This is a genomic window from Pedobacter gandavensis (genome assembly GCF_032677645.1).
Classification (GTDB): Bacteria; Bacteroidota; Bacteroidia; order Sphingobacteriales; family Sphingobacteriaceae; genus Pedobacter; species Pedobacter gandavensis_A.
The window spans coordinates 115344-173014 of sequence record NZ_JAVTSB010000011.1 but is presented as its reverse complement, the minus strand read 5'-3'; the positions used below and the strand labels follow the sequence as shown (position 1 = coordinate 173014).

At 38.4% G+C, this 57671-nt stretch carries 53 protein-coding genes, 1 tRNA gene and 2 pseudogenes (2 of these 56 cut by a window edge); 25 read left to right on the top strand and 31 right to left on the bottom strand.

What is annotated here, in order from left to right:
• On the top strand, positions 1-703 hold the 3' portion of the coding sequence (locus R2Q66_RS18625; RefSeq protein ID WP_316751836.1) for a universal stress protein. It extends 176 nt beyond the left edge of the window; only the last 703 of its 879 coding nucleotides appear in the window; its start codon lies beyond the left edge, outside the window; it ends in the stop codon at positions 701-703.
• 61 nt (positions 704-764) lie between these two features.
• Here R2Q66_RS18625 and R2Q66_RS18620 read toward each other — a convergent pair whose 3' ends face one another.
• The 9 genes from R2Q66_RS18620 to R2Q66_RS18580 all read right to left on the bottom strand — a co-directional run bounded on the left by R2Q66_RS18620 (position 765) and on the right by R2Q66_RS18580 (position 8653).
• On the bottom strand, positions 765-1073 hold the full coding sequence (locus R2Q66_RS18620; RefSeq protein ID WP_316751835.1) for a hypothetical protein: 309 nt from the start codon (positions 1071-1073) through the stop codon (positions 765-767).
• A 46-nt stretch (positions 1074-1119) separates the two neighbouring features.
• Positions 1120-1392, bottom strand: coding sequence for a 4a-hydroxytetrahydrobiopterin dehydratase (locus tag R2Q66_RS18615; RefSeq protein ID WP_316751833.1), 273 nt, complete (start codon positions 1390-1392; stop codon positions 1120-1122).
• A gap of 113 nt (positions 1393-1505) precedes the next feature.
• Positions 1506-2099, bottom strand: a complete 594-nt coding sequence (locus R2Q66_RS18610) for a hypothetical protein (RefSeq protein ID WP_316751831.1) — start codon at positions 2097-2099, stop codon at positions 1506-1508.
• Positions 2100-2118: 19 nt separating this feature from the next.
• Positions 2119-2868, bottom strand: a complete 750-nt coding sequence (locus R2Q66_RS18605) for a response regulator transcription factor (protein ID WP_316751829.1) — start codon at positions 2866-2868, stop codon at positions 2119-2121.
• A complete protein-coding gene (locus R2Q66_RS18600; protein ID WP_316751826.1) occupies positions 2865-4361 on the bottom strand; it encodes a sensor histidine kinase in 1497 nt (498 codons plus the stop codon). The genes R2Q66_RS18605 and R2Q66_RS18600 overlap by 4 nt, the downstream gene beginning before the upstream one ends.
• A gap of 227 nt (positions 4362-4588) precedes the next feature.
• On the bottom strand, positions 4589-5929 hold the full coding sequence (gene gdhA, locus R2Q66_RS18595; protein WP_316751824.1) for an NADP-specific glutamate dehydrogenase: 1341 nt from the start codon (positions 5927-5929) through the stop codon (positions 4589-4591).
• Positions 5930-6221: 292 nt separating this feature from the next.
• Positions 6222-7298 carry a universal stress protein gene (locus tag R2Q66_RS18590; protein WP_316751822.1) on the bottom strand — a complete coding sequence of 359 codons (1077 nt, stop codon included), beginning with the start codon at positions 7296-7298 and terminating at the stop codon, positions 6222-6224.
• A gap of 14 nt (positions 7299-7312) precedes the next feature.
• Positions 7313-8062 (bottom strand): sterol desaturase family protein, encoded by a 750-nt coding sequence (locus R2Q66_RS18585; protein WP_316751820.1) that lies wholly within the window; start codon positions 8060-8062, stop codon positions 7313-7315.
• Positions 8063-8149: 87 nt separating this feature from the next.
• Positions 8150-8653: a GNAT family N-acetyltransferase gene (locus R2Q66_RS18580; protein ID WP_316751818.1), complete on the bottom strand. Its 504-nt coding sequence runs from the start codon at positions 8651-8653 to the stop codon at positions 8150-8152.
• Positions 8654-8811: 158 nt separating this feature from the next.
• On the opposite strand from R2Q66_RS18580, the gene R2Q66_RS18575 reads away from it, so the two are divergent.
• A complete protein-coding gene (locus R2Q66_RS18575) occupies positions 8812-9555 on the top strand; it encodes a thioredoxin domain-containing protein (protein ID WP_316751816.1) in 744 nt (247 codons plus the stop codon).
• A gap of 149 nt (positions 9556-9704) precedes the next feature.
• Positions 9705-11096: a DUF3943 domain-containing protein gene (locus tag R2Q66_RS18570; RefSeq protein WP_316751815.1), complete on the top strand. Its 1392-nt coding sequence runs from the start codon at positions 9705-9707 to the stop codon at positions 11094-11096.
• A gap of 80 nt (positions 11097-11176) precedes the next feature.
• Here R2Q66_RS18570 and R2Q66_RS18565 read toward each other — a convergent pair whose 3' ends face one another.
• Together R2Q66_RS18565 and R2Q66_RS18560 are read right to left on the bottom strand one after the other, a co-directional pair.
• Positions 11177-11881 (bottom strand): LytTR family DNA-binding domain-containing protein, encoded by a 705-nt coding sequence (locus R2Q66_RS18565; protein ID WP_316751813.1) that lies wholly within the window; start codon positions 11879-11881, stop codon positions 11177-11179.
• Positions 11878-13548 carry a histidine kinase gene (locus R2Q66_RS18560; protein WP_316751810.1) on the bottom strand — a complete coding sequence of 557 codons (1671 nt, stop codon included), beginning with the start codon at positions 13546-13548 and terminating at the stop codon, positions 11878-11880. The genes R2Q66_RS18565 and R2Q66_RS18560 overlap by 4 nt, the downstream gene beginning before the upstream one ends.
• Positions 13549-13673: 125 nt before the next feature.
• On the opposite strand from R2Q66_RS18560, the gene R2Q66_RS18555 reads away from it, so the two are divergent.
• On the top strand, positions 13674-15875 hold the full coding sequence (locus R2Q66_RS18555; RefSeq protein WP_316751809.1) for a TonB-dependent receptor domain-containing protein: 2202 nt from the start codon (positions 13674-13676) through the stop codon (positions 15873-15875).
• Between the two features lie 49 nt (positions 15876-15924).
• Here R2Q66_RS18555 and R2Q66_RS18550 read toward each other — a convergent pair whose 3' ends face one another.
• The gene (locus tag R2Q66_RS18550) at positions 15925-16632 is read right to left on the bottom strand and encodes a DNA alkylation repair protein (RefSeq protein ID WP_316751807.1); all 708 of its coding nucleotides are present in this window, start codon (positions 16630-16632) and stop codon (positions 15925-15927) included.
• Between the two features lie 153 nt (positions 16633-16785).
• Between R2Q66_RS18550 and R2Q66_RS18545 the strand changes: the two genes are divergently transcribed.
• Entirely contained in the window at positions 16786-17496 is a 711-nt protein-coding gene (locus R2Q66_RS18545) for a hypothetical protein (protein ID WP_316751804.1), read from the top strand.
• Between the two features lie 31 nt (positions 17497-17527).
• Here R2Q66_RS18545 and R2Q66_RS18540 read toward each other — a convergent pair whose 3' ends face one another.
• Complete coding sequence (locus R2Q66_RS18540; RefSeq protein WP_316751802.1) at positions 17528-19066, bottom strand: PLP-dependent aminotransferase family protein; 1539 nt, start codon at positions 19064-19066, stop codon at positions 17528-17530.
• A gap of 13 nt (positions 19067-19079) precedes the next feature.
• On the opposite strand from R2Q66_RS18540, the gene R2Q66_RS18535 reads away from it, so the two are divergent.
• Complete coding sequence (locus R2Q66_RS18535) at positions 19080-19691, top strand: hypothetical protein (protein ID WP_316751800.1); 612 nt, start codon at positions 19080-19082, stop codon at positions 19689-19691.
• 47 nt (positions 19692-19738) lie between these two features.
• Complete coding sequence (gene bioB / locus R2Q66_RS18530; protein WP_316751798.1) at positions 19739-20737, top strand: biotin synthase BioB; 999 nt, start codon at positions 19739-19741, stop codon at positions 20735-20737.
• Between the two features lie 178 nt (positions 20738-20915).
• On the opposite strand, the gene R2Q66_RS18525 is transcribed toward bioB, so the two are convergent.
• A complete protein-coding gene (locus R2Q66_RS18525) occupies positions 20916-21797 on the bottom strand; it encodes a DUF6266 family protein (protein ID WP_316751796.1) in 882 nt (293 codons plus the stop codon).
• A 538-nt stretch (positions 21798-22335) separates the two neighbouring features.
• On the opposite strand from R2Q66_RS18525, the gene R2Q66_RS18520 reads away from it, so the two are divergent.
• A tRNA-Lys gene (locus tag R2Q66_RS18520) sits at positions 22336-22408 on the top strand.
• 245 nt (positions 22409-22653) lie between these two features.
• Positions 22654-23868 (top strand): site-specific integrase, encoded by a 1215-nt coding sequence (locus R2Q66_RS18515; protein ID WP_316751792.1) that lies wholly within the window; start codon positions 22654-22656, stop codon positions 23866-23868.
• Between the two features lie 401 nt (positions 23869-24269).
• Here R2Q66_RS18515 and R2Q66_RS18510 read toward each other — a convergent pair whose 3' ends face one another.
• Positions 24270-24515, bottom strand: a complete 246-nt coding sequence (locus R2Q66_RS18510) for a helix-turn-helix transcriptional regulator (RefSeq protein ID WP_316751788.1) — start codon at positions 24513-24515, stop codon at positions 24270-24272.
• A 403-nt stretch (positions 24516-24918) separates the two neighbouring features.
• On the opposite strand from R2Q66_RS18510, the gene R2Q66_RS18505 reads away from it, so the two are divergent.
• From R2Q66_RS18505 to R2Q66_RS18495, 3 genes are all read left to right on the top strand, one after another.
• Entirely contained in the window at positions 24919-25521 is a 603-nt protein-coding gene (locus tag R2Q66_RS18505) for a hypothetical protein (RefSeq protein WP_316751786.1), read from the top strand.
• 36 nt (positions 25522-25557) lie between these two features.
• Positions 25558-25830: a hypothetical protein gene (locus R2Q66_RS18500; protein ID WP_316751784.1), complete on the top strand. Its 273-nt coding sequence runs from the start codon at positions 25558-25560 to the stop codon at positions 25828-25830.
• Positions 25831-26483: 653 nt separating this feature from the next.
• Positions 26484-27431, top strand: coding sequence for an HNH endonuclease (locus tag R2Q66_RS18495; RefSeq protein ID WP_316751782.1), 948 nt, complete (start codon positions 26484-26486; stop codon positions 27429-27431).
• 249 nt (positions 27432-27680) lie between these two features.
• Here R2Q66_RS18495 and R2Q66_RS18490 read toward each other — a convergent pair whose 3' ends face one another.
• Entirely contained in the window at positions 27681-29444 is a 1764-nt protein-coding gene (locus tag R2Q66_RS18490) for a DUF262 domain-containing protein (protein WP_316751780.1), read from the bottom strand.
• 521 nt (positions 29445-29965) lie between these two features.
• On the opposite strand from R2Q66_RS18490, the gene R2Q66_RS18485 reads away from it, so the two are divergent.
• A complete protein-coding gene (locus R2Q66_RS18485) occupies positions 29966-30082 on the top strand; it encodes a transposase (RefSeq protein WP_316751778.1) in 117 nt (38 codons plus the stop codon).
• A gap of 359 nt (positions 30083-30441) precedes the next feature.
• Here R2Q66_RS18485 and R2Q66_RS18480 read toward each other — a convergent pair whose 3' ends face one another.
• Positions 30442-31338: a DUF6602 domain-containing protein gene (locus R2Q66_RS18480; protein ID WP_316751776.1), complete on the bottom strand. Its 897-nt coding sequence runs from the start codon at positions 31336-31338 to the stop codon at positions 30442-30444.
• A gap of 152 nt (positions 31339-31490) precedes the next feature.
• On the opposite strand from R2Q66_RS18480, the gene R2Q66_RS18475 reads away from it, so the two are divergent.
• The 3 genes from R2Q66_RS18475 to R2Q66_RS18465 all read left to right on the top strand — a co-directional run bounded on the left by R2Q66_RS18475 (position 31491) and on the right by R2Q66_RS18465 (position 34102).
• Positions 31491-31934, top strand: coding sequence for a hypothetical protein (locus tag R2Q66_RS18475; protein WP_316751774.1), 444 nt, complete (start codon positions 31491-31493; stop codon positions 31932-31934).
• Positions 31935-32570: 636 nt separating this feature from the next.
• Positions 32571-33743: a site-specific integrase gene (locus R2Q66_RS18470; RefSeq protein WP_316751771.1), complete on the top strand. Its 1173-nt coding sequence runs from the start codon at positions 32571-32573 to the stop codon at positions 33741-33743.
• A gap of 179 nt (positions 33744-33922) precedes the next feature.
• A complete protein-coding gene (locus R2Q66_RS18465; RefSeq protein WP_316751768.1) occupies positions 33923-34102 on the top strand; it encodes a hypothetical protein in 180 nt (59 codons plus the stop codon).
• A 697-nt stretch (positions 34103-34799) separates the two neighbouring features.
• Here the strand turns inward: R2Q66_RS18465 and R2Q66_RS18460 are convergent.
• From R2Q66_RS18460 to R2Q66_RS18430, 7 genes and pseudogenes are all read right to left on the bottom strand, one after another.
• On the bottom strand, positions 34800-35576 hold the full coding sequence (locus R2Q66_RS18460) for an RHS repeat-associated core domain-containing protein (RefSeq protein WP_316752026.1): 777 nt from the start codon (positions 35574-35576) through the stop codon (positions 34800-34802).
• Positions 35577-35587: 11 nt separating this feature from the next.
• Complete coding sequence (locus R2Q66_RS18455; protein WP_316751766.1) at positions 35588-36022, bottom strand: hypothetical protein; 435 nt, start codon at positions 36020-36022, stop codon at positions 35588-35590.
• A gap of 5 nt (positions 36023-36027) precedes the next feature.
• A complete protein-coding gene (locus tag R2Q66_RS18450; RefSeq protein ID WP_316751764.1) occupies positions 36028-36627 on the bottom strand; it encodes a hypothetical protein in 600 nt (199 codons plus the stop codon).
• Positions 36618-36768, bottom strand: a pseudogene (locus tag R2Q66_RS18445) (RHS repeat-associated core domain-containing protein); the annotation flags it as partial. The pseudogene R2Q66_RS18445 and the gene R2Q66_RS18450, both read right to left, overlap by 10 nt.
• A gap of 28 nt (positions 36769-36796) precedes the next feature.
• Positions 36797-37300 carry a hypothetical protein gene (locus tag R2Q66_RS18440; protein WP_316751762.1) on the bottom strand — a complete coding sequence of 168 codons (504 nt, stop codon included), beginning with the start codon at positions 37298-37300 and terminating at the stop codon, positions 36797-36799.
• Positions 37301-37884: 584 nt separating this feature from the next.
• Positions 37885-38046, bottom strand: a pseudogene (locus R2Q66_RS23925) (RHS repeat-associated core domain-containing protein); the annotation flags it as partial.
• Positions 38047-38364: 318 nt separating this feature from the next.
• Positions 38365-38622: a helix-turn-helix transcriptional regulator gene (locus R2Q66_RS18430; RefSeq protein ID WP_316751759.1), complete on the bottom strand. Its 258-nt coding sequence runs from the start codon at positions 38620-38622 to the stop codon at positions 38365-38367.
• A gap of 344 nt (positions 38623-38966) precedes the next feature.
• Here R2Q66_RS18430 and R2Q66_RS18425 point away from each other — a divergent pair, with 344 nt between their 5' ends.
• The 4 genes from R2Q66_RS18425 (at position 38967) to R2Q66_RS18410 (ending at position 41947) form a co-directional block, all read left to right on the top strand.
• Positions 38967-39569, top strand: coding sequence for a hypothetical protein (locus R2Q66_RS18425; RefSeq protein WP_316751757.1), 603 nt, complete (start codon positions 38967-38969; stop codon positions 39567-39569).
• A 36-nt stretch (positions 39570-39605) separates the two neighbouring features.
• A complete protein-coding gene (locus R2Q66_RS18420; protein ID WP_316751755.1) occupies positions 39606-39866 on the top strand; it encodes a hypothetical protein in 261 nt (86 codons plus the stop codon).
• Positions 39867-40385: 519 nt separating this feature from the next.
• Positions 40386-41501, top strand: a complete 1116-nt coding sequence (locus R2Q66_RS18415; RefSeq protein ID WP_316751752.1) for a DUF6794 domain-containing protein — start codon at positions 40386-40388, stop codon at positions 41499-41501.
• 92 nt (positions 41502-41593) lie between these two features.
• Complete coding sequence (locus R2Q66_RS18410) at positions 41594-41947, top strand: hypothetical protein (RefSeq protein WP_316751750.1); 354 nt, start codon at positions 41594-41596, stop codon at positions 41945-41947.
• 402 nt (positions 41948-42349) lie between these two features.
• Here R2Q66_RS18410 and R2Q66_RS18405 read toward each other — a convergent pair whose 3' ends face one another.
• Positions 42350-43360, bottom strand: coding sequence for an NAD(P)-dependent alcohol dehydrogenase (locus R2Q66_RS18405; protein ID WP_316751748.1), 1011 nt, complete (start codon positions 43358-43360; stop codon positions 42350-42352).
• Positions 43361-43587: 227 nt separating this feature from the next.
• On the opposite strand from R2Q66_RS18405, the gene R2Q66_RS18400 reads away from it, so the two are divergent.
• On the top strand, positions 43588-45024 hold the full coding sequence (locus R2Q66_RS18400) for a PLP-dependent aminotransferase family protein (RefSeq protein ID WP_316751746.1): 1437 nt from the start codon (positions 43588-43590) through the stop codon (positions 45022-45024).
• 65 nt (positions 45025-45089) lie between these two features.
• Here R2Q66_RS18400 and R2Q66_RS18395 read toward each other — a convergent pair whose 3' ends face one another.
• Positions 45090-45395 (bottom strand): hypothetical protein, encoded by a 306-nt coding sequence (locus R2Q66_RS18395; protein ID WP_316751743.1) that lies wholly within the window; start codon positions 45393-45395, stop codon positions 45090-45092.
• A gap of 19 nt (positions 45396-45414) precedes the next feature.
• On the bottom strand, positions 45415-46326 hold the full coding sequence (locus tag R2Q66_RS18390; protein WP_316751740.1) for a hypothetical protein: 912 nt from the start codon (positions 46324-46326) through the stop codon (positions 45415-45417).
• A 413-nt stretch (positions 46327-46739) separates the two neighbouring features.
• Here R2Q66_RS18390 and R2Q66_RS18385 point away from each other — a divergent pair, with 413 nt between their 5' ends.
• The 3 genes from R2Q66_RS18385 to R2Q66_RS18375 all read left to right on the top strand — a co-directional run bounded on the left by R2Q66_RS18385 (position 46740) and on the right by R2Q66_RS18375 (position 49159).
• Complete coding sequence (locus R2Q66_RS18385; protein WP_316751738.1) at positions 46740-47054, top strand: HPF/RaiA family ribosome-associated protein; 315 nt, start codon at positions 46740-46742, stop codon at positions 47052-47054.
• Between the two features lie 155 nt (positions 47055-47209).
• A complete protein-coding gene (locus R2Q66_RS18380; protein WP_316751736.1) occupies positions 47210-47845 on the top strand; it encodes an MgtC/SapB family protein in 636 nt (211 codons plus the stop codon).
• Positions 47846-47956: 111 nt separating this feature from the next.
• Positions 47957-49159: a BamA/TamA family outer membrane protein gene (locus R2Q66_RS18375; RefSeq protein WP_316751734.1), complete on the top strand. Its 1203-nt coding sequence runs from the start codon at positions 47957-47959 to the stop codon at positions 49157-49159.
• Positions 49160-50037: 878 nt separating this feature from the next.
• Here the strand turns inward: R2Q66_RS18375 and R2Q66_RS18370 are convergent.
• From R2Q66_RS18370 to R2Q66_RS18355, 4 genes are read right to left on the bottom strand one after another with little or no spacing between them, the layout of a single operon-like run.
• Entirely contained in the window at positions 50038-51561 is a 1524-nt protein-coding gene (locus R2Q66_RS18370) for a PKD-like family lipoprotein (protein WP_316751732.1), read from the bottom strand.
• An 18-nt stretch (positions 51562-51579) separates the two neighbouring features.
• Complete coding sequence (locus tag R2Q66_RS18365) at positions 51580-52362, bottom strand: DUF4843 domain-containing protein (protein ID WP_316751730.1); 783 nt, start codon at positions 52360-52362, stop codon at positions 51580-51582.
• An 8-nt stretch (positions 52363-52370) separates the two neighbouring features.
• The gene (locus R2Q66_RS18360) at positions 52371-53795 is read right to left on the bottom strand and encodes a RagB/SusD family nutrient uptake outer membrane protein (RefSeq protein ID WP_316751728.1); all 1425 of its coding nucleotides are present in this window, start codon (positions 53793-53795) and stop codon (positions 52371-52373) included.
• Positions 53796-53806: 11 nt separating this feature from the next.
• On the bottom strand, positions 53807-57094 hold the full coding sequence (locus R2Q66_RS18355) for a SusC/RagA family TonB-linked outer membrane protein (RefSeq protein WP_316751726.1): 3288 nt from the start codon (positions 57092-57094) through the stop codon (positions 53807-53809).
• Between the two features lie 494 nt (positions 57095-57588).
• On the opposite strand from R2Q66_RS18355, the gene R2Q66_RS18350 reads away from it, so the two are divergent.
• On the top strand, positions 57589-57671 hold the beginning of the coding sequence (locus R2Q66_RS18350; protein WP_316751723.1) for a hypothetical protein. Its footprint extends 115 nt past the window's final position; 83 of the gene's 198 nt are visible here — the first part of the coding sequence; it begins with the start codon at positions 57589-57591; its stop codon lies off the right edge, out of view.

The following is a 57671-nucleotide window of genomic DNA, read 5'->3' as shown; positions in this document are numbered from 1 at the left end:
GAACACCATCGCCAATACCATCAAGAAGAAGCTGGATAGGACTATCCCTGCCCTGCTCGGTGAGGAAATGCCTTACGATATTGAAGTCAGCTTTGAAGACTTTACCGAATTGTCTTTCACTAAAACCGCTAAAAAGAAACAAATCAACCTTGCGGTACTGGGCAATAAGCAAAACCTGGAAGGCAATGGCGGACTAGCTCACAAGCTGATCCGGATGCTTCCTTTTGAAACCTTACTCGTTCCGGAAACCTACAACCCAGCACCTAAACTGATCATCGAAGCAGTCGATTTCTCCAAATACACCCCTACAGTGATGCAATGGGGAAGCCTGATTAAAAAACACAACCAACTGCCGGAATTGTCATTTCAGCCCGTTAATATCTCCAAACTGTCCTGGAAGTTCTTCCCCGGCCTTTCTAATGCAGAAATCAAGAAGAATACACAAGAAGATGTGAAGATCAAATCGGAAAAGTGGACAAAGCTTTATCCCAATGCGACCCCTTTAAAAGTTGTCCCGGCGGAAGATAAAAACATCGCTTCCGCATTGATGCACTATGTGAAAAAGGAAAAGGCCGACTTATTGATTATGGGCGTTCAAGGGATTACCTCAGTCACCACGCTTTTTATGGGCAGTGTCGCAAATGAGGTGCTTTACCTCGAATGCAATGCCTGTATGCTATTTGTAAAACACAATATTGAGTAATGAACCAGCTAGTTACAGGCAATAAAAAAGGTGTCCAACTTTGATGGACACCCTGCAATCATTACAATTTCGACTCATATTCAGGCTTTTCCGCCACATTGTACATATGATGAAGCGGTAAAATGACGGGATCGTTACCCGACATCCCATTCTTGCTCAGGATGGGCATGAGCATCCGTCCAAATTCCTTAAAATGATCCTCAGATTCCCAGACATCTACCACTAACCATCCGTTGGTTGTAGGTGCTGCCGCGTGGTGCAACAATCCTTTTGGAAAGGCATGACCTGCTGCGATCAAATCTCTCCAAACCTGATCGTACTGCTCCCCTGATACCCCGGGCATTTCGAAATAAACCATTATCTTTTCCATGTTTAAAAGGTTTAAAAGGCTATAACAATCGGGGAATTCTTAAGTTTCAAACTGCGCCTATGAAAAAAAGCTCATTAATCTCCCTGGCCAGATGTCTGTCTTTTTCGGTTATAATATCTCCGGCATCATGAGTACTCAGCCAGATTTCTACTTTATTCCAATCATTGGTCCAGCGCGGATGATGGTTATTCTTCTCCGCCAGAAAGGCCACCCGAACCATAAAAGCAAATGCCTCCTGAAAATCTTTAAAGATTAAAATCTTATAAAGTTTCTTATCAATCTCTTCCCATTCTTTCTGAACTACATTTTCCATGGTCATACCGCTTGATTAGCTACTTCATTGTAACTATACCCTAAAAAAACAGCTGGACCTGGCTAAAGTTTTTCATTTTCAGGATAAGGAAGAAAAAACTGATACATAACGGAACCTACTTATCTCCCTTGTCCACTGTAATAGCCGCTACGAGACTCCAGTTCGTCGTATCCACCCAAATCGATCTGGTAGCCCGGAACAGAAAGATCTACGCTTGAAGAGGCGTATATGGCGTTATCCACTGAAATTCCAGGGAGGCGTTTTAACAGATTTTCTACTTTATCATTCGGATTTAAACGGAATTCCGGAGCAAGATATTCAGTCGTATCTCCCTTGATCCGGATGGCCCGGACCGCTGCAAAAATCCGGACTTCTTCCAACAAACGGGCTTGCTCCCGGAGGGTAATTTTGCCGAAATCAAACACTGGATTCCCAGGACTCAAGTCGAATTCCGCGCTATAATCTGCATACCCAACACTGGTCAGCAACAGTGAAAAACGACCAGCAGAAAGTCCCTTTACCTCAAGGTAACCATCAGCAGGCACCTTTCCTGATTTCTGGGTCAAACCTTGTTTTCTTATAACGAAATTGACATTCAAAATCAGTGAGTTAATATATTCACTAAGAACCGTAACTTTAGCTGAATACTGGGAAAATACAGGCGCAAAAATCCCTGCTGACCATAGAATGGTCAGTAAATATTTGAAATACATAGCTGATTATTTAAGAAGATTACTGGTCTTTAGCTTCATCAAAAATGATTTTTTCGAGCGCTGGTCTGTACATCGAACCTACAGGAATTGGCTTCCCCGCTACCCAGACATTTCGCTTATCCAGCTTAGCAATTCTTGTACTGCAAACCAGGAAAGAACGATGTACCCGAATGAACCCGGGAAGGGACAATAAGTCCTCCGCCTCTACCATAGTTAAGCGGGAACGAACCACTCCCCCGGTCAAGACAAACTGCACATAATTGCCTATACTTTCTGCGTATAATAAATCTGAGCGCTCGATCTTAATCAGCTCATATCCGCTTTTAATGAAAATAGAAGAAACTGCTTTTTCCCGCGGATCTGAGGCTAGCCCTAACTGACTTTGATGGCGAAGCTGATGGTGTTCGAAAGCTTTATGACAGGCTTTCAAAAACCGTGGAAAAGAGAATGGTTTCAAAAGATAATCTATCGCATCCAGCTCAAAGCTTTGCACTGCATGTTCCGAATAGGCGGTTGTAAAAATCACCATGGGCGGGTTTGGGAGCGACTTCAGGAAATCAATTCCCGATAAGCCCGGCATCTTAATGTCCAGAAAAATCAGATCTACCTGCTCCTGTTGCAGGTACATCAATGCTTCTTTACTGCGTGTAAAACACGCTGCAAGCTGTACACAGGCCGCTTCCGAAGAAAGGCTCCGGATCACTTCCAGCGCAATAGGCTCATCATCAATCGCAATGGCTTTTAAAACTAAGTTCTTCTTTGAGATCATAACAATTGGATGGTTAATTCCGCAATAAATTCATCGTCTACCCGACCACATTTCAATTGATGCTTTCCTTCGTAAAACAGCATCAGCCTTTCTCTTACGTTATTCAAACCTATTCCGGACGACTTTCTTTCCGGATCTACAAAAACCGCCTTAGACACGCTGTTTCGCACTTTAAAATGAATACTATCCGCTGTACAGGACAAGTCAACGATGATCCATGACTTTTCATCCCCATCTATCCCATGTTTAAAAGCATTTTCCACAAAAGGAATCAGCAACATCGGAACGATCAAATGATCACATTGGGCAATATCGAGGTTAGCTTCCAGCCTGATCTGATCAGAAGGCAGGATCCGTAGTTTTTGTAAATCGATATAATTTCGGAGATAAGCAATCTCATCTTTCATCGGGATAAAGTCCTGGTGATTATCCTCCAGCATGAAGCGCATCATATCTCCCAACTTCTGAATACCATCTGCTGTTCTTTTGGAACCGTCGATCAATGCGGTCCCATACAAAGTATTTAGCGCGTTAAACAAGAAATGCGGATTAATCTGGGCCCGTAAAAACTGTAGATCTGCTTTGGAACGTGTCAACTCCATGGCGGACTTATTCCATTCCAACAGCTCGTCCTTCTGACTTCGATAAACCAGCCAGGTACAAGGGACGGTAACCAGCATCTGAAAGAGCCAGTTTTCCAACCAGATGACACCGAACATATTGTTATAGGTCAGGAAAACCACCACAGGAAAAGCATACACGAAAGTAGAGACAAGCAATCTTACGACAAACTCGACACTCAGCTTATCATCTTTTAAATACCTGGGAAACAACCAGAAAATATTACTCACATAAATAAACAGTGCAGTATTCGCTGCCAAAAAATACACCAGGTAGTACCGGTCATTCTCAACCAGATTGAAAATAGCAAAGAAGCCAGGGATCATCAAATAGATGAACAAAAGTCCCGAAACCTGATTCGCGATCAAAGTATAATACCTGGATTTCGAGCCTGAATTTTCAATTCTATAACAGAGATATTCTCTTAAAGCAGCATAAATCCCATATAAGGTGAGGAACAATAAGCCCCGCTCCCAGCCCATCCAGATCGATTTTAAGGGCTGATCATTATATCCAAACATCGAAAAAAGTCCATATCCGTTATAGCTATAGTCTGCCGGATGTGCGTAATAAGTAGCCACATTTACCCCGAAGGCCATCAGAAACCCCAGGGCTAAAAACTGAAAAACCAGCAGTAGCCAGGCCGGATACCCCTGCTCTTTAACCTTTAGAAAACGGGGAATACTGAATAAATTGATCCATAAATACACCATCAGGAAAAGCAGGATCACGCCGGTTCTCGGCAGTAAGTTAGTCCAGACAGCAGCGGACATACCCGTTGTAATCCCGGCAGACAGGAATACTTTGATGATCGACATCGCAGCCAGCAGGACGAAAAAGAGAATTTCGTGGTAGAGAACTTTATTTTTCATAGTTTCAGGATCCCTGATAGGTTTCTTGTAGCTCAGGATCTGACACAAGGATACGGATCGGGCTAATTCCCTACAAAATATGGGATCGAAAGCTTATATCTGGTACAAAAAGCTAAAATAAGGTACAAAAAAGCACAAAAAAGCCGGACAAACACCTTTTGAAAGATACCTGTCCAGCCCTTACAGCATTAAGATCAATTGAATCTTCTCTTTATGCTGTTATTATTCTAAACGACTCCTTGCGCAATCATGGCATCAGCAACTTTCACAAAACCTGCGATATTTGCCCCTTTTCCATAATTGATATAACCATCTGCTTCCTGGCCATATTTCATACAGATTTTATGGATCTGCGAGATAATCACTTTCAATTTACCATCAATTTCTTCACGATCCCAGGAGTAACGTTGCGAGTTTTGAGACATTTCCAGACCGGAAACAGCTACACCACCTGCATTTGCCGCTTTACCTGGTGCATATAAGATCTTAGCGCGTTCGAAAACGTGAATGGCTTGAGGGGTAGTCGGCATATTAGCGCCTTCTGCCACACAAATACAACCATTACTCACTAACAATTCTGCATCACTTTCATTCAGTTCATTCTGAGTTGCATTAGGGAAAGCAACATCGCATTTAATCCTCCATGGCTTTTCATTCGGAAAAAACTCACAACCAAACGCGTCTGCATATTCCTTAATTCTTCCTCTACGCACATTCTTCAGTTCCATGATGAACTTCAGTTTTTCGGTATCAATTCCATTCGGATCATATACAAACCCTTCCGAATCAGACATTGTAAGCACCTTAGCACCTACTTCAATGCATTTTTCTACGGTAAATTGTGCTACGTTTCCAGAACCTGAAATCACTACATCTTTACCTTTCAGGGAATCATTTTTAACCGCCAGCATTTCTTCCACGAAGTAAACTACTCCATAACCGGTAGCTTCCTGGCGGATTAAACTGCCACCCCATTCATGGCCTTTACCGGTTAAAACACCAGTAAACTCGCCTTTAATGCGTTTATATTGACCGAATAGATAACCAATTTCTCTGGCACCCACACCGATATCACCGGCAGGAACGTCAATATCAGCACCTACATGGCGGTACAATTCTGTCATAAAACTCTGGCAAAATTTCATTACTTCGGCGTCAGACTTCCCTTTAGGGTCGAAATCTGCGCCACCTTTTCCACCACCCATTGGGAGGCCGGTTAAGCTATTTTTGAATACCTGTTCGAAGGCAAGGAATTTAAGTACGCTTAACGTCACCGAAGGATGGAAACGCAAACCACCTTTATAAGGGCCGATTGCACTGTTCATCTGCACTCTGAATCCGCGGTTTACTTCCACTTCACCTTTGTCATTTAACCAGGGTACTCTAAAAATTATCACACGTTCAGGTTCAACAATCCTTTCCAGAACCTTATTCACCTTATATTTCAGGTTTTCTTCCGTAAAAGGGATAATGGATTCCGCTACTTCGTATACTGCTTGTAAAAATTCTGGTTCATGCGTATTTCGGGACGCTACTTTAGTCATGAATTCATTAATTGTTTGGCTCATTTGTGTGTGTTAGGTTTAAAAATTGGCAAAAAAAAAGGTCATTGCATTAAAAACGCAGACCTTTGGTCTTGGAGTTAATCAGGCTTTCTCAGGAAAAGAGTTAGTATTTGAATTATCAGGATATGAAATCTACTGTAATCTGTTTCATTTGGCTCCGAAAACAAAAATAACCTTTATTTCGAAAAATAAAACTAAATAATCAAATTAACACAAAGCATATTAAGCGAAAGCTTAATATATGTGAGCAATTACAGCGGCAAAACCAAAAATACAGGTGTTTTCTAACCAATAATTAGCCTCTAAACAACATTAAAGGAACATGAATGCGACTTGCCAATTGATTAGTGATGCGTTGATGGAAAAATCCTTCAAAGAAACCATATACCCTTGGGATTGTAATGACCAATTGCGCTGCTTTTTCGGTTGCGAATGCGACAATCCCTTCCGCTACATGCTCATGGTTTATAAAGTGGTATTCCGGATCCTGATCGTCCCAAACCTCATGTAATGCCGACAATTGTACCAGCTCATCCGGATCAAAATCTCCGGTACGATGCTCTATATTTAAGATCAACAAAGAGGCACCCAAGGCATTTACAAAGGTTTTGATCGCCAAAAGTGGTGTCAATTCCAACACATTTTTCAAATCACAGGCAAAAACTACTTTTTCTATTTTCTGGAAAACAGCACCGGAAGGCACTGCCAGTAAGGGTGCCGGACAATTTTTAGCCAAATCCAGGGTGTGACTTCCTATGAACACCTGCTCCAGCTTACTTTTCCCCGTCATTCCCACTACTACCATGCCTGTCCGAAGTTGCTCAACTAGCATATCTACTGCCGGAACTAAAGTCCGGTCGTCATTTCTGGTTGAAATCTGTGTATCCGGCAAAACGATCTCTGCTAAGTTTTCTTTTAGTTTCGTGATTTTTTCCAGACTTCCTGCCGCAGATTCCGTAAAACCTGGCCCTACCGGAGCAAAACCAGTTGTTGCCGGCATCAATATAGACTCAAAAGAATGGTACAATACGATTTCCCGGGTTTTCAACTGCCTGCTCAATTGCGCAGCATACCTTGCGGCATTGTCCGCAGCCTCAGAAAAATCAGTAAGCACCAGCATACGCTTTGCGCTATAAAATTCTGACAACCATTTGTCTATTGCCCTTTCAAGTTCATGAAAATCTTTGTCGGCTAATGTTCTTTGTCCGCGTTCTATAACCATCCAATCGCCTTTTAAAGATCGATTGAGGATAATGGGATCCTTTTCGTTGGTCACCATTTCTACCCTAAACATCCTACAATAGTTAGATGTGGTCACAATGCCACTTAACTCCAGGCTACCGGCATTGAATTCAACAAAAAATGTTTCCATGTCATTTCTCCTTTTTAAAAATTCCTTTCTATATATTTCCCATCAATTGTATCCTTATCTTCCGGGGCCGGGCTCTTTTTATCAGGTAAAGTACTAAACAAGGTATCCCAAAGTATCGAACTGACACCAAATGATTTATCTGGTTGCTGATAATGATGTAAATGATGGTTTCGCCATAACACTTTCAGATATTTCGGGGGTGGAAAAGCGTGAATAGCATAATGAATAGAAACATAAATGAGGTATCCCGAAATGAAACCAGAAAAAAATACCAGCGCATAACCTTCTGAATCAAAAACTAAAACAGAGAGTCCACAAAACAATAGTAACACCATAGAAGCCATAATTAAACTTGGCACCGGGGGCATAAAAAGCCGCCTTCTATCTCTCGGAAATTCATGATGATTTTCATGAAAAATGTACACCATCCGCTTTCCTATCCGACTTACTGCCGGAAAATGAAACAGGAAACGATGCACCAGGTACTCGAAAAACGTCCAGGTAAACATGGCACTCAAAAATATCCAGAACATCAGCATTATCGAATAATGGTACCCAGACCAGGTATAATAGACTAAAAGGATAACCATGGGAATGTAAATGCTGTAAATCACCCATGGACGGGTCTTCGTCAGTGCTTCAAGATACCTGTTTTCAAAAATCCTTGCTTGTCCTTTGTTGTTAATTGTCACATAATCCATCACATCCCCTTTCGCTAAAGCAACCTTGAACCAGAGCGCAAAAAAATCAACATACAAGAGCATCCAACATCAAAGGAATGACTGTTAGTATAACAAATGCCTGCTCATACTGGTTTTAAAAGGAAGGTGTTTTTTTTTATTTAAGAAGCCTCATAAAAGGCGTTTCTCATAGCAATAAAACCTCAATCCAGGCCTGAAAGCCAGGTCAATTTCACCCGCATATTCATACCCTAGCTTAGGAAACAACCGCTGAGTGGCTTCGTTCTCAGAATTGGTATCAATTCGAAGCAGCGGAATCCCGCGATCAATGGCTACTTTTTCTGCCTGTTGAAGCAAAGCCACGGCAATTCCTTTACCCTGGTGATCCGGACTTACTGCCAGACGGTGCGTTACAATGGCAATTTCATTCAGATCCCAACCTACCTGCGCATATTCTGCGTCCTGATCGGTGGTAATTGCAGCAATTCCGGCGATTTCCCCATCCACATCCGCTACCCAAAGCTGTTTAAGGCTGATATCCTTTTCAAAAGCAGCTGGATTTGGGTAAGTATCATCCCATTGCCAGTTCCCCGCAGCATTCATCAAAGGTACTACCGCTTTCACCAGCTCCATTATTGCTTTGATATCGTTTAAAATTGCCTGTCTAATTACCATAGTACCTCAAAATTACTAAAAAACCTTATTCCATGACCAGGTATACCTGCTTTTAAAAGCAATCAGACCTACATGGAATGATGGAATCGTGACAATCCTGTCTTAAAGAATTCAATAGTATTGCCTAATTTTGAATATTACCATTTAAAAATCTTCAAATGAAAGTTAATCAACCTAATAATAACAGCAATATTTCTCTTCTGGCACTCCTTTTCGGACTTTTACTTTTCATCAGCCCTGCTGCTTTTGCGCAAACCACCAGCAAAACTATTCCTGCTGTAGAATTCCAGAATCAGCTAAAAAACGCTGGTAAAGCGGTAATTATTGATGTAAGAACTCCGGAAGAGTTTAATACCGGACACCTTGATCAGGCTAAAAACCTGAACATTTACGACGCAACCTTCCAGGAACAGCTATCCAAAATAGACAAAACACAACCTGTTTATGTGTATTGTAAAGGTGGCGGAAGAAGCGCAAATGCGGTTAAGAAGATGCAGGAACTTGGTTTCGCAAGCGTTTATGAGTTAAAAGGCGGCATTATGGCCTGGGAACAGCAAGGTTTACCTTTGAATAATGCAGAAAAACCAAAAACAGACCTTTTTACCAGCACCGATTTTGATAAAATGCTGAAAGCAAATAAAAATGTGCTGGTAGATTTTTATGCAGAATGGTGTTTGCCTTGTAAACAAATGGAGCCGGTCTTGTTGAAGTTAAAAAATCAGTTAAAAGGCAAAGTCGCGATAGAAAGAATAAATGTTGATGAAGCAAAATCATTAAGCAAATCTATTCATATCGAAGGACTTCCTGTAGTGGCAATTTACCAGAATGGTGTTGAAATAAAACGAGTTACAGGATTTCAATCCGAGCAAGATTTACTAAAACTTATCCAGCTCTTGAAATAAACCGGTTCCTGAAAGGATTATTTTAACCGCTTCGTAAAAAAAACAGCTCAGTTGAGAAACATTACTGATGTTTCGGTGTTACCAATTTAATATCTCTTTATCCGCATTAGCAGTAGATAAAGAGGTATTTAATCGAAGGTAAAAAACATATGAGTATACTCTCCAGCTTCAAATCTACGCTGCCCCTCCTCTTTCTAGGCTTTTCCATTCCAATTTATGCACAAACTACATCTCAGCAAATAGAGACCGATAGTCTGACCAGTCCGATTGTAGAAATTCCCGTCAAAAAACGATTCGTCCGGGCAGCATCTTCCTTAATAATCGCAGAACTTATTCCCTGGTCTTACAGCAAATTTATCACCCATGCGGAGTTTTCGAACGTCAGTTTGAATACGATTAAACACAACCTAAAGCTCAAAAACTGGGCCTGGGATGATGATGCATTCCCGACCAATCAGATCGACCACCCTTACCATGGGAGTGTATTCTTTAATTCCTTCCGTTCTAATGGCTTTACGTTCTGGCAATCTGCCCCTGCGGCATTGGTAGGTAGTTACCTCTGGGAAACGGCCGGTGAAAATCAGGCACCCTCTAAAAATGACATCATCAACACCACTTTCGGTGGAATTACCATCGGTGAATCCGTTCACCGGATAACCAGGAAAATACTTCAGGTGCGGAGAAGAGGGTTTAGAAGATACCTGAATGAAACGGTCAGCATGGTGATCAACCCTACCAATGGCTTCCGGAGAATTGCGGATGGCGAATGGGGGAAACTACCTTCACATAAAGAGCAATTAGACACGACGAAGTTGCTGCTGGAAGCAGAAAGTGGGATCAGAAAGTTCAACATGAGAGATGATCAGTCCAATTTTGGTGTGTATGGCCGTTTGAAACTGATCTATGGAAACCCGTTTGAAAACTACAAAACCCCATTTGGTAGCTTTGTATTTAACGCGGAAGTTGGCCAGGACGACAGTTCCTTTGTGAACTCCGTAAATATTGTAGGTATAGTTAACGGCTGGTTGTTAAGTTCCAATAGCCGATCCAGACACCTGCTGTCCATCACTTCAAACTACGATTACATTAATAATCAGGCCTGGTATTATGGCGGACAAAGTATAAATTTCAACCTGTTTTCTGAGTTTGGGCTAGACAGTAAGACGAAGTTAAAAACATCTATCGGTATGGGACCAATCTTAATCGGTGCTTATGGTGAAAACGGCAAGTACAATGGTAGATTCTATGATTATGGCGCCGGTGGCGGATTAAATGCGAATGCAGAAGTCAATTTATCGGACAAATTCATGTTTGAAGCGCATTATAACGCCCGCTTAACAGGCACCTGGAATGGGAATACCTCCAGTTATTTCGCACAGAGTATTGCCACAGAACTGGAATATGCGCTGAGTAAGGAAATCTCCTTTTCTACCGCACCAGGCATAGTGATGATCCAGGAAAACTACAAGACTACTCCTGATGTACACAAGACCCTTCCCAACTTAAAAATCGGCTTTAAATACAGGTTTCTGTACAATTAACCCTGTTTTAACTAGATTTTCTCCAATTCTACAACATTGGATCTGCGATGATTTCATACCGGTTTTAAACCCGTATGAAATCATTTCGGTTCAAATAGTTTCGTTTTCAAGTCCGGATATCGGGTCCTCCCCACAGGTATTACCTCCCCGTTTTTCAGCATCAGCTCATATTTACTCCCCGAATTTACCATGAATTTTTCACATTCATCCATGGCAACGATATAGGATTTATGCACCCGCTCAAAGGAATCCGGAAGCAACTGTTCCAGTTTTTCCAGTGATTTATCATGTAATTCCAGTTTCCCGTTACTCAAATGAAGTTCGGAATAGATACCGGCCCCTTTGATATAAATCAGGTCATTGATATCAACCATAGAGATCTCCCCTGCTTTTTTTACCGCCAGAAACCGGAGCCCCTTCCCTGCCTGTTCTTTACTGGAAATCCGCAAAAAGGCCTGTGCCAACCGATTTTCATCAAATGGTTTAGCCACAAAATCAAGTACACCGTATTCGAATGCATTAATCGCCTTATCCGTATACGCAGAAATCACAATGGTGTGAAAAGACCTGGACACGACTGATTCTAACAAATCAAAGCCATTTTCTCCGTTTAAATTGAGGTCTAACAGCAAGACATCGATCTCTTGCGTTGCTAAAAACGCCAGGCCTTCTTCCACCGATTCAAAACGATCCAGGCTTGCTAGTTTCTCTGCAAAAAAGCTACGGGTCATGCGCTCAATTCTACCGGCAATCCGTGTTTCATCTTCTATAATTAATACCCTCATTTGTATATTTTTATGGTTGTTTTCCAACCTTGGTCTACAGCCTCAGAACTAAAATCCCATTGTTCCCCATAACTTTCCCTCAATCGCGCCGTGATGTACCTGAAGCCTGTTCCGGATTTCTTCCGCTCTTTGCTACCCCGGTTTTCAGCAATCGTTAACAAGGTATATTGTTTGAATTCTGGCTGATTCAGGAGATTTAGCTGAAAGCCAATACTTCCATCTGGCAATGGTTTACTGTGTGTAATCCCGTTTTCTAGTATGGTATGGATGATTGCCGGAGGAATTGTCTCTTTAGGATCAATCCCGGAATCCGACCAGTTATAGTTTATTTCTTTTCGGAACTGCATTACTTTCAGGTGGATTTTACAGAGTTCAATTTCCTTTTCAATAGGAATTAAGGTCTCCTCAGCAATCTCATTCAAGAGGTCAAATTCCGCAGAAAGCGCCTGAATAAAGACGACACCTTGTTTTGGCGATTCCTCGATCCAATCCATCAGGGAAGTCAGCGTGTTCTTAATGAAATGCGGCTGTATGTTTTTCTTGAGCAACTCTGTTTTCAGTCTGGCAGAAAGTAGCAAGGCCGAGTGATATTCCCTTTCAGCATCCCGGGTTCTGATGGTATGCAGGTAAAGCATACATAAAACAATGATATTGAAGCTGATAAACAGGCTGAAATCATGGTGCAGAAAATGATCGATCAAGGCGGAAAGCAGTAGGCCAGCCATCACAATCCCTGCTCCTTTCTCTTTTCTTCGCATCGCATCCCCTACAATTCCGAGCGCTGCAAACCACATTACGAGGCTGTAACACCAGGAGGTTAGGTCGTAATGACCATAATTATAACCATATATGAAGAGTAGCGAAAGCAGCAATACTGCGAATAGCAATCGTTTTCTTTTGAAATGAAACTGAATGCTAAAATACAGAGGGATTAATAAGGCAATCAGGAAATTGAACAAACCAATGAGCTCTAGTCTGAGGTAAAACTTTGAATATGGAATGCTAATGTAAAACTTGCTGAATTCTATGATCAGGAGGGTGAAAAACAGAAAACTGGTAATGCAAAATATAAGTACCGCATAATCTTTTTTCCTGCTGTTGATGAAAATAAAGAGGTAATAGACCGCTGCAACCAAAAACACACCGGCAGTCATATTGATAAAAGAAGCAAAAATGAGTGGCGTTTTAATCAATTCATCATAAGGTCCGACAGTGATCCAAACATCACGGAGATCATGGCTCAAATAGGATTGCGAGGCCCTTATAGCTACTAAATGCTTCCCTTTGCCGGCCAGCGAATCGGGAATCATAAAGCAGGTACTTTCCGTTCCGGGGCTTTCTTCCTTTCCGGCTTGTTTAATTGATCCGTTTTTCCCGATATATATACCATCCCAATAGACCTCAAAAGCGCCAAAGGCATTGACTTTTAGTCCGAGGTGCTCATCTGGATTTTTATCCTTTAGTAGTTGCAGGGGGATCCGTGCCCAATAAATCCCATCCTTGATATTTGTCCGCGCTTCTGCCCAATTCTGGTCGTCATAAGCCGGGGAAGCCCAGCTTTTATCATCTCCAGCTTGATAAACCAGATCAGTAACCAGGGAATTGGGCTCCTTTTTACAAGAAGCTAAAGAGAGCAAGAGGATAACAAATAAAATAAAGCGGTTCATAGGGTAAAGGTAATCGGATTATCAGGGAGAAAAATGTCATTCAAAAGGATATAGAGCAGTTGACACGTTTTCACGGTCAATAAATCATCCGACTCCCTATTCTTGTGTTAAACAAATAAACCACCATGAAACTACTCATATTTTTCTGCTTATCAATAAGCTGTTTTCTAAATGTAACAGCACAAGAACGTACTACTGAGAAACCATCAAAGGGCAGCACCCTGCAACCGGCAGCTGGAAGCAAAGAAAAACCTGAAAAAGGCAGTGCTTTCGACAAAACCCTAAATGAAGTGGCTATTACGGCTGATAAATCGGGGGTTAGTTTGAAATTAGACAAGAAAATATTTGTGGTAGGTAAAGACCTTTTATCGCAAAACGGTTCTGCGAACGACCTGCTTGGCAACCTCCCTGCGGTAGCGGTTAGTGCTACAGGGCAGGTGAGTTTAAGAGGAAATGCCAACGTACTGATCCTCATCAACGGAAGAAAAACGGGGCTAACGCAAAGTAATGCGCTGGATCAGATTCCTGCCGGGCAAATTGACCGGGTAGAGATCATCACCAACCCTTCTGCGCGTTACGACGCTGCCGGCGCTGCTGGTATCATCAATATCATCCTCAAGAAAAACAACAAATCCGGATTTACAGGTCAGGTCAGACTGCTTGGCGGCCTTCCGAATGACACCCGCATAAACCCTAGTCTGAATTATAAATCAGATAAAATCAACTTCTTTTCTACGTTTGGGATTCGCAACACCGATTACGTTGGCCTATACCGTTCTGAACAATTTATTAGCCCTGGCGATCAACCAGCGACACGATACAATCAATTGAAAAATGAGAAAAGACATGACGATGGGAAGCTCCTTTATCTGGGTGCCGATTTTTTCCTGAATGATCAAAATACAATCACTGCTGCTTTTTTGAAAAACGCGACTAAAGACCATGACAAGACCACTTTAAACTATGATTACAGCAATAACCTTACAGATAGCGCTTTAATCCGCAATGGAGAATCCAGAGAAAAAAGATCTTACAACCAGTTAGAATTCAACTATACACGGACATTTACCCATCCAAAGAAAAAGTTCAGCATAGACTTACAATATGATTTCTGGAACAGCGAAAAATCCTGGGATCTGAATACCAGCAGAATCAGACCAAATCCAGAAAACTTGCCTGGCATCAGGACAAGTGCCGATGGAGGAAGCAAAGACTTCCGTTTACAGACGGATTTTGTACAGCCGCTTAAGGAGCACACCAGCCTGGAATTCGGATTAAAAGTAGAAAACAGGGTAGTGAGCAGTGATTATCTGGCGGAAAAGCAGGAAGGAAATGACTGGGTAACCCTTGATCAGATGGACAATAAATTAGATTACAAAGAACTCATCAGCAGCGGATATACCCAATTCAGCAGCAAATTGGGCAAGTTATCTTATTTATTAGGGTTACGTGCGGAGCTAACAAAAGTGCGTATCGAAGACCGGGAACGTAGCTACGATAGCGAAAAGGATTATGCGAGAATTTTCCCAACTGCTCATTTAGGTTATCAAATTAAAGAAGGAACAAGTTTGCAACTGAGCTATAGTAAACGGATCAACAGGCCTTCCCTAAGTCTCTTATATCCATTTAATGAAATCACTGATTTTAACGCGCAATACGTTGGAAATCCGAATCTGAATCCTGCTTATGCGGATATTTTTGAACTTGGTTTCTTACAGAACTGGCATAAAATCACCTTTAACCCCTCTATATACTATCAACATACGGCGCATCCGATTCAGGATTACACCTATCTGAAAGCGGGAAACACCTTTATTACGACGCCCGTTAACATCGATTATGAAAGTCGCCGGGGTCTGGAACTCTCCATCTTGTATCAGCCATTAAAAACCGTTCAACTGAATGCAGAGTTTAATGTGTATGCCTTTAAACAGCGTGGATTTTATCAGGAACAGGACTTTAATTTTTCCGGTGAGGCCTTAACCAGTCGCTTTAGTGCGCAGTTGAAGTTACCAATGAGTTTTGGTTTTCAGGGACGCTATAATTTTAGCAGCGCGGAAAGAAACGCACAAAGCCGTACTGCTTCCGTTCATGCTTTAGATCTTGCCATCAGTAAAAACCTGCTTAAAAACAAGGCGACCCTGGTTATCGATGGCACGAACATCCTGAATTCGCGTCAGTTTAAGACCCGGACTACCGGTAGTAATTATATGCTTAATCAGATTAACAACCCAAATGCCGACCGCTACCGCATTAGTTTTGTCTATAAATTCAACAACAAGGAGGGGCAAAATGTCCGTCAGGCAAAAACAGGAAACCGGAATTAAATCGCTTAACAAAAACGCTGGTTTCTACCAGAAATCAGCGTTTTTCTTGCTAGCACTTAACTGTTTTCTTCTTTTCACCAATTGCGCCTTTATCTTTTATTTTCAAAATATAGTCAACCGCATAGGGTACTTTGCAAGCAGTACCATTGGTATTTATAGTAATGACCCCCAACTTTTTAGCCACCTCAATTGCAGCAGCAGTTAAGGGCAGTACATAAGCACCTACCGCAATAATAAAGTTATTCATTTGATACCGGACACGATTGTCGGCCCTTGGAATCTCCCGAAGCACCCTTTCTAATAAGCCTTTTAAAGCCTCAATATCTAAGGTTTCATCTGGTTTTAATGCGACCAGATTACAGAGTGTTGCCCAACCTGATGCAGCAATATATTCTTCCTGATGATCAATCCATTCGAGGGCCAGTTCCCAGCCATATCGACTGCCGGCAGTTACCCAGGGCACTGTCCATTCGCTAATATTGGTTGATATAGCTTGGGTTACCCAGGTTTGCAGTTCCTCCTTCGTCATTTTCTGATCGTCGGCGATTAATCCGGCCAGGTACATCGCATCTGCATTTCCGGTGGCATACAGGTCTTTCGCCAGCTGGTAATCCATTTTAATCTTTTTCTGAATGGGCTTCATGTCCCCTACTCTGACACCAAAAAACGGTTCCCTGACCCCATGTTTCAATAGAATATTTTTGATCTGCTCGCTGCCTTTCGATTGCAGCTCGTCCATAATTTCTTGTACAGTCATAAAGAATAGGTTTATAATCGGTTCTTCTTATTGCGATTCCGAACAGTTACGAATTTAAGCTTATTTAAGCTCAAAAGCACCTTGATTCTGGAGATATCGGTAGCACAACCAAGACAAAATCAGTATATTGCTATTGCATTAAAACAGAGAATCATGCTTGAATCCTTGCCAGTTTACCTTTCTGTGCTTTTTTGTCTGACAACAATTGCCACGGTAATTTTACTTCAGTGGACGATTCTTGGCGCTGATTCCAGATTCACCAAAAAAAAAGCAGGCACGGCGGCCCTCATTTTAACCTTATGGATGATCCTACAAGGTATTTTAGCCTTTAAGAATACCTATAATACGGACACAAATTCACTTCCACCAAAAATCATTCTTTTTGGCATCTTACCTATGGTCATTGCCATTGTTTCGTTGTTTGTGAGTGTAAAGGGCAGGGTATTTATAGACGGATTGCCTTTAGAAAATCTGACTTATCTAAACCTGATCAGGATACCTGTTGAAATCGGGCTTTACCTGTTGTACCTGAACAAAGCTGTTCCTGAAATCATGACTTTTGAAGGGAGGAATTTCGATATCCTCGCAGGCATTACCGCGCCATTTGTAGCCTTCTATGGGATTAAAAAGGGAAAGTTAAGTCCTAAGTTGATCCTGGCATGGAATGTCATTTGCCTGGCTTTGTTGATCAACATTGTATTTATTGCCCTTTTATCTTCCCCATCTCCTTTTCAGAAGTTCGCATTTGATCAACCCAATATCGCGCTACCTACTTTCCCTTTTGTATGGCTGCCAACCCTAATTGTACCGATTGTGTTGTTTGGCCACCTGGTTTCCATCAGGCAGTTGCTCCGTAAAATATGATCAGGAAGAGCTGGCTAACTATTATCATAGATCAGGATTCTTTAACTGCAAGAGACAATATATGTACCGCTTCTTCCAGTTCTTCTGTACTCAGGTTTCCAAAACCAAGGCGCATTGCGGTGAAGTTATCTGTCTGATATAACAGTTCCTGAGGCAGATGCAGGTTTCTTTTCAGGCAGTTTTTACTGATTCTCATCAGGTTGAGTTGCGGGTTCCATTTGGTCCACACCGACAATCCGCCAGGTGGCGAAGCAAAGCTCAACTCTTCTCCAAGCTCATTTTGCAGGAGTTCCGTAAATACATCCCTTCTTTCCTGGTAAATTTTCACTGCCTTTTTAAGGTGTCGCTGAATCTCCTTCTCTTCCAACAGTTCTGCGAGGGCTTGTTCCATCAACATATCACCCTGCCGGTCTACCAGTCTACGGAATTTCGCCATTTCCCGGATCAGGTTTTCCGGAGCAATCAAATAACCAGAGCGGAAGCCTGGTGCCAGAGACTTACAAAAAGAACCTATATATACGACCATCCCGTTCGTATCCGCGCTTGCCAATGGCAATACTGAATTTCCGTTGTAGTGAAAATCGTAGTCATAATCATCCTCCAGAATGATAAAACCATGTAATTGCGCCAATTGCAACAGCTCTACCCTTCTTTCTGCACTGAGGGTAACGGTGGTTGGGTAATGGTGGTGAGGCGTTAAATACAACATCCTGATTTTTTTGGTTTTGCAAAGTTCCCGGATTGCCGCTACGGAAATCCCATCTTTATCTACGGGCACAGCAATAATCTTTCCTCCGGATTGCTGAAAACACATATTGGCCAGATAATAGCTCAGATCGCCAACGATGACCAGATCTCCGGGCTCAATTAACATACTGGAAGCCATGTAAATGCTCATGTGAATCCCTCTGGTGGTCAGGATATTGTTTTTATTAATATGTAAACCTCTGGTATTGTTGAGGTATTGCGCTAAAGTTTCTCTGAAATATTCATTTCCTTCTACATGGGAATAGCCGAAATGCTTGTAATTGGTTTTACTCTTTAGAATACCACCGTAGACTTTCGACAATCTTTCGAGCGGCAAAAGCCTGATATCGGGCAAACCATCATTGAATTCCAGTTTGGCGGAGGTAGTTACAGGAAGTACATCCAGTAAGATGCTTTGCTTAAAGCGGTAGCCGGTTTCAGCCGGATAGCTAGTCAGGAATTTTTCATCGTAAGGTTGCAATGCCGTATTTTCCTGTGGACCCTTATTTCTGACGAAAGTTCCTTTATTTGGCCTGATTTCCGTCCATCCCTGGGCGTCCAGCTCATCATAAGCGGCAATAATGGTTTTTCTGTGGACTTCCAGATCTATGGCCAGACTTCGGGTTCCCGGCAATTGAACGCCAGGCAAAAGTACCCCCCGCTGGATGGCATTGATCATTTGATGGGCGATTTGAAGGTATACCGGACGGTCTAATAACCGATCGATACGGATCACGCTTTGAAATGGAATTTGAACCGGACTACTCATAAACTTAAAACTGGTACCTATTAACTCCCCGGCAAGGTAATACTTTTGATCCAAACAAATGAAATCAATGGAATTAGAAGAACTATTACAACATATAGTGAACGATGACGAGGTACATGCCCGCTTTCTCAATACGCTCTCTTTACAGGAAAATATAGGGGCTAGAAAGATCTCTGCGAATGAACAGCCGGAAACATCCACCTATATGGTATTAAAACATGCGGCCGAAGAACACCGTCATGCCTTCTATCTGAAAAAACAAATCAGCCGGTTAAATGCAGCGGCCTGCCCTACTTATGAGCCGGACTACCTCTTGGCCCCATACAGTACTAAATACTACCTGAACAAACTGGATCTGCTAACCAGCCGCTATTTGAAAAACACGTTACAATTACAGGGTTCTGCGCTGAAATTTGCCGCCTACCTATTGGTTACTTATGCTATTGAGGTACGTGCAGACGTGATTTATCCCATTTATCAGGATGTTTTAAATAGAAACAACAGCAAAGTTAGTGTCAGGTCTATCATTTTAGAAGAGCAGGGTCATCTGGAAGAAATGATTGTTCAACTGAAAACTTTCTCACCTTCCTGGGAAGATCATGCGCAGCAGATTATTGCCATAGAGCGCGAATTATACCACAGCTGGATGGATGATCTGTCGAAAACCATATCCGCTTAATCCAGCCATTCTTCATTTTTAACGACAACCAACAAAAAAGATATCAAATGAGTAATACTACAATACGTAATGACTGGTCTATCCAGGAAATAGAAAACATTTATCACCAGCCTTTATTGGAACTTGTTTATCAGGCAGCAACGGTACACCGCGAATGCCATAAGGCTAGCGAGGTTCAGGTTTGCACCTTACTTTCTGTGAAAACGGGCGGCTGTCCGGAAGATTGTTCCTACTGCGGTCAGGCCGCAAGATACCATACCGGCATCACGGTAAAGGCATTGATGGACAAAGATGATGTGGTTGCCATCGCTCAAAGGGCGAAAGACGCCGGTTCTTCCCGTTTTTGTATGGCCGCAGCATGGCGTGAAGTGCGCGACAACCGCGATTTCGACAAAATCATTGAGATGGTAAAAGGGGTCAATGAAATCGGTCTGGAGGTTTGCTGTACTTTAGGAATGATCAATGAGGCGCAGGCAGAAAGGTTGCAGGAAGCAGGTTTGTATGCTTATAACCACAACCTGGATTCTTCAAAAGAATATTATCAGGAAATTATCAGTACCAGAACATATGATGATCGTTTAGCGACTTTGAACAATGTTCGAAAAGCAGGGATCTCCGTATGTTCAGGTGGGATTATCGGACTTGGGGAAACTCATGAAGACAGGATCCGTATGCTTCATACCTTATCAAATTTAGAGCAGCATCCGGAATCAGTACCGGTGAACGCCCTGGCCAGGGTAAAAGGCACGCCTTTAGCAGATTTACCGAAAGTGGATAGCTGGGAAATGGTGAGAATGATCGCTACCGCCAGAATCCTGATGCCTAAAGCTATGGTCAGATTGAGCGCGGGAAGAGCAGAAATGACTACCGAAGAGCAAAGCTGGTGTTTCATGGCTGGTGCAAATTCTATTTTCACCAGCGAAAGCGAGGAAATGTTGGTGACACCTAATCCAAAACTGGATGATGATCGTAAAATGTTCGAATTACTGGGCTTAAAGCCGATGCAAAAAGATAGAGCGGCTGCTTGTTCAGCAGTCAAAGTATAACCTCATGAGGGGAGGAAAATGCCGGATTTCTGGTATTAAAGTAGAGGAGGCTTTGCCTCTTCTGCTTTTTTTATACCTTGTGCTATGGAAACGCTCCCAATTCTTCTTTTGACAATCATTGTGTTCGTCAAGTCGTAGGTATCCCTTTTTCGGATAAAAATTTTTGTTTTATTGTTATTCAGGAAGGTGCCGGAAAGGTATTTTGGCCGTTATGCCCTGAAAAATGACTTGATGAACTTAGCTTTTGGTATAGTTTTTTATTATGCCTTGTCTGATGTGTTTTGTTTTTATCCCTTTTATTGAACTTACCTGAGCTATCAATGTGAGCTATTTTATCAGTATCAGGCGTTTTATCAGTCCTCGTATTGTACTTAGCCCTTTCCTCCTGAGTTTCTTCGTAAGAATCTTCTGTTTCAATTGATTTTACATTTAAAGAACCGGCATGTACGCTGTCGGAAATCTCCCTTGCATCTTCATCAATAAAAGAAATATAGGCCTCCATACGGCTTTCTGCAAGGTTGTTATCGATAGCAACGACTTCATTACCTACATGTCTTCTGGATCCGCTAAGCACATAGGTAGACACGCCGGCATCAGGAAAATGGATCAACAACATCGCGCGGTCGTTCCTGTTTCTCCAGGGTAGGTCTGCCGGAACTTCCCATTTGAATTCAATTCCGTTTTCATGCTTAGAAATCGTGGTTGTATCTGCTTTTAACAGGCTTCCCATGCTAACCAGGGCTTTAGTATAATCCATACTGATATTTGGATATTCTCCCTGTATGGCGAACTTTTTATTATAAGAAACGGCTTCATTGTAAAAATTTCTATCCGTTCCTTCCGTAATTAGCCTGAAACCAGACCGGATAAAGTTCATATTTGGCCTTAGAAAGGCATTTACGACAGTCATCTTCTCACAATTGGCTTTTCTTGGGAGGGTTAGCGCTTTACCACTATGTCCAACTGTTCTGATAATTGACTTCCCGTTTAACATATAACCGACCAGGTTGCCAACGCGACCATTAAAACCTCCAAATAATCCATTACTTAAACTGCCCATGACTGCTTTTTAATTGATTTACAATAGTTTGCATTGGTAATGTACGGAATCCTTTCGGTATAAGTTCGTATTGCTGATTAATTAAATTAATGGTTATTAGGATATCTATTAGTCCTTCAAAGGACTAATAGACCTAATAAGGACCTATCAACCACCTATTTGATATTAATCAAAGTCTTATTAAATAAGTAAGCAGCATGGACTGATCCCGAGTGCAGTCCGAAGGTAGAGCCCTCTTTTGTTACCGTATTGTTTTTAGCGCTAAAATGCCTGGTTTTTCTCTGAGACTTTAAAGATTTCACACGTTTTACGTGATTTTACAGGCCGCTGGACTGGGGATGGTTTATTTCCCTGCTGTTCCGGAATAATTTATTCGGTTTTTTATCTAAAACCAAAACACTGATCATCAAATAGATAATACACGAAACAGGTGTTAAAACGAGAGTCAGCAGGGTTTTTTATGATTATTTTGCAGTTACATTATTGTTTTTTAATAAATTTTTCTATCTTTGCAATCCCGAAACAAGGGAACATAATTGATTCCGTAGCTCAGCTGGTAGAGCATTACACTTTTAATGTAGTGGTCCTGGGTTCGAATCCCAGCGGGATCACAAGATTCAAAATCAAAACGTACAAAAGGCTGTTAATCGCATGATTAACGGCCTTTTTACTTTTACGGGGGTACCAAAACTTGCACCAATTCTCATAAAAAAAGTGAGCGATTAGGTGAGTCATTTGGAAAATTCACCCTACTCACCGAATAGCACATATTCAACTACTGAACAGGTAGTTACAAACTGAACATCTTGTAATCGTTAAACTGCAAAGCTATTTTTGTTTCACCCTTAATCATTAAATGATGAAAACGAACTTCAGCCTGCTTTTTTATCTGAAAAAGCAAAAGAACTACATCAGCGGCAACACCCCTATCTACATGAGAATTACGGTTGATGGTAAACGTACAGAAATCGCGACCAGCAGGGATTGTAACCCAAGCCGTTGGAGTAAGCGATCCAGCCGACTAATCGGAACTAAAGAAGATGTTAAAATGCTTAATTCCTATCTGGATCAACTGCAAAGCTCCATTTACCAGGCACATCAGGAGTTGGTGAGTTTTGGTATCGAGATAAGTTCTGAAGCCATTAAATGCCGGTATCTGGGTAAAATGAATGGTTCACACACTTTACTAGAGGCTGTTAAAGATCATAATGAAAAGATGCAGTCTTTGGTGGGTAAAGGTTACGTACAAGGTACATTGAACCGCTATAAGGTCTTAGAAAAACACTTATCAGCTTTTATGCTTTCAAAATACGAGCTGACGGATATGGATATTAAAAGAGTAGATCAAGCTTTCCTGAATGACTTTGACTATTATTTAAGGTCGGATAAAGACTGTGAGAATAACTATGTGGTTAAAAACGTCAAGAACTTGGGAAAGATCCTGCGCATTGGTTTGGAAAACGGCTGGGTGGAAAAAGATCATTTTCTAGGTTACAAAGGCAAAACTAAGAATGTTGACCGTTATTACCTTAATCAAGAGGAACTGGAACAGATCGCCGGAAAAGAGTTTCTATCTGAAAGATTAAGGCAGGTGCGTGACGTCTTTGTCTTTTGCTGTTTTACCGGACTGGCTTACGTGGATGTGTTTAAACTGAAACAAGAGCACATCCAAAAAGGAAATGACGGAGAGCGATGGATTTTCACCAACAGGCAAAAGACAAAAACCAGATCTGCAATTCCCCTACTGCCTACAGCAGTTAAAATTATGGATCGTTATGCAACAAACAAGGTTTGCGTAAATAAAGGGAATCTACTTCCTGTTCCCAGCAACCAAAAACTAAACGAGTACCTGAAAGAAATAGCGGATCTCTGCGGGATTGACAAAAAACTAACCTCCCACATTGCCCGTCATACTTTTGCAACCACGGTAACACTTTTAAATGGGGTGCCAATTGAAAGCGTATCGAAGATGCTTGGGCATACCAATATCAGAACGACACAACACTATGCTAAAATATTAGATATTAAGGTCGGTGCAGATATGGCTTTATTAAAGGAAAAGTACCATTAAGCACTAATTAAATTTGCTGATCCTCTTAGACGGTCTTCCTGTCTTTTTTAGTTTTTTTGAGGGACTTTTATAAACCCCAAGTTGCGCAGGGGTTTTCTCTCCTTTATTTATTCTAGCCTTTTGGGGCTAGAATAAATAAAGGCAAGGGAGTTTTTGGGTACCCAAAAACACAACTTGCCGATTACAAAGCAAATAGATTTTGTAAGCGGAAAATGAGCTTTGGAAGCGAATTTTTGTATGTCGTCTGGGTAAAACTAAGCAACTAGTCTACTTAGTCAGCCTATCATTTAGTTACATAATCGACATTACACTTAGGTAGCTAAACACTGAGTTACTTTGCTATTTATCCAGCTTATTACTTATGCACTAGGCGACATAACGCTAGGTTGACATTAAATAAATTACAAACTAACCTCTTTAGGTAAAAAGTCTTTTGGAGAAATCCCAAAATGATCAGCCAGTTTAGCAATATGCACAAGGTTATACTTTGCTCTGTTTTTTGCACTTTCTACATTGGTCACAAATGTGCGCTTCACATTTAAAATAGTCGCGATATCTTCTTGTTTAAGCTGCTTTTCTTTCCTTAGCTTGATTACGTAATCAATCACATATTGTTCTATCGGGGATATGTTTATAGGCTCATTCATAGTATTGTAAAGGGATAGAAAAATAATAAAATAAAAGACATACATGTATGACATTTTTATTCTATATTTACTATACAATCAATTTATCAAAATATGAGATAAACTACAATAGTTCAATTATTTAACCCAACGAGCCTCGCGACCGAAAAACTGGTAATTTATCGTGCGAGTGTAAGTATGGCGCCAAATCCCTACATTCGTAGTCCTGTGCCGCTTAGGTGGGGCTGGCGCTTGCTTATATTTTTGTACGATAACCATTTTGAAAGAAATGGTAAAGCTGATGTTTCAATTTATTTTGAAGTTAAGGCGGGCTTACCAGTGCCTCGGTTGCAAATGTAGAATGCAGGTGTCCAGCCCCCTCTAGGGGGATCTAGCTTCTACTAGGCTCATTAATTTCAAAATTATGAGTAACAGAAACAAACTCCGGTACAATCAGCTTACAGATAAGCAGATCCTAAACCCACACGTATTCATTTCAGATTTTTGCAGATATGAAATAGACATTGAAGCATTTCGCGCTGAAATTCTACTGCTGATCAAATCAGCATGCACCAACAAACAGTATGGAAAGAGTGAAGAGTACTTTTACAACTACAGGTGCTTATTGAAATTACTGGAAGCAGGTCACATCTTCTTTTGCAGGGACATAAAGTTCTCTTTGCATTGTGATCCATGCACACTTACTCCATGCGAAATAGACCTTAACAGGTACTATAGCACCCTTATTACCACCCACTTTAAAACCCTTTCGGATAAGGAAATCAAGAATACCCAGTGCTTTTTTAAAGAATTTTTCAGCTTCATGAGCTTAAATGAATGGCGGTTAATATTTAGCCGGATAGTGGAATATGCCTACAGGCAGCCCACTATTGATGAGGTTTTAGAAGACGGAAGTGCAATGGTGGTTGTCAAAGAGTACATTGAAAAACTAATTGAGGTCATCTATCTGATTGACAGCAGCCAGACCGTATTCTGCATCAATAACACCACTACAACAGTAAACTAAGACCATAAATGATAACCGAACTTAATACATGACGTCATGAAAAAGCAAACTAGAAAATACAAGATCGATGAGTATCTATTCAATCTCAATGTATGGCAATACCGTAAAGCGATGCAGATTCTGCCAGACTTGTTAAGCATTTCACTAAATACCTTCCATAATTACAGGAGGATACCCATCGAAAGCTCACAGGATATTCCTTATGAAAAAGTGATCCTCATGGAAAAGCTATTTGACTTTAAGCAGGGTACACTAGCCTACCAGCATCCGGAAATTGAAAGTTTAAAAAGTATGCTGATTGATGATTGAACCACTCCGTTTTCTTCAAGCCCACGGTCTTTTCAGTAAACACCCACGCAAAAACTGCGTGGTGGTCTTGGGCTAAGGTGTTTTTGCAAGCCGCAAATGCGCGGAGGAAACTCTTTTGCAAAAACACCTTTCTTTATTTCCCTTTCTTAAATAAGGCATCCAGAAAGGTAGGATTCAAACCAGAACCCCATATTCACTATTTTGTAGCCTTCAATATACACTAAAGAATCCTCGGAGGATTCTTACAAGCCCGTTTGCAACGCATACACGTAAAGAATAGGGCTACTGCCCAATTCCTGCTTGCTTCCTTTCCCGAAAGAGAAAAGGAGTTGATCTGTATTGAGCTTACCTACCATTTAACAAAGTAATCTCACTGGTTGCATACGAGTTGGAATTCCATTCACCTGACACTGTCTAATACACTTGTCTAAATTTTTAATTCTTTCATCGTCATTGACCATTTAATATACAATATTCCTTAAAGCAGTATCCAATCACCTACAGAGAAATTTATTAAAATCACCATCCTGCTGAATCAAGCAAGAATCCAATAATTATATCATTACCTTTATAAAAAAGGTAAAAAAATAAAATCTTGCAATAATTCAATAATGGAACGGCTATATTTCGACAATAAAGATGGTAAAACAAACATGAATAAGGATGCCTTGAATGCTCTAAACGATATCATGTCGCAGTATTCCACTATTGCTTCGCACCATATAACAGATGAAAGTTCTAAGCAATTTTTAGGTGTTAGGAATAGTATTTGTCGTTTCTGTAAGAAGACCACACCGGATGTGAGCTTTAAAAAAGACGCTCATGCACTACCTCACTGTATAGGCAATAATGCTCTTTTTACATATAACGAATGTGATCTTTGCAATTACAAATTCGGTAGGCTTCTTGAAAATGAATTTGCAAAATTTATGCATTTAAATCACACTATAAGCGGAGTAAGAGGTAAAAATGGGTATCCAAAATATAAAATGGACGATGCATTGATTAAAACCACTGGTTCAAATATTGACTGGAGCGACGTTCCAATTGAAAACATTAATCATAACAAGGATGCAGGACTAATCAAAATTAAACAGAAAATACCTGCATTCATTCCAATAGCTATGTACAAATGCTTCGTTAAAATGGCCTTAACTTTAATGCCAGATAACGAATTAGTTCAGTTTGAAAACACACTTGACTGGATAAATGAAGAAAACCATCAAAACACCAAATACCCTTTCGAGAACCTACTTCTATTTCATGGCAACGTAGCAACTACCGAGAGATTTCATGGGATTTCGGCTATCTTGGTTAAGCGAATGGATAACACGGACCGTACTAAACCTTATATTATGTTTAGGCTCACATACGCCACCTTTATGTTCCAAGTACCAATTCCTTTATCAAAAATGGATACAACAAAAAAAGTTACAGAGTTCCCTTATATTCCAAATTTACCAGATCTTAAATTTGGTTTTAACAAAATGGAAATAGGTTTAATGAATTTACATTATACTGAATCATTAAGGGGTACGGAGATGACAGTAACTATCAAAGATTTAGATGGCTCAGGCACTGTGAAGTATATAGATGCATAATTAGTGAATTTTCAATTTTATGGCTTGTTTCTGTTTTATAGCTAAGTCCTCTAAATTATTCTGATAATCCAATTCAGAATTAGTTTCAGTTAAAAAATATGTTATTAATTCTTTAACTGAAACTGTTCATTTTATGATCTCTAATTTGTCTTCCATTTCTTCATAAACAAGAATTTGACATGTTTTATCTTATCAAATGAGTTAAAAATAAACTTCAAATCAAAGGGCCTTAGATTTATCAGGATATTTTTATTTTAACATACGTTGCCAAAGATCAATTTCCTTATCCCTTGGAATTTCTACAGTACTAGTACCCTGTCTTTCATAATAGTTATCTCCAAATTTTACTGGCTCCCCATTAGTTTGTATTTTCAAGATCAATATGGATTTTCCATAGTATTCAAAGTAATCAATACTTCTCAATATCTGGTCTATATATTTCGATGGCGAAATTTTAGAATGTCTAATTTTATTTTCAATCAAAGTACGATAAGCCTCATGATTTTTATGCATTTTCACTTCTTCCTGCACTCCTGTAATTAAAAATTCTTTAAATGTAATTGATTTGTTTTTGTAATAAGCTTCATGAAAATCACTAGCCTTTTTGTCGTCCGCTACACCGATTATGACGTAGCCAATACTATCTTTTGCTATGTTTGCTATGGCAGTCAACGTTTTAAGGACTTTATCAAAACAATGATCATCAAACCTTCCTAAATCATCCATTTTATGAAGACCAATCTTAAAATCATAACTAGCATTCTCAGTCTTCGAACTTCCTAGTATGTTTTCCAGTTTCAAGACTCCGTTATTCAGAGCCGGATCATTTTCTTTACGTTTAACAAAGTCTTTCCTTATTAACCCTTTAACGACCTCAATTCCGTGTTCTCTTTGCTTTGCTACTTTATAGCCTTCAGCATTTGAAGTAATATACCGATCACCAATTCCTTCTAAACTTCTAACAAGGTTCTTATAATTGACAATTTTCATCTGCTCCTTTACCAATAAGTCATAAAACGCTAAAAAGAATACTTGAAAAGAGCGATTTAAATATGAAGACTCATTATGAAATAAGACACGATGAAATGAACTCCCAGTTGATTCAAAGGTTTTCCTAAATTCATCAAAAACAGACTGAAACATAGCTAATATATAAGTCTCACCAAGTTTTTTTATTGTTTCTTCAATTACTTTATTATCTCCGTAAAAACTATCAAGATTTTTTGACGTAGCTGCGGGACGAGGCTCAAGGATTAAAGCCCCTAATAAATGAGCGACGAGTTCCTCATCTCTTGACTCTCTAATATTTTCATTTGTGATTAAATTATGCTTCCTCCAAAATACGCCCCCCATATCTATACCATATCCTAGATCTCTACTGTTAATAGAAATCTTTTTCATGTTATTTAAAGTTAGTCTGTCACTATGTGAAACGTCACCTCTAATACTTTCTGATAGTTGACGAACCAATTTACCAAATGTATTTGTTGAGCCTGCCTGTCTTAATTCTTGACTAGACAAATGTTTGCCATTTGAATTTATTCTTTTAAAAATATCATCAATGGCAGATTCCTCCTTAAATATCGAGACTGAAAGAGGTAACTGATAACTAGATATATTTTTACATAATTCCCTACTTAGTTTTGGATGTTTTTGGACTAATTTCCCTTTATCCAATAAATACTTAGTTCCAGCAAAGGTCTCAAGATCAAAATATTTATTATTGAAAGTAAATTCACCCTCTATAAATGCGGTAACCGCATTTAACCTTTGCATACCGTCGATTATTTCTAGGATTGTTCTCCCTTTATAACTGATTTCAGCTACTAAAAAAAGGGGGACAGGATAATTCAATGAAATTGAATCAATGAATTTTTCTTTTTCTTCAATAGTCCAGACTAGTTTCCGTTGATATCTTCTATTTACTAGAAGTTGGTCTTTCTGGTAGTAGTCAAAAATTGTTTCTACAGTTTCAGGTCGTATAATTAGTTTCTTTGTAATATCGAGAGTCATAATTTAAATATTTTATGTTTTTCAATGTAAATTAATTAAATAGAAAAACCAAAAATTAAATTTATATTCCTTGACAACAAGTTAAATAACTCATATTTACTAACACTAAAACAAATCATTCGCTCTTTGTATAATTATTTGATTCGTTATTAACGATTAGATCTTACAATTTATTTTGGTTAAACAATACACTAAGACTTGTGTCTCGTCCTGAAAAAAACCTTACAGTTTTATATTTACGCCATCAGCGACTGCATCATTACTCAAATTATTTCTGCCAGATTTTAAACTAGAGAATTTTGAATTTAAGAGCGTTATTTAGGATTTGAGATTTTCCACATCGAACTTGAAGAACTGAATACCCCTCCCTCGGAATGGGATGGGATTAAAGTATTGTCTAAAGGCTTTTTCCCTCAGATTCGGATTCAGGATTTCCCTATTCTCGGGCATAAGGTGTTTTATCATATTAGACTCCAAAGATGGCTTAATATAGAGACAGATAAGGTGATTTACCAGGCAAGGTGGGGTTGATCTGCAAACGCTATTTTCCGGAGGCGGCCAGAGTGACTGATCGGTTTCACGTGCGGAAACTAACCATTAAGGCACTACAGGAAATGCGGATCAAATACAGGTGGTAAGCTATGGATGCAGAAAATAAAGCTATAGAATAATCGGCTTCGGTTAAAACGGTCCATTTATCCATTTTGCATCAGTCTCAGTAGTTGGTTACACTTCCGTCAGACATCACCTTTACACCCGACTTTAAATTTCTTACTTATAAACTCTGGTACATTATCAACCCTGATACATTTTGGTTTTTTTCACTAAAACTAATTTACCTGGTTCACAATAACATCAGCAAGAAGTGGATAATGCCATTAAGTAATTTTGGGGGACTCCGCAAATACTTGCAATTTGGTTTCCTGATCGGATGGTGCTAGATTTGAATTAAAATGAGCAAGGCGGTAACACTAAAAAATCAACGCCATGACACAGTTTATTTTACATTCCCTTTAAAGAAAAGGTCATTATTCAATTCCCGATAGTATTGACGAATGTCCACGTTTAAAATAGTTGAATTGTGAATCCCAAAATGTATTGATGACAGGAATTCTCTAACGTGTTGAATTGGATTATTCTTTTCTATCTTAATCCAGTTATGATTACACTCCACTTGAAGGAAGTTAGGGTACTCTACATTAGAATCTTTACTAGTGTTTACTCCAGCTTCTTCATATACTTTTCTTTGTTCATCCTTCATTAATTCAAAACTGAAAGAGTAATCAAAGAGGCCATCTTCAATACTTAGTATTAAATTATGTCTGTTTCTATAATCTATATTTTCGTAAACATCATTAAAATCAATATCATCAATTTTAAAGTCTAGCTTTTGACAAATTAGAAAAGAGAAAAGTTGATCACTGTGATTCTTTAACGGTTCAAAATCCCCAATCTTGTTTCTTTTTACTATTGAGCCATTAGCAAATTCCTTTAATTTTTTATTATTCGCTAGCTTCCTCAAAGCTGTTTTAAATTCCTTTTTGCTTAACGTAGATTTAACTTCTCCAACACCAACGCTAGTTTCTACGGGTACAAATAGCTTATTGTTTTCTTTTAAAACAGGTGTTTTTTTATAATCATAAATTATAACATCACATTGGGTACTATGCTGATCTTTAATATTAATTAAAAACCCTTCAGCAACTTCCAAATCTTCATAAACTATATTCCTAAACAGCTTTCGAATTATCTCTTCTCTATATTTTCCATATTCACCTGGATGAAACAGATTTTTTTCCTCATTATAGAATAATTGCCTTGGCATAGTTCCATATTCTCCGATAAATCTATTTATGCTATCGTCCAAAATTTTAGTAAAAATAGTGCTTGGCATATATTTTTTTTTTAATAAAAATCAGATATTTAATGTTTCAATTTTTTGTTTTTAACTTTCAAGTTTCTATTACTCGTTAATAAAATACTAAGATAGGAAGCTTTAATAAAGTAACCAAATAGATAGAAGTAAAGTACATTGACAAAAAAGCAATGAGCAAATCAAGTGAGCAATTGAAAACCCTATTTGTTCAGCTTAAAAGACCCAGATTAAAGAAACCTATTGATTATTATCTATGTTCTACTGAAGAAGAGCTGAATAACCTCTCCAACATTATCATCTGGGATGGTGGCTTAAGCGGCTATACCAATATCTCTGAAGGTTTCATCGTTGCGATTAATAACAATCCTGTTTACAAGCATGAGTTTGTTCATGCGATCTTAGGCCAAAATGCAAACTGCTTCTTTTTGCAGGAAGGGATAGCGACAATTTATGGAGGAATGGATAAAGGGGTAAAAAGTTATGAAAAGGGAATTGAAGAATTAAAATCATGCTATGCTACAGGTCAATGTAATTTCGATAATTTATATGATAGAGAGGTAATACAACACTATGGCGAACAGGTTGACTTATACTTTTGCAGCAGCTTTCTGTAAACATCTGATTGACAACATGGTCTGGGTTATTTTTATAAGTTGTATTACAACCGGGAGATTACCACAAAAAACTTTTTGGAAAAAGTTAGCGAAGAGACTGGCAAATGCCAGGTAGAAATTAGAAGAGGAGTTGAAAAATTAATACTTCAAAACTAAGATTAAACCGAGTTAATAGTGAACAATCACAGGATTGAAAAAGTGATAAATATACCTAAATCTTTGTTTTTTATTGAACATTTTTAGAGAAAAACTCGTAAATTTATTTATAGCAATTGCAGCTAAAACGTACAAATAAAAGGTGAGCGATTAGGTGAGTACTAATTTCAAAACCTCCCAGATAATGAATAAACGCTGATTTTCACACTAGGTGTGAATCCCAGCGGGATCACCAGAAATAGCAACAAAACGTTTAAAAGCCTGCAAATCAATTGACTGCAGGCTTTTTGTTTTTACCCAAAACTACAATTTATTCAATAAATCACATATAAAAAGTGAGTGATTCGGTGAGTAAATTGAAATTCCCCTGACTCACCGAATAAATTTGTAACATTCTGAATTACAGAAAGTTCATTCATTAAACGACTTGACATCCATTAACTGCAAGGCTACATTTGTTTAACCTTAAATCAGTTGATTATGAAAACGAATTTCAGTATGCTCTTCTACATGAAAAAGCAAAAAAACTATGCTTGCGGTGATTCCCCTATCTATTTAAGGATTACTGTAAATGGAAATCGTTTGGAAATCACTACAGGACAAGAATGCAAACCGGAACACTGGAATCCCAAAACCGGAAGATTAACCGGAACTAAGGAAGATACAAAAAGGTTTAATGCCAATCTGGACAACTTACAGGCAATGGTTTATCGGGCACACAAAGATCTGGCTCAAGCTGACTTACCTATTACAGCAGAAAGTATCAGAAACAAATTTCAGGGCAAAGACACCACAACACATACCCTATTAGAGGCTGTGAAGAATCATAACAAAAAAATGAAAGCTTTGGTAGGTAAACAATATGCGATTGGAACTTTAAAAAGATTTGAGATACTGGAACGCCACCTTCAAGCCTTTATGCTCGAAAAACACAAGGTCACTGATGTAGAGATCAAAGAAATAAACCATGCTTTTATCAGCGACTTTGAATTTTACCTTAGAACAGAAAACAGCTGCGCGAATAATACCGCTATAAGATACCTTAAAAACTTCGGCAAGATCATCCGCATTTGTTTAAATCTGAAATGGATAGACAATGACCCGATGTTTGGTTATAAACTTAAATCTAACCCTGTAGAACGACCTTTTCTAACTGAGGATGAAATCCAACGAATTGCCAAGAAACAGTTTACTACCGCAAGGCTTTTACAGGTAAGGGATGTATTTCTGTTCTGCTGTTTTACCGGACTTGCTTACGCTGATGTTCAAAAACTAAAACTTTCAAATATTACCAAAGGGGTTGATGGAAACTACTGGATCTTCACCAACAGAAAGAAAACAAATATCCGTGCGGCCATTCCCCTACTGCCTTCTGCAATGACTATTTTAGACCGATATAGTGAAAATGACTATTGCCTTACTAAAGACAGAGCTATGCCGGTAGCGAGCAATCAGAAGATTAACGAGTATTTGAAAGAAATTGCAACTCTATGCGAAATTGACAAACCATTAAGTTCCCATATTGCTCGTCATACATTTGCAACTACGGTGACCCTTCTAAATGGCGTTCCCATTGAAAGTGTATCAAAAATGTTGGGACACACTAACATCAGAACAACGCAGATTTATGCGAAAGTACTGGATGGATATTAAGATAAGTGCGGATATGGCATTACTGAGAGAGAAATATCGCTAAATGTATAACATTAGCAAACAACCAATATCGCATAATAACGCAAAATACAAACTCTTCTAAAACACAATTCGGGATAGTTTGCTAGGTTTCTATTTTGCGTTATTATGCGAAATTACTTGTTTTTCGATACAAAACCTTGAAACGCTACTTTAACCGCCTAAAGGATAATGGCAAGCCTGGAAGAACGGGGGTCATTGCCCTTGAAAGAAAGCTTTTGGTATTAATCTATACCCTGTACAAAAATGATCAGGATTATATCATTGGTTATCGGACAGGAACGGAAATTGACAATACAGATTCAGGCGAAACCGATTAACCACCTACTTGGCAGAAAACAAAAATAGCCCGATTAAACGGGCTACAGTAGATGGTCTTTGCACTGCATGACAGGACATAACCTCTTATGTTCGTAAATATAGCAATTACGCTCTGTGGAGCATCGTTTTTTTGCTATAAGGCCTTTTATTGCCTATTTTGGTTCCGTGGTCTAGATCAAAAAAAGCACTAATAAATTTGCTTTTTATAATAGTATCTTGCAGGTTACGAAACAACAGTTGGTTGCATAATCAGATATGCAACCAACTATGTTCTCAGCTGTATTTAGCTATCCACAACCTTAGCCAAGAGGGGTTAACTACAAAACCTTTCAAGCAGATATTTTGAATAAAACGGTGCAGTTACTATCATTAACAATGAAAAAAGAAAAAAAACGACACTTAAGACAACTGAAGCGGTATTACTATTAAATAATTTTGGTTTTTCAACAATAATGCGCTCCATTTTTCTTGACTTATAGTAATAGAAGTAATTAACAATTACAATAGCTATTAAAATACCAATCATTGGCCATTTAGAGATATTATAACAAAAAAGAAGAATGGATACTATATTTAGAAAACCATTAATTATGAAACTCTCCATTAAACTTAAACAAAAAACAACAGTAGAATGAGGTTGATCATCTGGAAGAATCTTCGTATAAAATAGATAGTAGTAATAATAAAGAATACTCATTAGGGTTTTATATTATTAATTATTTCTTGTAATTTCTCATTATAATGTGGGGATTCGTCTCGTTCAACACCTAAAAAGTCTTGAAGTAAAGGTCTCACATTTTTTCTGTATCCGGGATCACTCGCAATTTCTCGACCAATCTCCCATCCGATACCCCAACCAGCACCTGCTGTTCCTCCAAAAGTAGAAAAAGCATTACTTGCATGTTCCATAATAAACATCCCATCACTAACCTTCCCGTTAGAATAATCAGCATTAATATTGTAGAAATTATAAGCCCCAATTCCTCTTCCCAACCACTTAAAACCCTTCCCTACATTTTTTGATAAACCTTTTGCCTTAGTTATCATTTCGGAACTTTGATATTGGTTACCAATATATCTTTGAGAATAATTTCTCATTTGACTCAAATTATACCACGTCTTATTATTATGCATCATTTCTTGTGCACCTGCTCCAGTTGCACCAACTAATCCTAAAATTAAACCGGTATTACTCTTCGATTTGCCTTGAATAGTTGCTCCCTCCAAAGCAATCACATCATTATTTGGATCGAATGGCCTAACACCTGGTGCTGGTGGTACAATTTGGTTTGGTTTAACCGTATCCAAACCAAAAGGATCAATATACATCATAGGATTATTCAAGACATAATGATAGGGATTAATATTAAAGTGGTATTCAGCAAGCCTATCCACCACATTCCACCTGCCAATCACCGGATCATAGAACCTCGCCCCGTAATCGTACTGATTATTACAAAATTTTTGGCTTATTTCTATTATAACTAATTAGACAACCAATCATACTTCTCTTTGCTAAGAAGCTCATAATTAACACTATTAACAATTAGATAATACGACCCAGGTTCCTTTAATACTAAATCACCAACCTTTATTGACTCATACAAGTCCTTTGTAACCATCATAGTCAATTGATTTTCATTATTAAAAGAATAGAAAGGAGGAAATAATTTATCACCTAGTGTAGTTAACTTTGGACTAAAGCTAACCACATTAATTTCAATTTGGAATTTGTCCGAATCACATTTTTCGCATTTTTTCTTTTTATAGACAATTCCATTGAAAGAAGACGCAACAAAAAGCTGTTTCTTTTGAGTAATTAATTTCTGAAAATCTTTTTTAACTCCTTTAGCGAAATGGTAATTATCGCATGAACAAAATAAAACTGTTATTAAAAATGCAAGCCCAATTAATCTCATAATTTTTAGTTTTTATTATTGTGAGAATTCGGTAGTATTATTTTCTTTGGTGCTGCTCCATCAAGTCCGGATGGAATAGTCTCCACCTTAGACTTTCCAGAAGATAAATCCAATCCCTTTTGAATATTCCCACCCTCGCCTTTTAAATTATTAAAGTTTTTATTGGGAATGGTATTGTCAGGTAAGGAAATCCCTGTAGCCTTCTCAATCGGATTTTCAATTGCATCAGTACAATTCATTGTTACAACATTATATTTTTCTTTGCCTGAATTTATATCGTCTGCTTGCTTTGAAACACTCTCAAAGATTTTTTGATCAGTTTTGGAGTCTGTCTTAAACGTTACTTGATCTGTATAAGGACTGTTATTTGTGTCACCTTTTGCCTGTGCAATAGCATCACCCATAGATTTTGCTCCAGTTAATGGTTGAACTATCATTTCCCCTTTAACTCCTACAGTAGCCATTTTCAATAAACTTGCATTCTCTGTCGCACCCATAGTAACGTAGTAATAATTTCCCTTCCCATCTTGAATTATGCCTCCCATATGACCGTTTCCACCAGCACCATCTTTGGCAACTAGAATTGTAAAATCCTGACCTTTCATCCCGTCTGGATCAATAAACCTAATCGGATTATTGAAAGCATAAGTATAAGGAGAATGCCTTCGCATTTGCTCAGCAAGTGGATCTATGACGTTCCAGCGGCCTATTACCGGGTCATAGAACCTCGCGCCGTAATCGTACTGCTGCTCTAATTTTTTAGGTTTTTTGTTTCTATTCTTTTACTTTAGATTTATTGAGTACCTCATCACCATAGGACTCATTTCTAAGATTAAGGTTCTTTAACATTGCTTGAATGTAAGCAATTCTTTCTACTTCACTAAAACTATCTAAATTTCTCTTGAAACAATTGACAACCTGGACAAGCAAACCCTCCAAATCATAATCGGTTATAATCTGAATCCCATCTTTTTTTGTATAGATGAAATAGTACAAGGGAAAATGAGGCCCCATCATCTTAAAAGAATATACACCTTCAACAAATTGATAATTTTTGGCTTTATCTTTTCCTAAGACGTGATAGATCGAAATCCCGGCCTTTAAACTATCCTTTCTTTCATGCCACAGAAAATTATACAATTTAGTTCGAACACTATCACCAACATGAACCATCTCAAATGGATTTATTTTTTTCTTGACGGTTTTCTTTTTATTTTGGGCGACTACACTTCCACCTGACACAACCAGAATAACAAATATTATATAAATCCTGTTCATCGTTAATTTTTCTTTTTTTGTTCGTCTATTATTTTTTGTTGAGCCTGATTCGGTTTATCTTCTTTGCTTGGCCTACCGCTTTTACTATTTGGATTCCCTACCTCATAGTGTAAATCTTTATTTATTTCACTCTTGTCCGAACCATGAACATTTTCATGCGTTGCTACAGCTCCAATGGCTTGCGTTGTCGACAGACCTTCCAACTTAGAGCCAGAACCAGTCTGGATCTCACTATTTATACTACCTTCATATATAGTAATTGTTGCTTCCTTAATACCAAAACTACCATCCTTGTTAACAACACGACCATAATTATCTGATGCAATATCATTGCCCTGAATAGTTTCACCAAAAGTAGTACTTGTCTTACCATTTGAAACTTCTTGTTTTAGAGTGGATGAAACAACAATATTGGTTTTAATATCATTATTCATAACTTTATCTAATGATGCTTTATTGCCCACAGCTAATAATGCATTTCCATAAGTTCTCACTGAGGAAGAAGCATTCGAACTCCAAACAGCTTTTCCATTTGGCCCAATATTATAACTAACTCTTTTTCCATCAGTTCCGACAATCCATTCAGGTTTCATCCCATCAGGATCCACAAATTTAATCGGATTATTAAAACCATAATTATATGGAGAATGTCTTCTCATTTGCTCAGCTTTAGGATCTACAACGTTCCAACGACCTATTACCGGGTCATAGAACCGTGCGCCGTAATCATATTGTCCATCTGTCTCGTCCTGAAAAAACCTTACAGGTGGTCTTATATGCCTATAGCTTTACATTTTTTTAGAAAAAACTAAAGCAAAGATGCAAGCACCAATGCTTCCTTTGATAAAAGGACAGTCAAGCGAATACTCACCAATCAACTATTGAACTTTGCTGCTAAAACATCAGGAATTTAGGAACTGAATCAGATGCTCTCTCCCATTTTACTGGAAGGATCCGAAAATTTAATTGGCAAGGAATACAATATATGGACCGTATGAGCGTCTTATATATGAGAGCGTTAATTTAGAATGAAGCGGGAATGGTCGGAGATCATTCCCGCTTTCCTATTTAATTGGGTTTTCATATTCTTCATTGAAAAATTCAACCAAACCTACTCCAAAGCAGTTCAGAATATTAATCAAAGTGCCAATGGTGATATTAGCACTCCCCGCCTCATACTTGCCATATTGGGAACGATTTAGATTATTTTCATAAGAAAACTTATCTGGACTGGTATAACCCTTGGATTTCCGTAGGTTCTTAAGTCTTAATCCTATTTTCTTTAGCTCGTTTTCACTTGTTAAAAGATCACTGTTTGCCATGAAATAAAGTAAAGCAAATACTCCACATCAACACACTCCATAAAAAGAGTATTTTTATTTGGAGTATAGATTTTATATAGTTATCTTAGGGTATTAAACAAATAAACATGTAAATAAACTATCATTAAAACATTTAGAGTCTTGCGGTTGCATTATCTGAAGCCGTAACGCAAGACAGCAGAATACCTAACCTATTTACTAATATGCTATATTAGCGTATTCCAAAAATAGGTGCGGGACTGCTGTACACTTGTGATACGTAAGGCTTCAGAAACTTTTATGCAACCACGAGATGCAGTTCCGCATTTATTTCTGCATCTCCAAGGCTCATTAATTTCAAAATTATGAGCAATAGAAACAAACTCCGGTACAATCAGAGTACAGATAAGCAGATCCTAAACCCACACGTATTCATTTCAGATTTTTGTAGATATGAAATAGACATTGAAGCATTTCGCGCTGAAATTCTACTGCTGATCAAATCAGCGTGTACGAACAAACAGTATGGAAAAAGTGAAGAATACTTCTACAATTACAGGTGTTTACTGAAATTACTGGAAGCAGGTCACATCTTCTTTTGCAGGGACGCAAAGTTCTCTTTGCATTGTGATCCATGCACCCTCACACCTTGCGAAATAGACCTTAACAGGTATTACAGCACACTTATTACCACCCACTTTAAAACCCTTTCGGATAAGGAAATCAAAAACACCCAGTGCTTTTTTAAAGACTTTTTCAGCTTTATGAGCTTAAATGAATGGCGGTTGATATTTAGCCGGATTGTGGAATATGCCTACAGGAAGCCAACTATTGATGAGGTTTTAGAAGATGGAAGTGCAATGGTGGTTGTCAAGGAGTACATAGAAAAACTAATTGAAGTCATCTATCTGATTGACAGTAGCCAGACCGTTTTCTGCATCAATAATTCCACCACAACTGTAAACTAAATCAAAAAATGATAACTGCACTTAACACATGACAACATGGAAAAGCAAATTAGAAAATACAAGATCGATGAGTATCTATTCAATCTCAATGTATGGCAATACCGTAAAGCGATGCAGATTCTGCCAGACTTTTTAAGCATTTCACTAAACACCTTCCACAATTACCGTAGAATACTGGCAGAAAGCACACATGATATCCCGTATGAAAAAGTCATTCTGATGGAAAAACTGTTTGACTTTCAACAGGGGACATTAGCCTACCAGCATCCGGAAATTGAAAGTTTAAAAGTATGCTGATCGATGATTGAACCACTCCCTTTCCTTCAAGCCACGGTCTTTTCCGTAAACACCCCAGCAAAAACTGCGTGGTGGCCATGGGCTAAGGTGTTTTTGCAAGCCGCAAATGCGCGGAGGGAAACTCTTTTGCAAAAACACCTTTCTTTATTTCCCTTCTTAAATAAAGCATCCAGAAAGGTAGGATTCTAGCCAGAACCCTATATTCACTATTCTGTAACCTTCCTATACACTTAAGAGTCCTCGGGGGATTCTTACAACCCCGTTTGCAAAGCATACGAGCATAGAATAGGGCTACTGCCCAATTCCTGCTTGCTCCTTTCCCTAAAGAAGAAAAAGATATAACCACTACAGAGCCCAACTCTTATGATCTGCATTATCATTCAACAAATTTCATCCAGTCACAGTTAAGAATCTTGTAAAAGAATCTGATCTACCAGAGTTGAAATTTATACTTTTGTTTTTGCATCTTTATTGAAAGAGTACACTCGTCGAAATAATTCCATTTATACTTCAGTTCATATGAAACGTTGCTCCTTTCTTTTTTTCGTTATAATTCTGCTTTCAACATCTGTTGGCTTTGCCCAAAACAACCGCAATTCTTTGCCAGAAAATTTGAAGGAAGCGATTACATTTTTAAACACAGATTGTCCAGACAGTTTAAAAACGCTGATTAAAACGACTGAAGATGAAAATTTAAAAAAATTAGTCTATCCTTGGGGTGGTAAGTATATGACCCTATTCAATTGGAATTCTTCTGAAAACCCTGAACCAAAACTTATCCGTCACCTTCATAAAAAAGGGATTAACAATTTTATTGAAACCGTAATCTTAGTAGCCTTTAAGCAATCTCTGCTGGGTCAAATGCCCCATGAGGATGAAATCATCAAACCCTACCTTGAAATAGAAAATAGATGGAGTAAAGAAGATGCAATTCGAGCTACTACCGATACTTTAAGAGGCATTTACATTCCAAAAGATATGGAAGACTGCTTCCTACAGATCAATAGCTTTTGGTCGGACAGTACAAAAAAACAAGTTAAACAATGGAATGAAAATGAATTCACTGCAAAAGTTCATCTGGGCTTTGGTATGTGGCTACGCAACAATTGGCAACTCTGGCAAGGATCCAGACTTTCCGCTTATTTCAATTCTATGGGTGTAAACCATCCCGAAAGCATATCCGCCATCATTCTTACTAGCTATCATCGTAAGCTAACCGGAAAGGCTATTATGTTAGAAGAGCAAGTGAAATCCGAAAAGGAATTTTGGGAACAGGCAAAAGAAAAAGAAGAGGTAACCAAAAAAAACGAATACTTAACTTTCAAAATTGGCGATACGGTCTTATTTAAATACAATTATGGTTATAGTACCCCTGAGCAAGAAAACTCACACGACAATGATAGCTGTCAAGCAAAAGGTCTAATTTTGGACAAAAATGAAAAGAATTTCAAACTAAAAATCAAAGTATTAGAAAGCTGTGATAACATGGGTATTATCTATTACGATAACAAAAACACCCAAAGCTATAATATCAAAACAAAAAAATGGGAAAAACCCAATAAAAAAATTATCAATCTAATTAAAATAGTTAAGGAATACTGGAGCAATTATGAGGACTGGGAAGTAAACTACTAAAAGCACCCCTAAGAAATCATTCATTTAACAATATGACACTATTAAAAGGCACATAACAATTCAACTATTTACAATCTTTATTTTAGTAAAAAATGGAAAATCTTTTTAAATCAATATTAGATGAACAACTAAGTTCAGTTGAATTTGTACAAGATTATCTGCAGCTTCATTTTGATGGCAGTACTTTAACCTGCTATAGCTGGCCTAATATTATTAAAGGTTCCAAAAGTTTTAATTTTTATACTATAGGTTACCGTGACGCACTCTGTGAGATCATTACCGAAAGAGTAACTCGAGTATCACTAATTGAAAAAACTCAGTTAGATATCTTTTTCGAGAATGACCATCACGTTAGCTTGAGCTTGAAAAGAAATGACTTAAATGCTGGGCTAGCTGAGTTTATCTATTTTTTTAATGCCGAAGGAGAATGGTTTGTTTTAGATTAAACATACCTTTCAGTCGTCGGTTGTATTGCACAATCATCAGCAAAGGCATTCCAAATTAATCCTATCGGCACTAAGATATTCAAACTTAATTCACTACATTTATAGTATTGCATTTGCAGCAAAAACGTACAAAATAAAGGTGAGCGATTCGGTTAGTACCAGTTCAAAAACCTCCCTGATAAGGAATAAACGCTGATTTTCGCACTAGATGTGAATCCCAGCGGGATCACGAAAGCCTCAATGTAAATTGAGGCTTTTCAGTTTAAAATATATTCTATAAGTCGTTTCTTCAAAAAACAACAGATCATGTCAAACCATCTAAACATAAAACCCCTTGGGCAATTTTATAAATTACACAAAGGGTTTATTATCGTTAATTAATTTTTTCAACAGTGTGAGTCATTACGAAATGTTGATTACAATTTTACCAAATGCACCTCGAGATAAGTGCTGATATGCTTTAACAGCATCCTCCATTGGATAAACTGTATCAATAACGGGTTTAATAGCTAGATCATCAAACGCTTTGTTCATTTCTTCAAATGCCTTACGGTTTCCTACTGCAATACCCTGAATTTTAGTCTGTCTAAAGATCACTTCCATTAAGTTTAAGTTTGTAGTCTGCCCAGCCATAAAGCCGATCACCGAAATTTGTCCGGTAACCTTCGTTGCTTGAACGGAATCATTAAGACCTTCTCCCCCTACTACTTCAAGTAATTGATCGACTCCCTTTCCATTAGTCAACTTTTGAACTTCAGCAGCCCAATCGGTGGTTTTAATGTAATTTATCACCTCTTTAGCACCCAATTTGCGTGCACGAAGCCCTTTTTCATCACTACTAGTAGTCACGATTACTTTTGCTCCTAATGCGCTTGCAATCTGAATACCGAAAATAGATACACCACCAGTTCCCTGTATCAATACCGTATCACCTTTTTTCAATTTACCATAGGTAACTAAGGAGTACCAGGCTGTAAGCGCCGCAATTGGTAAAGTTGACGCTTCTTCATCTGTTAATGTGGATGGTGTCATTACTGCTGAATCTTCATGCATAACCATATATTCTGCAAGCCCACCAGGAAGTGGTGAACCAAAACAAAAGTCCGGTTCATTTGGACCTGGTGCCCCTTCAATCCATTTTGAATATAAATGCGAGGTTACGCGATCACCAATTTTAAATCTAGTTACACCTTCCCCAATTTGAACAATGGTACCTGCTGCATCAGAGACAGGGATCAATGGATTGGGGACCATGTCAGGCTCATAAATACCCTCAACAATTGCTTTATCTCTGAAATTTAAGGAAACTGCACCAACTTTAATTAGCACATCATGGGATCCCGGAGTCGGAATATTAATATTTTCCAATTTTAAGTTTTCTAAACCGAAGCCTTTTAACTGCCAGGCTTTCATTGTTATATTTTTTTGTGACATATTCTTTTCTATTTTACCAGACAAAGATCGACAATCAAAACTTATCAAAACAGGCTCAGATTAATACAATAAAATAGCATCAGTTCTAAAAAAGTAATCACAAACACATAAGATACAACACCTTAAACACATACATTAATTTATAAAACGACTACAACAAACCAAACAGTTATGAATGAAATTATCATTTCGTACCTTTGGAATCCATGATAGACAAAACATTTCGTTACGAAGAAGTAGCATCAAAGATTGAAAAAAGCATTTCAGTTTTGGGGTTAAAGACTGGAGATCGACTTCCTTCAGTAAGAAGAGTCAGTGCGGAACTTTCGGTTAGTGTCAATACAGTATTTCAGGCTTATGCTATTTTGGAAGCAAAAGGATTAATAATTTCAAGGCCAAAAAGCGGTTACTATATCAATTCATTTGCTGTAAAAACTTTAAGCAGACCTGATCATAAAAACTATGTTCCACTACCATCAACTATCGAAGTCAGTGCTATGGCAACTGCAATGATGAAAAACGCAAGGGAACATGGAATAATCAACTTTTCTATCCTGGCTCCGGTAAATGAATTTCTTCCCATCACAAAACTAAACAAAGCGGTTCAAGCATCTATGAAAGAGTACACAGGTGAAAGTTTCCAGTATCCACTAGTGGAAGGTCATCCCAGACTACTCAAACAAATTGCAAGGCGTACTTTTGAATGGAATCAAAGTATACCTCAAGACAATATATTGATCACCAATGGCTGTTTAGAAGCCATAAATCTTTGTCTCGATGCCTTGACAAAACCAGGGGACACTATAGCTATAGAATCCCCCACTTACCATGGAATCTTGCAAAGTCTTGAAGTAAGAGGACTTAAAGCACTTGAAATCGCAACAGACCCCAATACCGGACTTGTTTTAAAAGAATTAGAGCTTGCCCTAAACAACAATAAGGTTACCGCATGCATCTTCATGCCTGCTTGTCATCACCCATCAGGTGCAATGATGCCTGAGGAGAACAAAATTAAACTTGTCAAGTTGCTTTCTGAAAAGAATATTCCTTTAATTGAAGATGACTCTCTGGGGGAATTGTACTTTAGCATTAACAGGCCACTTCCAGCAAAGGCATTTGACAGTACCAACAATGTTCTTTATTGCTCCTCTTTTTCAAAATCTCTTGCTCCTGGTTTCAGAATTGGATGGGTATCCGCAGGTAAATACCATGCAAAGCTTTTAAAACTAAAATTCGGATCTAATATCTCAACCACAGGTCTCCTACAGGATGCAATAGGGCGGTTTTTAGAAAGTGGTCAATACGAAAATCATTTAAAAAAAATGCGCATTTCCTTTAAAGGGCAGGTCGTTAGATATACAGTAGCTATTAATCAATATTTCCCTAAGAATACAAAGATATCTACACCAAATGGAGGACTAAGCTTGTGGATAGAACTTCCTAAGGAAGTTGATGCATTACAACTCCAAAGAAAAGCCATTACAGAAGGAATTGGGATTTGCCCAGGACATATTTTTTCTACTTTGACATTTTTTCACAATTATGTTAGAATTAACTGTTGCCCATTATGGAATATAAAAATTGAAAATGCCATTAAAACGCTAGGGCGTTTATCACAAAAAATGATTGAATCAGGTTTATAGGACTCACCAAATAAGATTTATAGATAATTTGCAATCCCAAAAACAAGTTCAAAGATACTTGTTAGCTATTTATTTAAAATATTAAGTATCCAATTTAAACAGTCCATTGGTTCAACTAGAGACCATGAATGAGGATGTCTAGTTCCATCTAGTCGATATCCTTTCCCAATGGCCGATATAAATTCAGCTTCTTTATTTCCATTCAGATTTAAAAAATTAATCATTGCTGATAGATTTGCAGCATTCATATCATAATAATCACGGTTTCTTTCTTTAAGCGCCCATAAAACGTCAGGATCACAATACACCCTTACAGGCAGATGCTTTAAATACTTTGCATTGCCTCCGTCTTTCTGTGATCTGGAATACATCGAACATTGAATATATCTTTCAGGATGTTGATCGGGTTAAGCCAACTTTATCACCATTCATCGTAATATCTCGTTTCGATCTGTTATAAAGGTCTGCTAAATCAACAGGCGGATCAACGCCAAAAACTGCTACAGGAACTATTGAAGTTTTGTTACCATTAGCTTTTGACATTTCTGTATATCTTAAAGCAAGCATCCCACCCCCTGAGAACCCACCAATGACGAATTTATTCTTTGGAATAAGATATTGTTCAGCAACCTGATTAAAAGTAGCATTAAGAAAATCAAGGGCTAACTGATCATCATCTAATCCTCTGTCATTATTAATTGATAATACTATTGTTAAAACACCCTTTTCCGAAGCATACTGTATTAATTTTTTGTTACAGCTAATTACACTTTCTGCATTTTCACCAGAAGACGGAAGTAAAACCAAAGCACCTTTTACATTCACAGTTGGTACAATAGTATAGTAAAAAAGCGATTTGGAATTTCCGTCGTTTACATAGATATCCGTGCTGTCTAAAAATGTAGTAGTATGCTTTTTAAGTAGTTTTAAAAATGCATCATCGACATTTAAAAACTCGTCATCAATATAACTCCCTTCTAATTTAAGCCCCGTTGCAAAAGTTCTACTCCCTCCGCCTTGTAATACACCTTCAATAAAATTCCCTTCTATTTCTCCATTACCTAAATAAGTATATACGCCTTTGCCATGTGGTTTCCCTTTTAGCATTATTCCTGTATAGCGTGCAGATTCTTTACCCTTATTATACCAGATTAGGGTTCCTGAGCCGTTCGCAAAGTTACCTTTACAAGTGCCTTCCCATGTAACACTGTCTTGCAATGAATAATTTTCATCCCATACCTTACATCCTGTTTTTAAGTCTTTAATATAAGCTCCCGTTGCTTTTTGTCCAAATGTAATCAAGGAATTTAAGCAGATTATTAGTATGATTATGCATTTCATAGGAATTTAAAATGGATTTGAGTATGAGTTAGCAGCACAAATGTAATATTTTCCAGAAGCAAAATGATTAAATTTAGTTTAGCCCTAATAAGATTTGTTAATCCATTTTAATGAAAGAGAGATTATGAAAAACGCTGTTCCCATCTGCATAAGATATATGTCTGTCTTTCATTATTATTGTTATTACTTTTGTTACCTGGATGATGTGAAACGCCTTTTTACAATTCTTTTATGATCTTTATAATTGCGAAATTGATATAAAAATCTGCTGGCTTTATGCAAGCATTTTAGAGGAAGGTAAATTAGTGTTTTATTATTAAAACCATCAGCTGTTTTTGTTGTTTAGTTGGTATAAATATTATAACTAAGAGACTATGACTATTCAACTGAACACCGACAAAAACTTAACAATACATCAGGAATACGAAGAAAAAATTAAAAATCAAATCAATGAAGGCTTGGGGCTATTCGATGATTTAATCACCCGCCTGGAGGTACATTTATCTGACGAAAATGGAAGTAAGGAAGGCTTAGATGACAAACGTTGTTTATTGGAGGCAAGAATTTCAGGTAGAGAACCTGTTGCTGTCTCCAGCTTAGGAAACAGTTATGATTTAGCCCTTCATGGCGCCATTACCAAGTTAAAAAGCAAGCTAGAAACAATAGCCGGCAAACTTAAAACACACTAGGTAAACGTACTGAAATCGCGACCAGCTGGGATTGTAATCCCAGCTGGTCAAAGGTGTAGTTTTACCCGACAGCATGGTTTCCATATAAATTCTATCTATTTTAAAACAAATCATCCCGATTACAGTTAGAGAATAGCAATTATTGAAGTTTATTTATGGATTTTACAGTAGAATTAGAGGATATGGTGGCTATGATGGTTTCCATTATATGCGGTGGTGCAATAGGTTTTGAGCGAGAGTATAAAAATAAGTCTGCAGGTTTTCGTACCATAATTCTCATTTCCCTTGGCTCTACAATTTTCACCATAGTTTCCAGTCACGGAGCTGGAGCAGATGACCGAATTTCGGCAAATATCATCACAGGAATAGGCTTTATTGGAGCTGGTGTAATATTCAAGGACAAAATTTCTGTAAGGGGAATTACGACAGCTGCAGTCATCTGGACTTCAGCAGCTATCGGAATGACAGCCGGTATCGGTTACCATGCACTAGCCTTATGTCTTACGATCATCACACTAGCTGTACTCTTGATGGTCACCAAAGTGGAACGAATGATTGCTCAGCTTCAAAAGGAACTCATGTTAAACGTAACGTTCCGGAGTCCGGACTTCAATCAAATTGACCATCTTGAAAAGATCTTAAGCAGCAAAAACCTTTCTTTGGAACGTGTGGAAGTATCAAAGGAAAATGATCATCTCATGGCAGTATTCAAAGTTTCCGGTAAAAAAAAGTATTTGGTAGAAATGAATGAAACTCTTGCCACAATACCAGAAATTATAAGTTTTTCTTAAGCTATCTTTGTCTACCGATCTTGATAAGGGGCTTAAGTACAACGATCCGAAATCCCTGAATAATATTTATTTCTTATGTCCACTTTAAAACCTGATATCAAGATTTGCTTGATGCTACTGCTATTCCCCTTTGGACTCCATGCGCAAAATGCTGGAAATGTACTTCCTCAAAACAACCATGTCCTGGATACTGCAAAACAAACAGACTTGATTGATGTGGCCAAATCTCTTTTTCACATTAAGCCCGGAAAAATAAAGGAAAAAAAGGGAAAGCATATTTACTTTTCAATATTGCCTGTTGGCGCAACAGTGCCCGGGGGATCCGGGAGAGCTTTGATCACCAGCACTACTGCCGCTATGTATCTTGGCTCAAAGACTACCACCAATCTATCCACCGCAACTTTTACGCCTTACTGGAACTTTGGCAGCCGCTTTGGTCTTCCCATACGCAATAATATCTGGCTTCCGGATAATACCTGGCTGATACAGGGAGATACCCGTTTTTTGGTTTATCCTCAATATACCTGGGGCCTGGGTACCAAACGAGCTGAACAAGAAAAAGTGCTGCTAGACTACAAATACATCCGCTTTTACCAGAATGCATTGAAACAGATCCGCCCCAACTTTTACTTCGGACTTGGTTACAATCTGGATTATCGTTTTAACATCAAGCCTGAAAATGGAGAGATAAACCTGGCCAATTATACCGGTTATAAATATGGTACAGGCAGCAATTCAGTTTCCTCAGGACTGAGTTTAAACATGGTCTATGATACGCGCAGCAATGCCATAAACCCGTTGCCTGGTATGTACGCAAACCTGGTGTACCGGATCAATCCTACCTATTTGGGCAGCAACAATACCTGGAGATCTTTATACCTGGATGTCAGGAAATATATATCCATGAACAAGGACAAACCCAATCAGCAAAATTCCCTTGCATTATGGTCTTATTTATGGACTGCATTAGATTCCAAAACCCCATACCTTGATTTACCAAGTACAGGCTGGGATCCCTACAACCGTTCGGCAAGAGGAATAGACCAGAACCGCTATAGAGGAAAAAGCCTGTTTTATCTGGAAAGTGAATACAGGCGTGACATTACCAGCAATGGTCTTGTTGGATTTGTGGTGTTTGCCAACGTCAATAGTGTTAGCGGAGAATCTCAAGGCTTATTTTCTTCCTGGAAACCAGCTGCAGGAACCGGACTCCGCCTGAAATTTAATAAAGGATCCAATACCAATATTGGCATTGACTATGGGATGAGTAAGGGCTACAAAAGCTTCTCGTTTAACCTTGGAGAGGCATTTTAACTGGTAATCACTGTGCGCTATCCTGGCGCTCTGCTCCAACTTTTTTTTAGTTGTTCAACAGAAAATGGTTTCAGTAAAAAAACATCAAGATATCGTACAAAGCAAACATCGCACGCGACTCATTTCTAAAGCTATTTATTGTAAGCTCTTTTATCCTACTCTTTGTACTCAACATGTTTTTGGGAACTAAAGAAGATTATGATAGAATAATTCGAGAACACATGTGGTCCCGCGTTTTCGCAAAAGGTCTTGTTTTCGTAATTATTCATTCCGTAGCCGTATTGGTTCTTTTTATAGTCTGCAAGGTCTGCAAAGTATTGTTCAATAGAAGGACGTATGTATGGTTAATAGCAATTCATTTATTTATTCTAATCATTTCAGTAACCATACTTCTTTAAGATCTCATTTTTAAGTTGCTAAACCATACTACATGTTTGTACTTCAAAAGTAACAAATAATGACTTTGATTAACATGAGGCCCAACCCATCTCTAATTCTGAGTGAATACACATTACACCTACGGCAGGTACTTAATGTTTTTAATAGAAATGTGTTCAACGACACTCTTTCATTTGAAATTGACTGTACTTCAATGCCTAAATTTGAACAAAAGGGATATGAAAAATCTGCCGAATTTAAGGCTTTGATATCGACGTTGGATGGTAACGGTAGAAACGGTGACCCAGCTGTATACTGGTTTGAGATAATCTCGATACACACAGCTAAAGACATACATCACATCCATACGCTCAATTCAGAACTGGAAAAATTGGTTTTCATCCTGGCCTCTCATTTCAAAAGGAAAAGGCGCAAGAAATTCTTGCGCCTTTTCCTTTAAAATATTTGTCGAATTAAAAAGACCAATCCCCTCACCAATTTTAAAAATTATTGAGGTAGGTAGAATTCACAGGTGATATATACATCACATCACCAACGGCCCCCTTTCCTTCAAGTGTAAAATCAGGATTATTAGAAAGGTTACCTGATGTTTTTGTAAACATGCGCACCTTATAATTAGCGCCCACCTTAGTGCCTATCATTACATAATTATATTTGAAAGCAGCGTCTGGTGTTGAAGAATATTTCCGATGGCGAATAAAGGTAATTTCCTCCCCAGCAGGCACAGTAAATTGCAACTGCTCATTTTGATTTGATAGATTTCTGGACCAAACCTGATTCCCTAATGTAAAATATAGAATGTTCTCATCATCAAGTATCAAAGTATAATTAGTAGCATTATATAGTTTTTCAGTAGCTTTTATCGTATCAGCTCCTATTGTGAGCTTTGGAAATGCAGGAGTAAGTGAAGCCAATAATTTTACCGACGGATTAGTTTTATCACGTAAAATAGCATAACCAGTATAAGGAGAAGCCGTTTTTGCACCCATAAACAATAAAGTCTTGTTATTATTATTTACATTAATTTTAGTATTGACTCCATCTGTAAGCAGGTTTAGCACCGTAGCAGTAGTTGCGCAAGAAACAAAGGAACTACTCATTTCATCGAAAAAAATCGGGTTTTGCCCATTACCCATCATGAAATATTTAGATAACCTATATGGAGTATTCACACCATCCTTTATCCTTCTCCCGCCAAAATGCCCAGTATTGGTTGATAAATTGGTATTAAGTGAATAAAGCTGTCCATCATTTACAATATAGAGACCACCAAGAGCGCCCCAGGTAACAGTGCTTGGCACTTTAACGGTCGGTGCTTCATAAAATAGGTTGTTAAAACTATTTAATTCTTTCAGAGAACTAATATCCACTACGCTTAAATCCTTATCACTCATTAAAAATAAAGAACGATAATTAGCATATGTTCCTGTAGGGTTTGTTCTGTAGTTGTATTGAAAATCTAAAAGTGATGCTTTACCATTGAGTTTTTTACTATTGATGACACTATAGACATTTTCCACTTTATCATCAGGGATAATACCAACGGATGACTTGAATAAATCAAGATCTGTGGAACTGCCGTCGTCTTTTAAAACATACCAGCCACGAGAAAATTGGGTTCCAATTTTCAAAGAGGAGATCACATATTTAGAAACACCAGTTTTTTTGTTTTTTGCACCGAAAACTAATACCCACGTTTTAGGGCTTTGTTTAATTTGATAATCAATAGCCTTCGTTTTAGCGATGGTATCGATTACAATAGCGCCTGAAACAAAGCTATCATAAATACCCCAAAAACACTCAAAATCAGCATCTTTATCCGTAGAAAGCACCTCAGGATCAATGGTAATCCTATCTACTGCAGCAATTTTTGTATAGGAACTTTCTATACCATTGATCGTAATAGCTTCTTGGGGTGCATAGTTGTAATTACCCTTATCTTTTGAACAGCCGAAAATAAAAAGCGCTACTACCAGGCTTAAAATTGTATATATTCTTTTCATTATATTTAATCTTAAGAATTATGGAAATACGACCAAATCACCAACCTCATCTCTTAGCGGATTGCCCGGGTGGGCAATATTATAATTTATCAAAGCTGCCTTAATCACCGACATATAATACATAATGCGGGAAGGATCGGGCAAAAGTGGATCTTGAAGCACACTCATAAACTCCTGGTCCCAAATCTCTCCAGTTTTGTCTATCATAAACTTGTGCTTTACCGTACTATACTTACCATAATAGGTATTTTGATAAATCCCCCCCCAGGCTGCAGGCTTATTAATGCGATCGGTAAAATCAAGTCTTCGCCACAGGTAGTTCGCCTCTCCTTTTTTAAAATTCTCATTTTCAACCACATTAACCCTAAGTACTGCATCAGCTGTTTTTAGAGAGACATCTCGTAACATAATCACAGGAACCCGGCTATGAACCTGACCGGCTTTTATGACAAGACTTTTGCTCACACCGGGATCATCGAATGAAATAAAATGTACGCCTGGAACCGCATTGCTTACCCCATCCACCTGTACTTGTTCTAGTTTAAAACGACGATCTTTTGAAGATGTCCCTCCTATAGCATAAATATCAAAAAACACGGTATCCTGGAGAACATCTTCACTTTTGTAAAAAAAAGTATAGGTACTAAGCGCACCAGCCGCAGCAGCACCCGGCTGATAGATGGCCGATACAGGCGGGCCAAACTGTAAGGTTGCCAAATCATTAAACAAGAAAGGTTCTTCTTTACAAGAAGCCATGGTCATCAAAACCAGCGCAACTAAAAAATATTTTGTTTTCATCATTTCAAGCATTAATTAAGGGTAGCACCTTCTGTTTTAGGCATTGGAATTAAATAATTAACGGTCGCATCACCTGGAACGAACAATATATTGGCCTTTGGTGCATTTAACCGTTTATAGGCAAAAAATGCCTGGCCTTCTGCGTAAAACTCCTTGCGATACTCATTAAGAAGTACATTTTGAAGCAGAGAATGATCTGAAGGCAAAGTAGTTTGTTGTATATTACGTGTGGTACAGAAAGCCGTCCATAGTGCCTGGGCATCTCCAGCTTGTGTTGATTCAATCGCGATCATATACATTTCACTAATCCTCAATAAAGGAATTTGCTTAAAGTTTTTACTTGATTCATCAACTTTATATTTCTTTAAGACATAGCCTTGTGCTATACTTTGAGGCAGGTTAATTAATTCCCAAAGGTTTACCTCACGAATATCTGTTCCTGTATTGCCATAAAGCTGTGAATTAATAACCGAATTGTCGCTGCCCTTTCTCAGTACACCATTGGCATATAGTGAACTGTATTTAGTATACAAAGCAAAGTCATCCAGGCCAAAAATATGTTCACAAGTCAATACGTAATCCTTAGCAGCCATGTCGCCGGCCAGCCCTAAACGGAATGTTGGATTACCCTTTGCATCTTTAGCATCAATAACAATTTTGGCACATTCATAAGCTTTTCCTTGATTCTTGAACCACAAATAAGCACGTGCCTGCAATGCCTTTACGGCATAGTAGTTCATTTTCAAATTACGGTACGCAAAGTAAGCATCTGTGGGAATAACGTTTTTAACAATGGGATCAATATCTTTCACCAATCCTTCTGCATCAGTCAGGTCTTTTAATAAGGCTTCCTGAAAAGCGGAAAATGATAAAAGTGGATTCGGCGTTTTAGACAAGTGAGTTACATAAGCTAGCTTGTTTCCAGTATTAATATCCGTTGGAATAGGGCCAAACAAGCGAAGGATATCCAGATGGCAATAGGCACGCAGTGCCAAGCATTCCGCTTTAATCGTCTCGTATACACCCGGAGTTTTAAAAACATATTTATTTTCATCCACATGATCAAGAATGGAATTTATGCCTGCAATAACCTTATATTCGGCACTGTATATTGCAGACAATGAACTTTCAACACCTGCATCCGTATAATTAAAGCGGGCTAATTTATAGGCAACACTTGTACTGATTGTGGCATCCCCATCCCAATTGGAAATGGGATACTCTATGGTCGTCATCGTCATCGCTCTTCCGTACAAATTAGCTCCTTTCATTTGGATGTATATCCCGTTTAACGCATCTTTAAACCCTCCTTCTGTTGAAAAAAGCACCTCTTGGGTCATTTCAGTTTTAGGGTTAACGTTTAAATAATCTTTGCAGGATGTATTTGTTAATGCCACTAATAGGAGCATAACAATGATATATTTTAGATTTTTCATATCCTTAATTATTAAAATGTGGTATTTATGCTCAATGAAAATTGTCTGGAGAATGGATATTGTATTCCGCGCTCTTGTTTTACTGTCGAGAAGTAGAATGCATCAGCTACACTTAAAGAAATCGATAGCGCTTCAACACCTAATTTCTTGCTTAAGTAACCGTTATTGTACTGTAGATTGATATTCTGACAATTAATCGTGTTTTCATCCTTAACAAATCTGGACGTCTTGTTGGTTGCTTGTGTAACCATTAGACCTTTAAACTCCACGATATCTCCAGGAACTCTCCAACGGTCGTTGTACACCCTGGCATCTACATTATACGTGTAGTCTGCGTTCTCCACTTTATTGATAAGTGTCTGGTTGTAAAGCTGTCCACCGAAACGAAATCCAAAGGACATGTTTAGCGACAGGTCTTTATAACGAACCATTGAACTTAAATTACCCTGGATTTTCGGGTCTGTTGACCCTACTGCCGCGAGGTTAGCTGGATCCCAGGTATAAGTATGCTGCCCGTCTTTAGCTACATAAAGTTCTTTACCTGTACTTGGATCAATACCCAAAGATGGAACCACCCATATGGTATTAGACGAATATCCTTCTTTAAACAGCGTACTTGGCGTAGGTCCTGTAGAGTTTTCGATTGCTTTTTGAGCGTCTTTTAGTGCTTGTGAAATTTGAATGATCTTGTTTTTATTGTGCATTAAGGCCGTAGTGACACTCCAGGTAACTGCCGAATTGCGCACAATGAATCCTGTAGCTCTCAGTTCAAATCCCTTATTATTCATCTTACCAATATTTTCGATATAGCTTGTAAATCCATTTGAAGCGGGTAGGTTTACGGAAGAAACCAGATCGTTTGTTTTTTGGATATAGTAATCTGCCGTTAATTTCAGGCGCGAATCGAGAAATTCAGCATCTATACCCAAATCATATTTCATGGTCTGCTGCCACTTCAAATCCTTGTTACCCAAGCCTATTAAATAAGCGCCATTCGAGTTGACGTAACGATCATCAGTATAATAGCGGTAAGAAGAAAGTGCCTGATAGGGACTAAAGTTCTGAGAGCCTGTAGGGCCTACAGATCCACGGAGCTTTAGGCGGTTAATGGCATTCAAACCTTTAAAAAACGCCTCATTATGAATATTCCAACCTGCTCCTATTGACCAAAATGGTGCAAAACGTTTATTGGCGCCAAATTGGGATGAACCATCTAAACGGAATGAACCATCTACGAAATAGCGGTTATCATAAGTATAATTTACGTTACTGGTAACCCCGATCGCTCTTACTAAACTTTCCGATCCGGTAGGCCTACCATCTTTGGCATACTGTTGTGCCATGGAGATTAAATCAAAATTTGGATTAGTAAAACCTTCTGCAAGAAAACCATAATTCGAAGATTGATTTTGGCGGATATTATAATCCAAACCACCGAAGATGGTGTGTTTACCATTTATCGTTTTAAAATAGCTTAAGTTCAGGGCCCCATCATAAGACAAATTACTGCCTACACCATAGTTGTAGTCTCCCTTTCTAAAAACATCAGCATCGCTATAATTTGCAAAAGCCGTATGCTCTGCTGGTCTGAATTTATCGCTTTTAAGCTCCGTTTTGGTAATCCCAATTCGTCCCCTCATCACTAAATCTTTATTAATTTGCCATTCAACAGAGGTGTTATTGGTAAGTTCTGAAGTACTAGACTTATCGAAAGTGTTTAGAGTCGCGTTATAGAGCGGATTAGTTGGTAATGTAGACCAACGACCTGTGTAATCAGCATTTCCAGGATCACCTAAAATTTTAATTACATCTCCATTTTCATCATAGGCCTTCCAATAAGGATTTAATTTAACATAATCGCTAAAGTTTCCATAAGGCGAATTGGCTGAACTACCTTCTGATAACATTAAGTTATTACTAAACTTCACTTTATTATAAGTATAAGCGAGGTTAATGGTTCCATTATAGGTTTTGCGCTTAGATCCTTTCATTACGCCTTGAACATCATTCATTTGCATGGATGCCGAATAGCGGAAGGCTTTATCACCTCCTTCTAAACGCAGGTTATGGCGTTGACCCACCCCCGTATTTAGCGGCTTAGATAGCCAGTAGGTATCCACCCCACTATTTACATCAGTTAAAAGAAAGCTGTAATAACGTTTAAGGGGAATATCATAATCAGGTCTTTCGCCATTATACAGCCCCATTGTATTTTCCAGCGCTAGCTTTTCTTTTGCATGCAAAAGGTTATAAGCACTTAAATCAGGCATCTCGATGTTTACATCACCACGATAAGAAACACGAAGTTTCCCTTCTTTTGGAGCTCTGGTGGTAATCACAACTACCCCATTTGCGCCTCTGGAGCCATAAATAGCAGTCGCCGAGGCATCCTTTAAAATCGTAAGCGATTCTACCTCATTCGAATTCATGTCCAATAATTTCTGCAGCGTGGTTTGAAAACCGTCGAGGATGATTAATGGAGTGTTTAAAGCCACACGAGACTCATTTTGCAGATCATCTACATTGGGCAAACTTGAATTCCCTCTGATTTGGATTTCAGGTATACGGTTCGGATCGGTACCAAAGGAATTGCTCTCAATGATATTGAATGAAGGATCCACATTACGAAGAGAGGTAATGAGGTTACGATTACCAAATTGCTCCAATTCTTTAGCGGAAACGGTTGTTGAGGCACCGGTAAAACTTTTATCTACCTTTTTAAAGATACCTGTTGATATTACAACTTCATTCATTGCAGTAACATCTGGCGTAAGCTTTACATTTACCACCAACGAATTGGCACTTAAAATAATTTCTTTGGGTTTATATCCCATGAAAGAAAAATTAAGTACATCTGCATCATCATTTACTTTAATAGAGTACCTCCCATTTTTATCAGTACTGACTACTGCATTGGTTTTCTTACTCCTTACGGTTACTCCGGGTAGCCCCTCACCCTTTTCGTCGGTTACAGCACCTGAAACAATGCGCTGTTGGTTGGCAACCGATATAGGTGTTACCACAATCATTTTATTTTCAATCTGATATTGAAATGGTTGGTTTGCAAAGGCTATTTTTAGCGCTTCTCTAACTGGAACATTATTGAGGTCTAAATCAACAAGTCCTGCGGTTTCCATTATTCGATCGCTATAAATAAAATCATAACCAGTTTGCTTCCGAATTTCTATAAAAACGCTCACCAAAGTGGCTCTCTTTCTCTTTAATGTAACGTTATGACCGTAAGTACTTGCACTAACTTCCAAAAAACTAGCCGTTAGTAATAAAACAATTAATTTCATTACCAGCAACGTTTTAACCATACCGGCAGATGGCCTGCATAGTTTAAGGTAAAAATTCATACATTAGAATTGGTTTAAGGGTGGATAACCATCGGTATTCCACTGTTTTCATTAATAATTGTTTGCACAATGCCCGATTATATCGGGGATGATGAATAACATTAAACAAAAGCCTGGAGTGTTCCACCACTCCGGGCTCTATTTAAACTATTCTTTAAGGAAGGGTCAGTTTGTTTTCATAAATAGTTTTCGGTTAGGTTGGTTAAGTTAGGTTGGTTGTGTTTAGTAGCTCCAAATTCAGAATCTGTCATTGAAGGTTTGATATAGATATGTCTAAACAAAAAGACTTAACCCCTAAAGGAAATAAAAAAATTAAAAAGTCTAGGCACACAAAGGCCATCTCGACGCTATTATTTTTCACCCAACTGTTCAGCTAAACCGATAAGAAGTCCGTCTTTTGCTTGAATGTGCTAGGCTCAAAAAGAGTAGAATTAATGTCTTCCGAACATCTAGATCAAGATTATCGTTATGCCTTTCCAGAGTTACAAATTGCATGGAAAAAAGAACGTGAAGCTGT

What these genes read in the sequence shown, in the direction of transcription:
- R2Q66_RS18425 (WP_316751757.1), top strand. Translation starts at nt 38,967, where the DNA reads ATGAGCAATAGAAACAAACTCCGGTACAATCAGAGTACAGATAAGCAG.
- R2Q66_RS18515 (WP_316751792.1), top strand. Translation starts at nt 22,654, where the DNA reads ATGATGAAAACGAACTTCAGCCTGCTTTTTTATCTGAAAAAGCAAAAG.
- R2Q66_RS18360 (WP_316751728.1), bottom strand. Translation starts at nt 53,795, where the DNA reads ATGAAAAATCTAAAATATATCATTGTTATGCTCCTATTAGTGGCATTA.
- R2Q66_RS18545 (WP_316751804.1), top strand. Translation starts at nt 16,786, where the DNA reads ATGCTTGAATCCTTGCCAGTTTACCTTTCTGTGCTTTTTTGTCTGACA.
- R2Q66_RS18570 (WP_316751815.1), top strand. Translation starts at nt 9,705, where the DNA reads ATGAGTATACTCTCCAGCTTCAAATCTACGCTGCCCCTCCTCTTTCTA.
- R2Q66_RS18605 (WP_316751829.1), bottom strand. Translation starts at nt 2,868, where the DNA reads ATGATCTCAAAGAAGAACTTAGTTTTAAAAGCCATTGCGATTGATGAT.
- R2Q66_RS18590 (WP_316751822.1), bottom strand. Translation starts at nt 7,298, where the DNA reads ATGGAAACATTTTTTGTTGAATTCAATGCCGGTAGCCTGGAGTTAAGT.
- R2Q66_RS18375 (WP_316751734.1), top strand. Translation starts at nt 47,957, where the DNA reads ATGCTACTGCTATTCCCCTTTGGACTCCATGCGCAAAATGCTGGAAAT.
- R2Q66_RS18495 (WP_316751782.1), top strand. Translation starts at nt 26,484, where the DNA reads ATGAATAAGGATGCCTTGAATGCTCTAAACGATATCATGTCGCAGTAT.
- R2Q66_RS18400 (WP_316751746.1), top strand. Translation starts at nt 43,588, where the DNA reads ATGATAGACAAAACATTTCGTTACGAAGAAGTAGCATCAAAGATTGAA.
- R2Q66_RS18455 (WP_316751766.1), bottom strand. Translation starts at nt 36,022, where the DNA reads ATGAGATTAATTGGGCTTGCATTTTTAATAACAGTTTTATTTTGTTCA.
- gdhA (WP_316751824.1), bottom strand. Translation starts at nt 5,929, where the DNA reads ATGAGCCAAACAATTAATGAATTCATGACTAAAGTAGCGTCCCGAAAT.
- R2Q66_RS18410 (WP_316751750.1), top strand. Translation starts at nt 41,594, where the DNA reads ATGGAAAATCTTTTTAAATCAATATTAGATGAACAACTAAGTTCAGTT.
- R2Q66_RS18615 (WP_316751833.1), bottom strand. Translation starts at nt 1,392, where the DNA reads ATGACCATGGAAAATGTAGTTCAGAAAGAATGGGAAGAGATTGATAAG.
- R2Q66_RS18510 (WP_316751788.1), bottom strand. Translation starts at nt 24,515, where the DNA reads ATGAATGAGCCTATAAACATATCCCCGATAGAACAATATGTGATTGAT.
- R2Q66_RS18370 (WP_316751732.1), bottom strand. Translation starts at nt 51,561, where the DNA reads ATGAAAAGAATATATACAATTTTAAGCCTGGTAGTAGCGCTTTTTATT.
- R2Q66_RS18405 (WP_316751748.1), bottom strand. Translation starts at nt 43,360, where the DNA reads ATGAAAGCCTGGCAGTTAAAAGGCTTCGGTTTAGAAAACTTAAAATTG.
- R2Q66_RS18470 (WP_316751771.1), top strand. Translation starts at nt 32,571, where the DNA reads ATGAAAACGAATTTCAGTATGCTCTTCTACATGAAAAAGCAAAAAAAC.
- R2Q66_RS18355 (WP_316751726.1), bottom strand. Translation starts at nt 57,094, where the DNA reads ATGAAATTAATTGTTTTATTACTAACGGCTAGTTTTTTGGAAGTTAGT.
- R2Q66_RS18415 (WP_316751752.1), top strand. Translation starts at nt 40,386, where the DNA reads ATGAAACGTTGCTCCTTTCTTTTTTTCGTTATAATTCTGCTTTCAACA.
- R2Q66_RS18380 (WP_316751736.1), top strand. Translation starts at nt 47,210, where the DNA reads ATGGATTTTACAGTAGAATTAGAGGATATGGTGGCTATGATGGTTTCC.
- R2Q66_RS18600 (WP_316751826.1), bottom strand. Translation starts at nt 4,361, where the DNA reads ATGAAAAATAAAGTTCTCTACCACGAAATTCTCTTTTTCGTCCTGCTG.
- R2Q66_RS18505 (WP_316751786.1), top strand. Translation starts at nt 24,919, where the DNA reads ATGAGTAACAGAAACAAACTCCGGTACAATCAGCTTACAGATAAGCAG.
- R2Q66_RS18525 (WP_316751796.1), bottom strand. Translation starts at nt 21,797, where the DNA reads ATGGGCAGTTTAAGTAATGGATTATTTGGAGGTTTTAATGGTCGCGTT.
- R2Q66_RS18500 (WP_316751784.1), top strand. Translation starts at nt 25,558, where the DNA reads ATGAAAAAGCAAACTAGAAAATACAAGATCGATGAGTATCTATTCAAT.
- R2Q66_RS18395 (WP_316751743.1), bottom strand. Translation starts at nt 45,395, where the DNA reads ATGTATTCCAGATCACAGAAAGACGGAGGCAATGCAAAGTATTTAAAG.
- R2Q66_RS18450 (WP_316751764.1), bottom strand. Translation starts at nt 36,627, where the DNA reads ATGAAAGGTCAGGATTTTACAATTCTAGTTGCCAAAGATGGTGCTGGT.
- R2Q66_RS18490 (WP_316751780.1), bottom strand. Translation starts at nt 29,444, where the DNA reads ATGACTCTCGATATTACAAAGAAACTAATTATACGACCTGAAACTGTA.
- R2Q66_RS18555 (WP_316751809.1), top strand. Translation starts at nt 13,674, where the DNA reads ATGAAACTACTCATATTTTTCTGCTTATCAATAAGCTGTTTTCTAAAT.
- R2Q66_RS18585 (WP_316751820.1), bottom strand. Translation starts at nt 8,062, where the DNA reads ATGCTCTTGTATGTTGATTTTTTTGCGCTCTGGTTCAAGGTTGCTTTA.
- R2Q66_RS18430 (WP_316751759.1), bottom strand. Translation starts at nt 38,622, where the DNA reads ATGGCAAACAGTGATCTTTTAACAAGTGAAAACGAGCTAAAGAAAATA.
- R2Q66_RS18535 (WP_316751800.1), top strand. Translation starts at nt 19,080, where the DNA reads ATGGAATTAGAAGAACTATTACAACATATAGTGAACGATGACGAGGTA.
- R2Q66_RS18480 (WP_316751776.1), bottom strand. Translation starts at nt 31,338, where the DNA reads ATGCCAAGCACTATTTTTACTAAAATTTTGGACGATAGCATAAATAGA.
- R2Q66_RS18560 (WP_316751810.1), bottom strand. Translation starts at nt 13,548, where the DNA reads ATGAACCGCTTTATTTTATTTGTTATCCTCTTGCTCTCTTTAGCTTCT.
- R2Q66_RS18575 (WP_316751816.1), top strand. Translation starts at nt 8,812, where the DNA reads ATGAAAGTTAATCAACCTAATAATAACAGCAATATTTCTCTTCTGGCA.
- R2Q66_RS18580 (WP_316751818.1), bottom strand. Translation starts at nt 8,653, where the DNA reads ATGGTAATTAGACAGGCAATTTTAAACGATATCAAAGCAATAATGGAG.
- R2Q66_RS18440 (WP_316751762.1), bottom strand. Translation starts at nt 37,300, where the DNA reads ATGAACAGGATTTATATAATATTTGTTATTCTGGTTGTGTCAGGTGGA.
- R2Q66_RS18565 (WP_316751813.1), bottom strand. Translation starts at nt 11,881, where the DNA reads ATGAGGGTATTAATTATAGAAGATGAAACACGGATTGCCGGTAGAATT.
- R2Q66_RS18385 (WP_316751738.1), top strand. Translation starts at nt 46,740, where the DNA reads ATGACTATTCAACTGAACACCGACAAAAACTTAACAATACATCAGGAA.
- bioB (WP_316751798.1), top strand. Translation starts at nt 19,739, where the DNA reads ATGAGTAATACTACAATACGTAATGACTGGTCTATCCAGGAAATAGAA.
- R2Q66_RS18610 (WP_316751831.1), bottom strand. Translation starts at nt 2,099, where the DNA reads ATGTATTTCAAATATTTACTGACCATTCTATGGTCAGCAGGGATTTTT.
- R2Q66_RS18420 (WP_316751755.1), top strand. Translation starts at nt 39,606, where the DNA reads ATGGAAAAGCAAATTAGAAAATACAAGATCGATGAGTATCTATTCAAT.
- R2Q66_RS18475 (WP_316751774.1), top strand. Translation starts at nt 31,491, where the DNA reads ATGAGCAAATCAAGTGAGCAATTGAAAACCCTATTTGTTCAGCTTAAA.
- R2Q66_RS18620 (WP_316751835.1), bottom strand. Translation starts at nt 1,073, where the DNA reads ATGGAAAAGATAATGGTTTATTTCGAAATGCCCGGGGTATCAGGGGAG.
- R2Q66_RS18365 (WP_316751730.1), bottom strand. Translation starts at nt 52,362, where the DNA reads ATGATGAAAACAAAATATTTTTTAGTTGCGCTGGTTTTGATGACCATG.
- R2Q66_RS18550 (WP_316751807.1), bottom strand. Translation starts at nt 16,632, where the DNA reads ATGACTGTACAAGAAATTATGGACGAGCTGCAATCGAAAGGCAGCGAG.